At 74.5% G+C, this 56,958-nt stretch carries 50 protein-coding genes and 3 pseudogenes (2 of these 53 cut by a window edge); 28 read left to right on the forward strand and 25 right to left on the reverse strand.

Going from position 1 to position 56,958, the window contains the following annotated elements; translation table 11 throughout:
• Positions 1–222 carry the 3' portion of a LysR family substrate-binding domain-containing protein gene (locus IF37_RS0106135; protein WP_030737330.1) on the forward strand. 567 nt of this gene lie to the left of the window's left edge, so only the last 222 of its 789 coding nucleotides appear in the window; its start codon lies off the left edge, out of view; it ends in the stop codon at positions 220–222.
• Positions 223–547: 325 nt separating this feature from the next.
• On the opposite strand, the gene IF37_RS0106140 is transcribed toward IF37_RS0106135, so the two are convergent.
• Positions 548–2,020, reverse strand: a complete 1,473-nt coding sequence (locus IF37_RS0106140; RefSeq protein ID WP_052844998.1) for an MFS transporter — start codon at positions 2,018–2,020, stop codon at positions 548–550.
• A gap of 280 nt (positions 2,021–2,300) precedes the next feature.
• Positions 2,301–2,777, reverse strand: coding sequence for an Lrp/AsnC family transcriptional regulator (locus tag IF37_RS0106145; protein WP_030737334.1), 477 nt, complete (start codon positions 2,775–2,777; stop codon positions 2,301–2,303).
• Positions 2,778–3,101: 324 nt separating this feature from the next.
• Between IF37_RS0106145 and IF37_RS0106150 the strand changes: the two genes are divergently transcribed.
• Complete coding sequence (locus IF37_RS0106150) at positions 3,102–4,595, forward strand: FUSC family protein (RefSeq protein ID WP_030737336.1); 1,494 nt, start codon at positions 3,102–3,104, stop codon at positions 4,593–4,595.
• Positions 4,596–4,789: 194 nt separating this feature from the next.
• A complete protein-coding gene (locus IF37_RS0106155; protein ID WP_030737344.1) occupies positions 4,790–5,827 on the forward strand; it encodes a lactonase family protein in 1,038 nt (345 codons plus the stop codon).
• 134 nt (positions 5,828–5,961) lie between these two features.
• Here the strand turns inward: IF37_RS0106155 and IF37_RS0106160 are convergent, their stop codons facing one another.
• The 4 genes and pseudogenes from IF37_RS0106160 to IF37_RS0106175 form a co-directional block, all read right to left on the reverse strand.
• The gene (locus IF37_RS0106160) at positions 5,962–6,888 is read right to left on the reverse strand and encodes a sirohydrochlorin chelatase (protein WP_106981721.1); all 927 of its coding nucleotides are present in this window, start codon (positions 6,886–6,888) and stop codon (positions 5,962–5,964) included.
• A gap of 151 nt (positions 6,889–7,039) precedes the next feature.
• A complete protein-coding gene (locus IF37_RS0106165) occupies positions 7,040–8,026 on the reverse strand; it encodes an N-acetylglucosamine kinase (RefSeq protein ID WP_030737350.1) in 987 nt (328 codons plus the stop codon).
• Positions 8,023–8,700 (reverse strand): uracil-DNA glycosylase, encoded by a 678-nt coding sequence (locus tag IF37_RS0106170; RefSeq protein WP_030737352.1) that lies wholly within the window; start codon positions 8,698–8,700, stop codon positions 8,023–8,025. Before IF37_RS0106170 ends, IF37_RS0106165 begins: the two co-directional genes overlap by 4 nt.
• A gap of 225 nt (positions 8,701–8,925) precedes the next feature.
• A pseudogene (locus IF37_RS0106175) lies at positions 8,926–10,081 on the reverse strand (WD40/YVTN/BNR-like repeat-containing protein).
• A gap of 206 nt (positions 10,082–10,287) precedes the next feature.
• Here IF37_RS0106175 and IF37_RS0106180 point away from each other — a divergent pair.
• On the forward strand, positions 10,288–10,881 hold the full coding sequence (locus IF37_RS0106180; RefSeq protein WP_030737356.1) for a hypothetical protein: 594 nt from the start codon (positions 10,288–10,290) through the stop codon (positions 10,879–10,881).
• 392 nt (positions 10,882–11,273) lie between these two features.
• Here the strand turns inward: IF37_RS0106180 and IF37_RS40725 are convergent, their stop codons facing one another.
• The 3 genes and pseudogenes from IF37_RS40725 to IF37_RS0106195 all read right to left on the reverse strand — a co-directional run bounded on the left by IF37_RS40725 (position 11,274) and on the right by IF37_RS0106195 (position 15,371).
• The gene (locus IF37_RS40725) at positions 11,274–11,831 is read right to left on the reverse strand and encodes a hypothetical protein (protein ID WP_030737358.1); all 558 of its coding nucleotides are present in this window, start codon (positions 11,829–11,831) and stop codon (positions 11,274–11,276) included.
• A 478-nt stretch (positions 11,832–12,309) separates the two neighbouring features.
• Positions 12,310–13,501: pseudogene (locus tag IF37_RS41180) on the reverse strand (HEAT repeat domain-containing protein); the annotation flags it as partial.
• Between the two features lie 202 nt (positions 13,502–13,703).
• Positions 13,704–15,371, reverse strand: coding sequence for an acyl-CoA dehydrogenase family protein (locus IF37_RS0106195; RefSeq protein ID WP_030737361.1), 1,668 nt, complete (start codon positions 15,369–15,371; stop codon positions 13,704–13,706).
• Between the two features lie 71 nt (positions 15,372–15,442).
• On the opposite strand from IF37_RS0106195, the gene IF37_RS0106200 reads away from it, so the two are divergent.
• The 5 genes from IF37_RS0106200 to IF37_RS0106215 all read left to right on the forward strand — a co-directional run bounded on the left by IF37_RS0106200 (position 15,443) and on the right by IF37_RS0106215 (position 22,990).
• On the forward strand, positions 15,443–16,201 hold the full coding sequence (locus tag IF37_RS0106200; protein ID WP_030737364.1) for a PaaX family transcriptional regulator C-terminal domain-containing protein: 759 nt from the start codon (positions 15,443–15,445) through the stop codon (positions 16,199–16,201).
• A gap of 206 nt (positions 16,202–16,407) precedes the next feature.
• A complete protein-coding gene (locus IF37_RS44345; RefSeq protein ID WP_158727291.1) occupies positions 16,408–16,563 on the forward strand; it encodes a hypothetical protein in 156 nt (51 codons plus the stop codon).
• Between the two features lie 110 nt (positions 16,564–16,673).
• Complete coding sequence (locus IF37_RS0106205; protein WP_253915663.1) at positions 16,674–17,852, forward strand: benzoate/H(+) symporter BenE family transporter; 1,179 nt, start codon at positions 16,674–16,676, stop codon at positions 17,850–17,852.
• A 280-nt stretch (positions 17,853–18,132) separates the two neighbouring features.
• A complete protein-coding gene (locus IF37_RS0106210; RefSeq protein ID WP_030737372.1) occupies positions 18,133–18,693 on the forward strand; it encodes a hypothetical protein in 561 nt (186 codons plus the stop codon).
• Positions 18,694–18,700: 7 nt separating this feature from the next.
• Positions 18,701–22,990, forward strand: a complete 4,290-nt coding sequence (locus tag IF37_RS0106215) for a cation-translocating P-type ATPase (protein WP_030737381.1) — start codon at positions 18,701–18,703, stop codon at positions 22,988–22,990.
• A gap of 171 nt (positions 22,991–23,161) precedes the next feature.
• Here the strand turns inward: IF37_RS0106215 and IF37_RS0106220 are convergent, their stop codons facing one another.
• The gene (locus IF37_RS0106220; protein ID WP_037855800.1) at positions 23,162–24,241 is read right to left on the reverse strand and encodes an NADH:flavin oxidoreductase/NADH oxidase; all 1,080 of its coding nucleotides are present in this window, start codon (positions 24,239–24,241) and stop codon (positions 23,162–23,164) included.
• A gap of 131 nt (positions 24,242–24,372) precedes the next feature.
• Between IF37_RS0106220 and IF37_RS0106225 the strand changes: the two genes are divergently transcribed.
• Complete coding sequence (locus IF37_RS0106225) at positions 24,373–24,747, forward strand: helix-turn-helix transcriptional regulator (RefSeq protein ID WP_030737383.1); 375 nt, start codon at positions 24,373–24,375, stop codon at positions 24,745–24,747.
• Positions 24,748–24,849: 102 nt separating this feature from the next.
• Here IF37_RS0106225 and IF37_RS0106230 read toward each other — a convergent pair whose 3' ends face one another.
• On the reverse strand, positions 24,850–26,184 hold the full coding sequence (locus IF37_RS0106230; RefSeq protein ID WP_030737389.1) for an NADP oxidoreductase: 1,335 nt from the start codon (positions 26,182–26,184) through the stop codon (positions 24,850–24,852).
• A gap of 217 nt (positions 26,185–26,401) precedes the next feature.
• Here IF37_RS0106230 and IF37_RS45535 point away from each other — a divergent pair, with 217 nt between their 5' ends.
• Entirely contained in the window at positions 26,402–27,142 is a 741-nt protein-coding gene (locus tag IF37_RS45535) for a DUF6214 family protein (protein ID WP_030737395.1), read from the forward strand.
• A gap of 115 nt (positions 27,143–27,257) precedes the next feature.
• Here the strand turns inward: IF37_RS45535 and IF37_RS0106240 are convergent, their stop codons facing one another.
• From IF37_RS0106240 to IF37_RS0106260, 5 genes are all read right to left on the reverse strand, one after another.
• A complete protein-coding gene (locus IF37_RS0106240; protein ID WP_030737398.1) occupies positions 27,258–27,926 on the reverse strand; it encodes a TetR/AcrR family transcriptional regulator in 669 nt (222 codons plus the stop codon).
• A 171-nt stretch (positions 27,927–28,097) separates the two neighbouring features.
• Positions 28,098–28,787 (reverse strand): HAD family hydrolase, encoded by a 690-nt coding sequence (locus tag IF37_RS0106245; protein ID WP_030737401.1) that lies wholly within the window; start codon positions 28,785–28,787, stop codon positions 28,098–28,100.
• 10 nt (positions 28,788–28,797) lie between these two features.
• Positions 28,798–29,514 carry a phosphatase PAP2 family protein gene (locus tag IF37_RS0106250; protein WP_079165578.1) on the reverse strand — a complete coding sequence of 239 codons (717 nt, stop codon included), beginning with the start codon at positions 29,512–29,514 and terminating at the stop codon, positions 28,798–28,800.
• A gap of 228 nt (positions 29,515–29,742) precedes the next feature.
• Positions 29,743–30,678, reverse strand: coding sequence for a M56 family metallopeptidase (locus IF37_RS0106255; protein ID WP_030737408.1), 936 nt, complete (start codon positions 30,676–30,678; stop codon positions 29,743–29,745).
• A 266-nt stretch (positions 30,679–30,944) separates the two neighbouring features.
• A complete protein-coding gene (locus IF37_RS0106260; protein WP_030737411.1) occupies positions 30,945–31,496 on the reverse strand; it encodes a DUF5134 domain-containing protein in 552 nt (183 codons plus the stop codon).
• 197 nt (positions 31,497–31,693) lie between these two features.
• Here IF37_RS0106260 and IF37_RS0106265 point away from each other — a divergent pair, with 197 nt between their 5' ends.
• Both IF37_RS0106265 and IF37_RS0106270 read left to right on the forward strand, forming a co-directional pair.
• Entirely contained in the window at positions 31,694–33,370 is a 1,677-nt protein-coding gene (locus IF37_RS0106265; RefSeq protein ID WP_030737413.1) for an FUSC family protein, read from the forward strand.
• Complete coding sequence (locus IF37_RS0106270) at positions 33,367–33,963, forward strand: MarR family winged helix-turn-helix transcriptional regulator (RefSeq protein ID WP_030737415.1); 597 nt, start codon at positions 33,367–33,369, stop codon at positions 33,961–33,963. Before IF37_RS0106265 ends, IF37_RS0106270 begins: the two co-directional genes overlap by 4 nt.
• A 214-nt stretch (positions 33,964–34,177) precedes the next feature.
• On the opposite strand, the gene IF37_RS0106275 is transcribed toward IF37_RS0106270, so the two are convergent.
• Both IF37_RS0106275 and IF37_RS0106280 read right to left on the reverse strand, forming a co-directional pair.
• Complete coding sequence (locus IF37_RS0106275; protein ID WP_030737417.1) at positions 34,178–35,230, reverse strand: aldo/keto reductase; 1,053 nt, start codon at positions 35,228–35,230, stop codon at positions 34,178–34,180.
• Between the two features lie 461 nt (positions 35,231–35,691).
• Entirely contained in the window at positions 35,692–36,084 is a 393-nt protein-coding gene (locus tag IF37_RS0106280) for a VOC family protein (RefSeq protein WP_030737420.1), read from the reverse strand.
• A 71-nt stretch (positions 36,085–36,155) separates the two neighbouring features.
• Here IF37_RS0106280 and IF37_RS0106285 point away from each other — a divergent pair, with 71 nt between their 5' ends.
• Positions 36,156–36,692, forward strand: coding sequence for a GNAT family N-acetyltransferase (locus IF37_RS0106285; protein ID WP_030737422.1), 537 nt, complete (start codon positions 36,156–36,158; stop codon positions 36,690–36,692).
• Between the two features lie 15 nt (positions 36,693–36,707).
• On the opposite strand, the gene IF37_RS0106290 is transcribed toward IF37_RS0106285, so the two are convergent.
• Positions 36,708–37,391, reverse strand: a complete 684-nt coding sequence (locus IF37_RS0106290) for a glycerophosphodiester phosphodiesterase family protein (protein WP_079165579.1) — start codon at positions 37,389–37,391, stop codon at positions 36,708–36,710.
• Between the two features lie 405 nt (positions 37,392–37,796).
• Between IF37_RS0106290 and IF37_RS0106295 the strand changes: the two genes are divergently transcribed.
• From IF37_RS0106295 to IF37_RS0106310, 4 genes are all read left to right on the forward strand, one after another.
• Positions 37,797–39,194, forward strand: a complete 1,398-nt coding sequence (locus IF37_RS0106295; protein ID WP_030737428.1) for a DUF6421 family protein — start codon at positions 37,797–37,799, stop codon at positions 39,192–39,194.
• Positions 39,195–39,235: 41 nt separating this feature from the next.
• Complete coding sequence (locus IF37_RS0106300; RefSeq protein ID WP_030737431.1) at positions 39,236–39,982, forward strand: SDR family oxidoreductase; 747 nt, start codon at positions 39,236–39,238, stop codon at positions 39,980–39,982.
• The gene (locus IF37_RS0106305; RefSeq protein WP_030737433.1) at positions 39,979–41,049 is read left to right on the forward strand and encodes a low specificity L-threonine aldolase; all 1,071 of its coding nucleotides are present in this window, start codon (positions 39,979–39,981) and stop codon (positions 41,047–41,049) included. The genes IF37_RS0106300 and IF37_RS0106305 overlap by 4 nt, the downstream gene beginning before the upstream one ends.
• Positions 41,050–41,127: 78 nt before the next feature.
• Entirely contained in the window at positions 41,128–41,718 is a 591-nt protein-coding gene (locus tag IF37_RS0106310; protein ID WP_030737436.1) for a transglutaminase family protein, read from the forward strand.
• Between the two features lie 144 nt (positions 41,719–41,862).
• Here IF37_RS0106310 and IF37_RS0106315 read toward each other — a convergent pair whose 3' ends face one another.
• Positions 41,863–42,591: a 1-acyl-sn-glycerol-3-phosphate acyltransferase gene (locus IF37_RS0106315; protein ID WP_030737439.1), complete on the reverse strand. Its 729-nt coding sequence runs from the start codon at positions 42,589–42,591 to the stop codon at positions 41,863–41,865.
• A gap of 322 nt (positions 42,592–42,913) precedes the next feature.
• Here IF37_RS0106315 and IF37_RS0106320 point away from each other — a divergent pair, with 322 nt between their 5' ends.
• The 5 genes from IF37_RS0106320 to IF37_RS0106340 all read left to right on the forward strand — a co-directional run bounded on the left by IF37_RS0106320 (position 42,914) and on the right by IF37_RS0106340 (position 47,504).
• The gene (locus IF37_RS0106320; RefSeq protein ID WP_030737442.1) at positions 42,914–43,240 is read left to right on the forward strand and encodes a thioredoxin family protein; all 327 of its coding nucleotides are present in this window, start codon (positions 42,914–42,916) and stop codon (positions 43,238–43,240) included.
• A 208-nt stretch (positions 43,241–43,448) separates the two neighbouring features.
• Positions 43,449–43,958 carry a flavin reductase family protein gene (locus tag IF37_RS0106325; RefSeq protein WP_030737448.1) on the forward strand — a complete coding sequence of 170 codons (510 nt, stop codon included), beginning with the start codon at positions 43,449–43,451 and terminating at the stop codon, positions 43,956–43,958.
• Positions 43,959–44,174: 216 nt separating this feature from the next.
• A complete protein-coding gene (locus IF37_RS0106330) occupies positions 44,175–44,960 on the forward strand; it encodes an electron transfer flavoprotein subunit beta/FixA family protein (protein WP_030737451.1) in 786 nt (261 codons plus the stop codon).
• Positions 44,961–45,012: 52 nt separating this feature from the next.
• Positions 45,013–45,975: an electron transfer flavoprotein subunit alpha/FixB family protein gene (locus tag IF37_RS0106335; protein ID WP_030737454.1), complete on the forward strand. Its 963-nt coding sequence runs from the start codon at positions 45,013–45,015 to the stop codon at positions 45,973–45,975.
• Positions 45,976–46,205: 230 nt separating this feature from the next.
• Positions 46,206–47,504 (forward strand): aldolase/citrate lyase family protein, encoded by a 1,299-nt coding sequence (locus tag IF37_RS0106340; RefSeq protein ID WP_030737457.1) that lies wholly within the window; start codon positions 46,206–46,208, stop codon positions 47,502–47,504.
• An 876-nt stretch (positions 47,505–48,380) separates the two neighbouring features.
• Here IF37_RS0106340 and IF37_RS0106345 read toward each other — a convergent pair.
• Positions 48,381–49,430 (reverse strand): LacI family DNA-binding transcriptional regulator, encoded by a 1,050-nt coding sequence (locus tag IF37_RS0106345; protein WP_030737461.1) that lies wholly within the window; start codon positions 49,428–49,430, stop codon positions 48,381–48,383.
• Between the two features lie 246 nt (positions 49,431–49,676).
• On the opposite strand from IF37_RS0106345, the gene IF37_RS0106350 reads away from it, so the two are divergent.
• Entirely contained in the window at positions 49,677–50,630 is a 954-nt protein-coding gene (locus tag IF37_RS0106350) for an ROK family protein (RefSeq protein ID WP_030737463.1), read from the forward strand.
• 127 nt (positions 50,631–50,757) lie between these two features.
• Here IF37_RS0106350 and IF37_RS0106355 read toward each other — a convergent pair whose 3' ends face one another.
• Entirely contained in the window at positions 50,758–51,129 is a 372-nt protein-coding gene (locus IF37_RS0106355; RefSeq protein WP_030737465.1) for a hypothetical protein, read from the reverse strand.
• A gap of 157 nt (positions 51,130–51,286) precedes the next feature.
• Between IF37_RS0106355 and IF37_RS0106360 the strand changes: the two genes are divergently transcribed.
• Both IF37_RS0106360 and IF37_RS0106365 read left to right on the forward strand, forming a co-directional pair.
• The gene (locus IF37_RS0106360; RefSeq protein WP_030737467.1) at positions 51,287–51,478 is read left to right on the forward strand and encodes a hypothetical protein; all 192 of its coding nucleotides are present in this window, start codon (positions 51,287–51,289) and stop codon (positions 51,476–51,478) included.
• A gap of 152 nt (positions 51,479–51,630) precedes the next feature.
• Positions 51,631–52,674 (forward strand): NUDIX hydrolase, encoded by a 1,044-nt coding sequence (locus tag IF37_RS0106365; protein ID WP_030737470.1) that lies wholly within the window; start codon positions 51,631–51,633, stop codon positions 52,672–52,674.
• Positions 52,675–52,711: 37 nt separating this feature from the next.
• Here the strand turns inward: IF37_RS0106365 and IF37_RS39085 are convergent.
• Both IF37_RS39085 and IF37_RS0106375 read right to left on the reverse strand, forming a co-directional pair.
• Positions 52,712–53,420, reverse strand: a pseudogene (locus tag IF37_RS39085) (MBL fold metallo-hydrolase).
• A gap of 62 nt (positions 53,421–53,482) precedes the next feature.
• Positions 53,483–54,835 (reverse strand): dipeptidase, encoded by a 1,353-nt coding sequence (locus tag IF37_RS0106375; protein ID WP_030737473.1) that lies wholly within the window; start codon positions 54,833–54,835, stop codon positions 53,483–53,485.
• Between the two features lie 131 nt (positions 54,836–54,966).
• Here IF37_RS0106375 and IF37_RS0106380 point away from each other — a divergent pair, with 131 nt between their 5' ends.
• On the forward strand, positions 54,967–56,211 hold the full coding sequence (locus IF37_RS0106380; protein ID WP_030737476.1) for a geranylgeranyl reductase family protein: 1,245 nt from the start codon (positions 54,967–54,969) through the stop codon (positions 56,209–56,211).
• Here IF37_RS0106380 and IF37_RS0106385 read toward each other — a convergent pair.
• Positions 56,201–56,656, reverse strand: coding sequence for a nitroreductase family deazaflavin-dependent oxidoreductase (locus IF37_RS0106385; RefSeq protein WP_030737482.1), 456 nt, complete (start codon positions 56,654–56,656; stop codon positions 56,201–56,203). The two genes, IF37_RS0106380 and IF37_RS0106385, sit on opposite strands and share 11 nt — an antisense overlap.
• A gap of 204 nt (positions 56,657–56,860) precedes the next feature.
• Between IF37_RS0106385 and IF37_RS0106390 the strand changes: the two genes are divergently transcribed.
• Positions 56,861–56,958, forward strand: partial view of a TetR/AcrR family transcriptional regulator gene (locus IF37_RS0106390; RefSeq protein ID WP_030737484.1) — the start only. The gene runs 589 nt beyond the window's last position; 98 of the gene's 687 nt are visible here — the first part of the coding sequence; it begins with the start codon at positions 56,861–56,863; its stop codon lies beyond the right edge, outside the window.

Raw genomic sequence — 56,958 nt, forward strand, 5'->3', positions numbered from 1 at the left:
GGCATCGTCCGCGGGCGCACGGTCAACAGCACGCGCGGTCGTACGGCGGCACAGCCCGCGGCCGACGACAAGCCGGGGCGCTCCGGCCGGGGCGGCACCCGGCAGACGCCGGCGGCCAAGTCGCAGCCCAAGCCGTCGGCGAAGTCGTCGGGCCGCACCGCACGCGCCCGCACGGGCGGCGGCAAGCCCGCCAAGCGGGGGAAGCCCCGCCGCAGGTCCTGAACGGAGGCCCCGGCCGCTCACCGGCCGGCGCACCACCGGCTGGGCCGTTCACCAACCCCAGCACGCACCAACCCAACTGCTCACCAACCCGGCCGCTCACCGTTCCGCCTGCTCACCGGTCGGGGCGTACGCTCTCCTCGACGCCGTCCTAGGCCCTGTCGTCAAACTCCCGCCTGCCTCGCGACGCCATGCACGCACTCTCGCCGCACCGGGCCCCGACCCAAGTACGTCCAGTACGAGGGACGGGGCCCGCCACGTCGAGAGCACGCACCTGACGCCGCGAGGCCCGCCCTCCGGGCGGACGGCGGGAGTTTGACGACAGGACCTAGCCCCGGCCGCGCACGACGGTCTCCGCGACCTCCGCGACCGTCTCCGCTTCGGGGTGTTCCTGGCGGTCCCGCAGGTCGGCGACCGCCAGCACCAGCGCGACCAGGATGATCCCCACGGCGGAGAGCAGCCCGAACTGCATCGCCGTGTCGGTGCGACCGTGGTTGGCGAGGTGCGCGAAGTACACCGAGCCCACCACCGCGATCCCGGCCGCCGAGCCGACGCGCTGGCCCGTCTGGAGGACACCCCCGGCCGCGCCCGCACGGTTCACGGGGACACGGGTGAGGGTGAGGGTGGTGTTCGGGGAGACCGTCATACCGGAGCCGATGCCCCCGATGAGCAGCGGCAGCGCCGACGCCCAGCCCAGGTTCGGCCCGGGCACCAGTTCCACCGCCACCACCACGCCGAGCATGCCCAGCGCCACCCCGCCCAGCCCGATGACGACGAGTTTGCGGCCGAAACGCACCACCAGCCGGCCCCCGACGGCGGCCCCGACCGCGGAGGCCACCGCGAAGGGCAGCACCGTGAGGCCCGATGCCAGCGCGCTGTAGCCCAGGCCGTTCTGCAAGTACAGGGCGTAGAGGAAGAAGACGGTGGTGAAGCCGGCGAAGTAGGCGAGGCTGATCAGCGCGCCCAGGGTGAACGAACGCAGCGAGAACAGCGCCAGGTCCACCAGCGGGGCGCGGCCGAGCGCGCCCTGCCGTTTCTCCCAGGCCCAGAACGCGCCCAGCAGCGCCACGGCCAGCGGCAGCAGCGCCCACTTCTCCCGGCCGGTCCACTGCTGCTCCTGCACCAGCGGCAGCATGAGCGCGAAGACGCCCGAGCCGAGCAGCAGCACTCCGAACAGGTCGAACTCCTCGTGCTTCCCGGCCACCGGCAGACGGGGCAGCAGCCGGAGTCCGGCGACGAAGGCGGCCACGCCGATCGGCAGATTGACGAAGAACACCCAGCGCCAGCCGTCGTCCGTGCCGACGGCGTCGATCAGCAGGCCGCCCACCAGCGGGCCCGCCGCCGTCGACACCCCGATGACCGTGCCGAGCACCCCGAAGGCCTTGGCGCGCTCGGCGCCCTGGAACATCTGCTGGATCAGCCCCGAGGTCTGGGGCGCCACCATGCCCGCCGCCGTGCCCTGGATCAGCCGGAACAGCACCAGCCAGCCGGGGGTGGACGCGAGTCCGCAGGCCAGTGAGGCCACCGTGAACAGGGCGAGCCCGATCAGGAAGGCCTGGCGCCGGCCGCGCATGTCGCCCAGCCGTCCGGCCGGGACCAGTGCGAGTCCGAAGGTGAGGGCGTACCCGGATACCACCCATGACTCGGTCGCCTCCGTGGCTCCGAGCCCGTGTTCCAGCGAGGGCAGCGCGACGTTCACGATCGAGGTGTCGAGGAGCGAGATGAAGCCCGCTGCCAGACAGACCCCGAGCGCCTTCCACCGCCGCTCGTCGGGTGCGGGCCGTGTCTGGACTGTGTTCATGGGGTCACGCTAAGCAGCAGCGGCCCGTCGCGCACGCGGAAGTCAGCCGGGACCGTCCCGTGACGGCACCAGGGCCGGCCCGCGACGGCACCGGGGCCGGCCCGTCGGCCCGCTCGCCGCGCGGGAGGCCCGCCGCGCCGGCGGACGGGTGCGGTGGTACGGCGGTGCCGTGGACGACGCGGCGGCGGACCGGGCGCCCTGCTGCGAAAGGGTGGTGCCCCGCCCGCACCCGCGTCCGGCGGGGTGGCCCGGACGGACGGGGAGGAGCGTCGGCGGCGCGTCAGACGCGGGCCGCCCGGCCGACCGACTCCACGAGGGGCAGCAGCCGGTGCGGGACGCGTTCGCGCAGCGCGACCTCGGTACGGGTGCGGACCACGCCCGGAAGGCTGATCAGCTTCTGGATCACGTCCTCCAGGTGCGCGTTGTCCCGGCCCACCACCCGAGCCAGCAGGTCTCCGCCGCCGGTGATCGAGAAGGCCTCCACGATCTCGGGTACGGCGGCCAGCGCGTCCCCGACGTCGTCCAGATGCCCCTGGGTGACCTCGATGTGCACGAACGCCAGCACGGGGTGGCCCAGCGCGGCGGGGGACAGGGAGGGCGCGGTACCGGTGATCACGCCGGTCCGTTCCATCCGGTCCAGCCGCGCCTGGAGCGTGCCGCGGGCCACGCCGAGGATGCGGGCGTACTCGCGCACACTGGTGCGCGGCTGCTCCAGGAGCAGTCGCAGGATGCGGGTGTCGAGTTCGTCCACGGCCATGATGCACGACTGTACCAATGGCTCAGCGCGCCTCGACGCCGGTGTACCGCCCGACCTGGGCCGTTGGCATTCCGGTGGCTCAGGCAGCCCGCCCCGCACTGGTCCGATGGCCCATTGATCCGGGCGACACTTGAGCCAGTGACCTCCGTGATGCTCTCATGGACGAGTCGATGGCGCTGCGGACCCCCGCGGCGCCTTTTCCGTATCGGTTTCCATGCCGGTGTTCGTGGGTCGATCGTCGATTGTCCGGTCGTGTTCGTCGGTGTTCATTGACGTTCAGCGACGTTCACTGGCGTTCATCCGGGTTCCCAGGGGAGGGTGACAGTGCTGAAGAGGATGTTCGCGGCTCCGGACCCGGGCCGGGCGCGGTTGCGCTTCGCCGCGCGGGCCGTCCTCGGCATCGGTCTGGCGGTCGTGGTCTGCGGACTCGCCGGGCATTCCCTCGTCGGTGCGGTCACCGGCGGTCTCGCCGCGCTGCTCGCCCTGTTCACCGTCACGGACCCGACCGTGCGCGGCCAGGCGGTCACCACCGCCCTGCTCCCCGCCGTGGGCCTCCCGGTGCTGGCCGCCGCCGCCGAACTGCACGACGTCCCCGTCGCCCGGGACCTCGCCTTCCTGGCCGTCGTGGGCGCCGGCGTCTACGCCCGCCGGTGGGGTCCGCGCGGGCACAGCCTCGGCGTGTTCGCGTTCATGACCTTCTTCGTGGCCCAGTTCCTGCACGCCACCCCGGCCCAGCTGCCCGAGCTGGACGCCGCCGTCCTGCTCTCCGTGCTCACCGCGGCCCTGGTGCGGTTCGGCGTCTGGTGCTACGAACGCCGGCTGCCCCCGGCCGCCGTACCGGCCCCGTCGCTCGGCACCGGGCTGGCCCGGGTGACCACGCGGCAGGCCGTGCAGGCGACCGCGGGCGCCGCCTTCGCGCTGGTCGCGGGACAGCTGGTGTCCGGACAGCGCTGGTACTGGGCCGTCGGCGCCACCTGGTGGATCTTCGTCAACACCGCCTCGCGCGGCGAGACCCTGGTCCGCGGCTTCCGCCGGGTGCTCGGCACGGTGATCGGCGTCTGCCTGGGCTTCCTCGTCGCCGTACCGGTGGACGGCGCGCCCGTCCCGACGGCCGTCCTCGTCGCGGTCGCCGTCTTCGGCATCTTCTACACGGCCGCCGTCTCCTACACCTGGATGATGCTCTGGGTGACGGTGCTCGCCGAGTCCCTGTACGGCCTCCTCGGCGTCCTCAGCCCCGGACTGCTCGCGCTGCGGCTCGTCGAGACCGGTGTCGGCGCGCTCGGTGCCGCGCTCGCCGTCGCGGTGGTACTGCCGGTCACCACGCACGCCACCACCGACGCGTGGATCCAGCGGGCCCTGCGCTGCGTGCACGCCTGCACCGCCGAGGCGGCCGCCCGCCTCGCCGGCTCCGCGACGGCCGACCCGGCGCCGCGCGTCGCCGAGCTGGAGCAGCTGCTCGGCCGGGTACGGCTCTCGGTGGCCCCGCTGGTGCACCCGCTGCACCCCGTGCCGGCGCGCAAGGCGCGGGCCCGCCGGGTCCTGGCGCTGCTCGACGACTGCGCCCGGGAGGTCCGGGGCCTGGTCGCGGTCGCCGCCGACCCCGAGGCCTCGCACGACGCCCGGCTCGCCGCCGCGTGCTGGCGCGTGGAGGCCGCCGTCGAGGCCCTGACCGCCGGTCGTGCCGACCCCGTCCACCGTCCCGCCGAACCGCCCGCCGAACCCGCCCTGGCCCACCTCCACGGCCTGGAGCGTGCCCTCGCCGACCTCGCGGAACCGCTGCGGACACCGTCCTCCGGCTCCCGACTGGTCGGGGCCTGAGCCGGGGAGGAACGCCCCCCGGTGCCGCCCCTGGGCGGACACACCGTCCCCCCGGGGACAGCTTCGGCCCCCGGCGCGGCGAAGAACCGCCCTGACGCCCCGCTTCCATGGTCTAGACCGCCGCTGATCGGCTGCTACCGTCGACCCCTGACCGGCGCGACCGGCTCGACCGGCTCGATCGAGAGGGGACAGCGGTGACACGGGACGGCAGGGCGGACAGGCGCCGGGCGTTCATCGGATCGTTCACGGCGGCGGGCGGCCCAGGAGTGGTGACCGCGGAGATCGCGCCGGACGGCGGGGCCCTCACCCTCGTCTCCGCCGTCAACGACGTACCGGACCCCTCCTACCTGGCCCTCTCGCCGGACGGACACACGCTCTACGCCGTCAGCGAGACGGCCGAGGGAGCCGTCGCCGCCTACCGCCTCAACGGCGGCCGGCCCGAACCCGCCGGCGCCCCGGTGCCGGTCGACGGCAGCGGCCCCACCCACCTCAGCCTGTACGCCGGGCACGTGCTGACCGCCAACTACGGCTGCGGCAGCGTCACCGCCGTACCCCTGCGCCCGGACGGCACGCTCGCCGGCGCGCCCTCCGGACGGCTCCAGCACACCGGCTCCGGCCCGCACGACCGGCGGCAGCGCGGCCCCCACGCCCACCAGGTGCAGCCCGACCCGAGCGGCCGGTGGGCGGTCAGCGTCGACCTCGGGACGGACTCGGTGCGGGTGTGCACCCTGGCGGACGGCGGCCTCGCCGTGCACCGCGAGTTCGCCCTGCGCCCCGGCTCCGGCCCGCGCCACCTGGCCTTCCACCCGGACGGCGAGCACGCCTACGTGGTCAACGAGCTGACCCCCACGGTGACGGTGTGCCGCTGGGACGCCGCGAGCGGCTCGCTGAAGCCGCTGTCCGAGGTCCCCGTGCTGCGGGACGCACCGGCCGGCGACGCCTACCCCTCGGGGATCGTCGTCTCGCCCGACGGCCGCTTCGTGTGGACCGCGACCCGCGGCGAGGACGTCGTGTCGGTCCTCGCCGTCGAGGCGGACGGGCTCCGGCTGACCGGCACGGTCCCCTGCGGCGGGCGCTGGCCGCGCGCCCTCGCCCAGCTCGACGGCTACCTCTACGCGGCCAACGAGCGCTCCGGGGACGTCTCCTGGTTCGCCGTGGACGAGGCCACGGGCATTCCGCGCTACGACGGCTCCGCGCGAGTCACCGCCGCCTCCTGCGTCGTCTTCGGCTGAGCCCGCCCGGAACGGGCGGACCGGGTACCCCGGGGTGAGGCCGACGGGCATGCCGAAGGGCCCGCCCCCGGGTCGGGAGCGGGCCCTGAGCCGTACGGCTGCCGCGTGCCGGTCGGCCGGCCGGCCGTGACGCGTCAGCGGACCGGGGCGCCCTGCGGCTGCTGCGGGACGATGCCCAGCGCCGTCGTGTACTTGGCGAGCGCCAGCTTGCCGATCGCCGGGTACGCCCCCAGCGCCTCGGCCGTGGCACAGCCCACCTCCTCCGCCGCGGCGGCCACCAGCTCCGCGTCGATCTCCGGACCGATCAGGTAGGGGGCCAGGGCCAGCTGCTGCGAGCCGGAGGAGCGCAGCTGCTCGGCCACGGCGGAGATCGAACCCTCCTGGTCCAGGGCCGCCGCCATCACCGGCACGGCCAGCCGCGCGGCGAGCAGCATGCCGGTGATCCCGGCCGCCTGCACGGCCTCCTCGCCGCCCACCGAGGCCAGGATGATGCCGTCCGCGGCGGTGGCCACGGTGAACAGGCGGGCGCGGTCGGCACGGGCCAGACCCGCCTCGGACAGCCGTACGTGCAGCGCCTCGGCGAGCAGCGGGTGCGGGCCCAGCGCGTCGGTCAGGTCGGCGGCGACCCGGCTGTCCATCACGGCCTGCCGGATCCGGCGCAGCAGCGCGTTGTCCGGGCCGGCCAGCAGCGGGACGACGACGGCGACCGGACCGTCGGGCTTCTTGACGCCCTCGATCCCGGCGGCGACGGCCTGCTCGTAGCGGGCGGTGCGCTCCTCGGCGGAGTACGCCAGCACGGAGCGGAGCGTGGGGAACTCGGAGTCGTCCCCGTCCAGGTACCCGATCCGGGCGTCCAGGCCGGGCAGCTCGGAGCGGGCGATGCTCACGACCTCCTCGGCGAGGCTGCGCGTGGCGGCGCTGGGCGCGCCGGGCACCGCGAGGACGAGCGCGGGCGCGCCCTCGGGAGCCACCAGCGGCTCCGGGCGGCGGTGCCGTCCGGGCTGACGGGGTCGCGGCATTCGTACGGGCAGGCCGGACGCGGGTCCAGTGGGGGAGCTCATGGCGCCGCATGTTACTGGTTTCCCGGGTTCCTCCGTTCGGGGAGGGTGCAGGTGAGCGGTATCCGTCCCATTTTGTCTGATGAGTTGCGTGCGACGGACACCCCGTTCGGGCACATGCCGGACGCATGACCCGGTATCAGGGCGGAACCGCTCATACGGGAGTCGCGCTCACCGCGTCGCGGACCACGCACAGCATCGCCGGTTCGGTCGGCAGGGTGAGCCGGTCCGTCGCCAGGTCCGCCGCGATCCGCACCGAGCCGAGCAGCGGGTCCCCCTCGGCCGGGACCTGCCGGGCGTGCGGCAGTCTGCGCGCCAGCTCTTCGCGCAGGGGTGTGAGGAGCGGATCGCCCATCTTGAACAGGCCGCCCGTGAGCGCCACTTCGGGTGCGCCGTCCACCGGGCACACGGCGGTGACCGAGTCCGCCATGTGCCGGGCGGCCGAGCGCAGGATGTCCGCCGCGACCGGGTCGTGCGCGGCACACGCGGCCACCGGGGGCGCGAAGGAGGCGAGTACGGCGGCCCGGTCGGTCCGCGGGTACAGCAGGCCGGGCAGGTCGCGCACCGGGCCGAACAACTCCTCGGCGGCTGCCAGCAGCGGTGCCGAACCGCCGTCCCGGCCGTCGTGGGCGCGCAGCGCGGCCTCCAGCCCGGCCCGCCCGATCCAGGCGCCGCTGCCGCTGTCGCCCAGCAGGTGCCCCCAGCCGTCGGCCCGCCGCCAGCCCGTCAGGTCCGTACCGATCGCGATCAGTCCGGTGCCCGCCGCCAGGACGGCGCCCGGACGCGGCCCGAGGGCGCCGGCGTAGGCGGTGACGGCGTCCGCGGCGAGCGCCACGGTGCCGACGCCCAGTTCCCGGGCGAGCGCGCCGGGCAGTTCGGCCCGCAGGGCGTCGCCCAGGGTGGCGAACCCCGCGGCCCCGACCACCGCCGTGCCCAGCCCCTCCAGCCCCGCCTCGGCCACCAAGGCGGCGGCCACCGGGGCGAGTTGTGCCATCAGATGGGCGGGGTCGATGCCCCGCGCGCCGGTGCGGACCGGCTCCCGGGTCTTCCGCTGGGCCGCGGGCTCCCGCCCCGGCACACCGACGGCGACCCGCAGGCCGGAACCGCCGGAGTCCACGGCGAGATACCCGGTGGCGGTCACGGCAGGCGCCAGTCCACCGGCTGCCCGCCCTGCTGCATCAGCAGGTCGTTGGCCCGGCTGAAGGGGCGCGAACCGAAGAATCCGCGGTCGGCCGACATGGGCGAGGGGTGCGCGGACTCCACCGCCGGCAGAGTGCCCAGCAGCGGGCGGAGGTTGCGGGCGTCACGGCCCCACAGGATGGACACCAGCGGCTTGCCGCGTGCCGCCAGGGCCCGGATCGCCTGCTCGGTGACCTCCTCCCAGCCCTTGCCTCGGTGTGCCGCCGGGCTGCGCGGTGCGGTGGTCAGGGCCCTGTTGAGCAGCAGTACGCCCTGCTGCGTCCACGGTGTGAGGTCTCCGGTGGACGGCTGGGGCAACCCCAGGTCGCTGTCGAGCTCGCGGAAGATGTTGATCAGGCTGGGCGGCAGCGGGCGTACCTCCGGCGCTACGGAGAACGACAGCCCCACCGCGTGTCCCGGGGTGGGGTACGGGTCCTGACCGACGATCAGGACGCGTACCTCGTCGAAGGGTTGCTGGAAGGCCCGCAGGACGTTCGGTCCGGCCGGGAGGTAGGTGCGTCCCGCGGCGATCTCCGCGCGCAGGAAGTCGCCCATCTCCGCGATCCGCCCGGCGACGGGTTCCAGGGCCTTCGCCCAGCCCGGTTCGACGATTTCATGCAAAGGTCGTGGTGCCACGGGCGTCACCCTACTGCCGCGGACCCGTCGGCGATCAACCGGCGGCCGGAGCGCCCGTGATCGCAGGCGGTCAGCGCGGCCCTCGACAGCCGCCGTGTCCCACGGCCCCGGCTGGTCGTCGCGGTCCACGGCCGTCGTCGGCCCGCTCCGTCCCGGGGGCGTCGTCGGCCCGCTCCGTCCCGGCGGATCCGGCCGGCCTCCTCTCGTCCGGCCCGCGCGGAAGGGTCAGCCGACCACCGCCGCCCGTACGCACAGCACGTCCGGCAGGTGCGCGGCCAGCAGCCGCCAGCTGTCGCCGTCGTCGGCCGAGGCGAACACCTCGCCGTTGCGGTTGCCGAAGTACACCCCGGCGGGGTCGTGGTCGTCCGTGCACAGGGCGTCCCGCAGGACCGTGCCGTAGTGGTCCTCGGCCGGCAGCCCCGCGGTGAGCGGTTGCCACGTCCGTCCCGCGTCGGCGGTGCGGAAGACCCGGCAGCGCCGGCCGACGGGCACCCGGTCGGTGTCGGCGTTGATCGGGAAGACGTACGCCGTGTCGCCCCGGTGCGGATGGGCGGCCACCGCGAAGCCGAACGTGGACGGCAGGTCCGCGCCGATGTCGGACCACCGGCCGCCCGCGTCGTCACTGCGGTAGACCCCCCAGTGGTTCTGGAGGTACAGCCGGTCCGGGTCGCGCGCGTCTCTGGCGATCTTGTGCACGCACTGGCCGAACTCCGGGTCCGGATCGGGCAGGAACACCGCCGAGACACCGGAGTTGGACGGCGACCAGCTCGCACCGCCGTCCGTCGTGCGGTACACCCCCGCCGCGGAGACGGCCACCGTCACGGCCCGCGGATCGCGCGCGTCGGTGAGCACCGTGTGCAGGCCCTCGCCGCCCAGGCCGGGCACCCAGCGGGAGCGGGTCGGGTGCTCCCACAGCGGCCGGACCAGCGCGAAGCTCTCGCCGCGGTCCGCCGAGCGGTACAGCGCGGCCGGCTCCGTGCCCGCGTACACCACGTCCGGTTCGGCGGCGGACGGGTGCAGCTGCCAGACGCGCTCCAGGGAGGCGCCGGTGTCCTTCGGGAACCGCACGGCCGGCCGGGCCGGTTCGGTCCAGGTGCGGCCGAGGTCGTCGGAGTGGAACACCGACGGACCCCAGTGCGCGCTGTCGCCGCCCGCCAGCAGCCGGGGCCGGGACGTCCGGGTGTCGATCGCGACCGAGTGGACGGCTTGCGCGTTGAAATACGGACTCGCGTCGAACTCCCAGGGGCCGCCGCCCCGCCGCCGCCCGATGAACAGGCCCTTCCTGGTGCCCACCGCGAGCAGTACCTCGGCCATGCCGATCACCTCCGGGACGCCTTTGTCCGGGTAGTCGTCAGATACCGGCCAGTCTGCACCCCGCCACTGACACTCCGCCCTGAAGCGGGCGTCCGCGCAGGTCACGGCCTGTGTCGCCGGATGGTGGCCGAGAACGGCCGGTTCCGTTGCGGCATGCGCCTGCGGCCGGGGGGTGTCTCGTGCGACCGTCGGGGTGACGGCTCGTCGTGAGCAACGGAGCGGGTTCCCACGTACGGGAGGGCGTTCCGGCCGGTCGGTGCGCTCGTGAGGAGGATGCCCTTGAAGGCGTTCCGTGGTCCGAGGGTGTGGCTGTGGCGCTGGCGGCGCAACCCGCTCAAACGCCGGGCCGACGTGGTGGAAGCCTGGGTGGTGCTCGGCGCCTGTCTGCTGACGGTCCTGGCCGGAGTGCTATCGGGTCTCGTGGCGGCCGGCTCGGTGGAGCACCGACTCGCCCGGGAGCGGAACAGCCGGTGGCCCGCCGTGGCCAGGGTCGTCGCGCGGGTTCCGGGGGCGTTCCCCGAGCGGGGCGGCCACGCCTCCGCCGGTGAACGGGTCTGGGCGAAGGTGCGCTGGACCGCGGCCGACGGCTCCGTCCGCACCGGCCGGGTCCGGGTGGGGCCCGGCAGCGAGCCCGGTACGCGGGTCACCGTCTGGACCGACGCACGGGGCCGGCTCGCCGGCCGCCCCACCGCCGCCTCCGAGGCCGCCTTCCGGGCGACGCTGACCGGCGTCCTGATCGGCGTGGGCGCCGCGGCCGTCCCCTTCGTCGGCGGCCTGGCGGCGCGGAGCCGGCTGGAGCGCGGGCGCATGGAGGCATGGGACACGGAATGGGCCCGCCTGGGCCCGCAGTGGGGACGCATGGTCTGACCCCGCCTGGACTCACTCACCGGCTGCCCCGACAACGCGGCCTGCGGCGCCGGGAGCGGCCCTATGGCCCCGGCAGCGCGACTCGCCGCGCTCGCGGGGTGGCGTGCGGCCCTGGCAGCGCGGTCCGTCGCCCTGCCGACGTTGCCTGCGGCCCCGGCGGCCAGGCTCGCCGAGTTGGGGGCGCGGCGTACTGCCTTGGCGGTGCGGCCCACCGTTCTGGCGGCACAGCCTGGGGTTTCGGCGGCACGGTTTCCGGCCTTGGCGGTGCGGCTCGCGACGCCGGCTGCACCCGCCTTCGCGGGAACGCCCGTCGCAGGTGCCGGGAGCAGACCAGCTCCTCCCGGCCCCGCCCCCGCTTCCCGCTCCCGTGCCGCCCCTGCTCCCGTCCCCGCCTATGTCTCCGCCAGCACCTCCCGGCCGATGCGCAGCAGTTCCTCGTCGTCGGGGATGTCGCGAGGGGCGTAGGCGTCCCCGTGGGCCGTGTGGCGGCGTGGCCGGGACAGTTCGGCGGCGAGCAGGTCGCGCAGCGGCGCGGCGGCGGGGCCCAGTGCGGTCAGGCAGCGGGCGATGGGGACGCGGGTGCGCGGGTCCGCCGACCAGGCGGCGCGGAACACGGGCCGGACCAGGGCGGCGTCCCCCGTGATGCGCCAGAGCGCGCACGCGGCCGGTACGCGTTCCCGCACCGGCCCCGACCGAAGGAGCCGGCGCGGCTCGGGCAGCGCGCGGTGGGCCGCCGGACCCAGGGCGCCGAGTCGGCGGACCACGGCGCCGCGGACCGCCGGGTCGGTGTGTGCCAACCCGGCGACCTGGAAGGGGAGCACGGCGTGGGCGTCCCCGTCGGCCGACCACAGCGCGCCCGCCGCGACGGGCGCGTGCCGGGTGCGCAGCAGGGTCCGCAGGATCGGTGCCGCCTCGGCGGCGGCCCCCAGCCCGGTCAGCGCCTCGATCACCCGGCCGGCGATCGCGTCCCGCGCTCCCAGGCCGTCGGGGGAGCCCGAGAGCAGCCGCAGCAGCTCGGGGACGGCGCCCTGGTCACCGATGGCGCTGATGGCCGTCAGCAGCGGGGTGGCCAGCCGGGCGGCGCCGGGGGAGTCGAGCGGTATCCGGCCGAGGCGGTCGCGCAGCGCGGGGGCCTAGGGAGCGGCGGCCGGGCCCAGGCCCTGTCGTCAGACTCCCGCCTGCCTCGCGACGCCATGCACGCTCCCCCACTGCCTCAAGGGCGTGGGAGGTGCCCCCACTCGCCGCACCGGGCCCCGACCCGAGTACGTCCAGTACGAGGGACGGTGCCCGGCACTCCCCCAGCCTTCGGCCGGGGGGACCCCCGGAGCACGCACCTGACGCCGCGAGGCCCGCCCTCCGGGCGGACGGCGGGACTTTGACGACAGGACCCAGGTGCGCGGCCTCGCAGCCCAGTCCGACGGGCGCCGCGGGCCCGGCCAGCAGTTGCGCGAGGGCCGGGACCGCCCGGCGATCATCGGTCCTGGCCAGTGCCTTGAGCGGGCCGCCCAGGGCGGGCGGACATCGTTCCCAGCGGCGCGTCCACAGGTCGGGCCGGGCGGCGACCAGCGCGTGCAGGGCGTCCGCGGCGGGCGCGGCCAGGGCGTACAGCTCCGCCAGCGCGGAGACCGCCGCGTCCCGCAACCGGTCCTCCTCGGTGCCCAGTTGTGCGCCGAGCAGCCGTACGGGCTCGTCGTACGCGCCGCGCCAGCCACGGAACAGCCCCGCCGACATCCACACCGCGTTGCACCGGTCCACCGGGTCGGGACTGGTCAACTGGCAGGTGAGCAGGGCGATCCGGTCGCCCACCCGGTCACCGAGCGCACCGTGCAGGGTGCGCAGCAGCGCGGCGCCCTGCTCGTCGGATGGCCGCAGCCGGCGTATCCGGCGCACCAGGGTGTCCGTGCCGGACCGCTCCCGCGTCCGGTGGCGCTGCGCGGACCGCTGCCGCAGCAGGCGGACCGCCACCGGCACCGGGTCGGCGGGGAGCCGGCCGGGCGCGCGGAGCGCGAGCTGGCCGAGCGCCGCGAGCCGCAGCCCCGGCGCGTAGGGCGGCGCGCTCTGTTCGGCCAGGAGGTCCACCGCGTCGTCGGCGCAGCCCGGGTGCCGGCGCGCGAACAGGCCGAGCGCCTCCGTGAGGACCGGCAGGACACGGTCGTCCCGCTCGGCGCGCAGCCGTTGCCGCAGCAGTTCCAGGACCCTCGGGGGGATCGTCCAGGAAGCGCACCAGCGCCCCGGCCGCCGCCTGCCGCACCGCGGGGTCCGGGTCCCCGGCGAGCACGGCGAAGGCCCCGGCGCCCGCGCGCACCGCCGCCCGCGCCCGCCCGTCCCGGTCCGCGCCCTCGGTGCCGTCCCCGCCGATGCTGACCAGCAGTTCCACGACGCAGCCCCGGTCCGGCACCGCCTCGCGCGCGGCCAGCGCGAACAGGAAGGGGACGCAGGCGAGCGTCGAGTCGTAGACCCTGCCCTGGTGGTGCACCGCGCCGTACATCCCGTCGAGCGCGGTCGCCCGCTCGGCGGAATCGGCGGACGCCAGCGCCCGTAACCAGCCGGGCACGTCCTCGGCGCTGCCGTGCGCGTGCCGCAGCGAGGCCCAGTCGACCTCGTCGATCCCCGTGAACACGTTGCCCTCCCCAGCCGAGCGCCACCTGATCGCGAGTGTGCACCACGGCAGTGACAACGGTCCGGAGACACCTGCTGACCGTGTGCGATCCGTCGGCGGTCACCGGCCACGAGGCGCATCGCGCGCACGCGCGTGAGGGCGAAGTATCCGGTTACCGCGGACCGCTCCATCGAGGCACGCCGCGCGCACGCGCGCGAGGGCGTCAGTCCCGGTCGGGCAGGGCGCGTTCCAGGATGGCGCCGAGGTCGGTCCCGGCGGGCAGGGTGCCGAACGAGTGCCCCCAGTCGCCGCCCAGCCGGGTCGCGCAGAAGGCGTCCGCGACCGGGTGCGGAGCGTGCCGTACGAGCAGGGACGCCTGGAGCGCCAGCGCCATCCGCTCGACCAGCCGGCGGGCTCCCGCCGGACCTGTTCCGGCCATCTCGTCCCGCAGCGCGGCCACGGCCGTGTCCAGGCGGGCGTCGGCCCCGCGCGCGAGGGCGAGTTCGGCGAACAGGGCCTCGGCGGTGTCCGGTTCGCGGCCCAGGGCGCGCAGCACGTCGAGCGCGTTGACGTTGCCGGAGCCCTCCCAGATCGACAGCAGCGGGGCCTCCCGGTAGTGCCGGGGCATGCCGGAGTCCTCGACGTACCCGTTGCCGCCCAGGCACTCCAGGGCCTCGGCGGTGAAGGCGGGGCCCCGCTTGGTGACCCAGTACTTGCCCACGGCGGTGGCGAGGCGCCGGAAGGCCCGCTCCCCGGTGTCCCCGCGCACCGCGCGGTCCGCCGCGCCGGCCAGCCGCAGCGTGAGCGTCGTCGCCGCCTCCGACTCCAGCGCGAGATCGGCCAGGACGTTGCGCATCAGCGGCTGGTCGATCAGCCGGGCGCCGAACGCGCTGCGATGCCGGGCGTGGTGTCCCGCCTCGACCAGGGTCTTGCGCATCAGTGTGGCCGAGGACATCACACAGTCCAGGCGGGTGCAGTTGACCATCTCGATGATGGTCTTCACGCCCCGCCCCTCCGGCCCCACGAGCCAGGCCACGGTCCCGTCGAACTCCGGCTCGGAGGAGGCGTTGGACCGGTTGCCCAGCTTGTCCTTCAGCCGCTGGACGCGGAAGGTGTTGCGGGTGCCGTCCGGCAGGACGCGGGGCACCAGGAAGCACGACAGCCCGCCCGGAGCCTGCGCGAGAACCAGGAAGACGTCGCACATCGGCGCCGAGGTGAACCACTTGTGGCCGCGCAGCGTGTACACGCCGTCCTCGGCGGTGGGCGTGGCCGTGGTGGTGTTCGTCCGCACGTCCGAGCCGCCCTGCTTCTCGGTCATGCCCATTCCGGCGAGCAGCCCGGGCTTGTCGGTGGGCACGCGCAGCACGGGGTCGTACTCCCGGCTGGTGAGCAGCGGCTCGTAGACCTTGGCGAGGTCCGGCTGGGCGCGCAGGGCGGGCACGGCGGCGTACGTCATCGACGTGGGGCAGCCGTGTCCCGCCTCCGTGTGCCCCCACACCAGCCCGCCCGCGGTCCGGGCCACGTGCGCGCCCGGCCGCTCGTCCGCCCACGGGGCGCCGGCCAGGCCGGCGGCGACCGCTGTCCGCATCAGGTGGTGCCAGCCGGGGTGGAACTCCACCTCGTCGACGCGGTGGCCGTAGCGGTCGTGGGTGCGCAGCACCGGCTCGTACCGGTTCGCCAGCTCGCCCCACTCCTGCGCATCCGCGCTGCCGGCCCGCGCGCCGAGCCGGCGCACGTCGTCCTCCGCCCACCCGGCGCCCTCCCGGCGCAACCCCTCCAGCAGGGCCTGGTCGGCGGCGGCGTCGTACGGGGCGAGCGGTGGCGCCTGGTTGGTGACGTCGTGCGTGGCGGACTGCGGCTGAACCGGCGACTGCGCGGGAATCGAGACCATACGACCATGTTGCACTTACTCTGCGGTCGTAGCAATGCTGCAACAAGAAGACGCACGTACAGTACGGACCCATGTGCGTGAACGTCCCTGCGGAACCGGCTGCGGCGGGTCTGCGACCGCTGTCCGCCCGGTCGGTCGTGCTGAGCCTGCTCCTCGGCGCGCATCCGCCGGAGCTGCCGGTGAAGGACCTGGTGCGGCTCGTGGAGCCGTTCGGGGTCGGCGGCTCCACGCTGCGGGCGGCGCTCAGCCGGATGGTGGCCGCCGGTGACCTGCGGCGCACGGACGCCGTCTACCGGCTCAGCGACCGGCTGCTGGACCGGCAGCGCCGCCAGGACGACGCCGCCGACCCGCGCACGCGCGCGTGGCACGGCGACTGGGAGATGGTGGTGATCACGGCGACCGGCCGCGGCCCCGCCGAACGCGCCGACCTGCGCGCCCGGCTGGCCGCCCTGCGCCTGGCCGAACTCCGTGAGGGCGTGTGGCTGCGCCCGGCCAACCTGGACCGGCCGCTCCCCTCCGACGTGCGCCGGGTGGCGCTCGCGTACACGGCCCGCCCCGAGGAGCCCCCGCGCGAGCTGGCCGCCCGGCTCTGGCCGCTGGCCGACTGGGCATCCGGCGCCCGGCTGCTGCTCACCCGCGCGGACGATGCCGCCCGCCCGGCCGACCGGCTCACCGTCTACGCGGCGGCCGTCCGCCACCTGCTCACGGACCCGGTCCTGCCGCCCGCGCTGCTGCCGCCCGACTGGCCGGGGGACGCCCTGCGCACGGCGTACGCCGGATACCGGCGGGAACTCGCCGCGGCGCTCGGCGCGCGGGACGAGCGGCAGTGACCGCGGAACGAGGCATCCACGTGGCCCGGCTCCCGACGCCCGAACCGGGAAGCGGTGTCCGCGGCCGTTCCCGCCGCCCGCCGGATGACCGGCGGATTCGGCGGCATGCTCTCCCCGCGCGTCGCGGGGGACCGGCAGCGCTCCCCGCGCCTCGCGCGGAGCCGCGAACTCTGCACCCGTGCCACGTCGTTGAGCGGTGTGGAAAGGTGCGTCGAACACCGCCGCACCTGCGATGGGCCGGGCAGCACCGGACCGCCGGACCGTCGGACACGGTCCGGCTCTCCCTCGGCCCGGAGAACCCGGCCGATGTCGTCGCCGACCTGGAACAGGCCCTGGAAAGGGCAGCGAAGGAGGACCGTTGAGCCCCGAGTCCACCGAGACGGACACCACCGCACCGTCCTCCGCTCCCGACCGCTCGGAGCGGGAGGGGCCCGGGGGACCGGAGCCGGCCGCCGCGGCGAGCCGGCCCCGGCTGCTGCGCGACGCGTCGCCGTCCGCCGTACTTGCGGGCCTCGTGGCCGTCGTCGTCTCCTACTCCGGACCGCTGGCCATCGTGCTGTCGGCGGCCTCGGCGGGGCACCTCGACACCGCGCAGACCAGTTCCTGGGTCTGGGCCATATCCATCGGCAGCGGTCTGACCTGCATCGGGCTGAGCCTGCGCACCCGGATGCCGGTGATCACCGCCTGGTCGACGCCGGGCGCGGCACTGCTCGTCACGAGCCTCGGCGCCTACCCCTACGCCGAGGCCGTCGGCGCGTTCCTCGTCACCGGCGCCGTCATCGCGCTGGTCGGGGTGACCGGGGTGTTCGGTCGGCTGATGCGCCAGGTGCCGACAGCGGTCGTCTCGGCGATGCTGGCGGGCATCCTGTTCAGCTTCGGCACCCACGTCTTCACCTCGCTGAAGACGGCGCCGGTCATCGCCGGAGCCGTGCTGGCGGCCTACTTGGTGGGCAAGCGGCTGCTGCCCCGGTACGCGGTGCTGATCGCGCTGGCCGTGGGCGTCGTCGGCAGCGCGGCCACCTCGAGACTGCACGTCCACGTCGACAGCATCGAGCTGGCCCGGCCGGTGCTCACCACGCCGGAGTTCTCCGTCGCGTCGCTCATCGGCGTCGCCGTGCCGCTGATCCTGGCCACGCTCGCCACGCAGAACGCTCCCGGCATGGCGGTGCTCTCCGCCTCCGGGTACGAGGCTGATGACCGGCTGCTGATCGGCACCACCGGACTGGTGTCGACGGCGCTCGCCCCCTTCGGGGCGCACGCGGTCAACCTGGCCGCGATCACCGCCGCGATCTGCACCGGTCCCGAGTCGCACCCCGATCCGCGGCGGCGCTACGTGGCCGGTGTCTCCTGTGGTGCCTTCTACCTGCTGATCGGCGCCTTCGGCTCCACGCTGGTGGCCTTCTTCGCCGGACTGCCGAAGGAACTGGTGGCCGCGATCGCCGGTGTGGCCCTGCTCGGCGCGCTCGCCGGCGGCATCACGGGCGCGGTCAAGGAGGAGAAGGACCGCGAGGCCGCGCTGATCACGTTCCTGGCCACCGCCTCCGGCGTCACCCTCTTCGGCATCGGCTCGGCGTTCTGGGGCCTAGTCTTCGGCGTCGCCGCCCATCTCGTGCTGTCCGGGAAGTGGCGCGGCAGGACGGCCGCCACATGAGGTGACGAGGGGCCGGCCCGCCGCCGGGCGGCCCGGCAGGGCTCACGCGCAGATGATGTCCGCCGAGCCGGGCCACCAGGCGTGGCCGGCGGAGCGAACGTGGCGTGTGGCGCCGACGGAAGCCGTGGCGTTCCCTGGTAAGTGCGGACGTCCCCGGCGAACGGCAACCGCGGACGTTTCCGATAGAAGGCAATTGCGGACGTTTCCGGTGAAAGGGGATGACCAGCGCGGTCGCGGGCACTCGGTGGGGCACGTAAGGCGAACTCACCCGAGGAGAGTCATGGCTGAGCAGAAGTCGTCGTCGGCCCTCACGGCGCCCCTGCGCGGCGCCGCCTCGGTACTGCGCAGGGTGCCCGGCGCCGGAACGGTGAGCAGGGCCGCCGAGGAAACACTGGACAAGGTTGGAGCGGTCTCGCCCCGGGGACGGCGCATGGCGGTGTACGCCGGGGCCGGGGTGCTCGGCGCGGCGGGCGTGGTGGAGTGGCCGGTCGCGCTCACGGGCGCGGCGGTGGCCTGGCTCACCCAGCCCAGGCCCGCCCCGCGGGCGGACGTGGCCGCACGGGAGCCCGAGCCCGAACCCGCCCACGACCTGGGCACCGCGGCCCTGCGGTCCGGCGCCGGGAGCCCCGGACACGGCCAGGCGGCCGGACCGGGGGCCGCCGAGGGCACCGAGGCCCCCGGACCCGTCGCGGGCCCCGGGGCGAAGGGATCAGGTCACCCGGGGGCGGCCGGTCCACCGGAGTCCGCCCACGGTTCCGCCCACGGAACCCGGGCGTCGGCGGCCCGGACGTCCTCCGGCCCCCTCGGCCCGACCGCGCGGCCCGACCGCACCACGCTCTGAGGAGGTCATGGTGGTGGGTCTGCTGACGGCGCCGTCGACCGCCGCCCGCCTGTTGCCCGCGGTCCCACGCCTGCTCGCGCGGGCGGCGGCACCGGTGGCCGGACTGGCCGCCGGTGCCGCCGCCGGTACGGCGCGCGCCGGCGTGCGCGGCGCGGACGCCGCCGCGCGGATCGCCCGGGTGGCCCGCAACGCGCTCCCCGGCGCCGGGGCGCACTGGCGTTCCGGCGCCCGCGCCCACCTCGCCGTACGTCCCGTCGAGCGGGACCGGGCGCGGCGCGCGGGCGGCACCGGGGAGCTGGCGCGCCGGGTGGCCGAGGCACTCGCGGACCATCCCGATGTGCTCTTCGCCTACTGGGACCAGGGACTCTCCCGACTGGTGGTGACCGCGACCGGTGAGGAGGCCGCCGACCGGGTCCTGGACCACGCGGCCGACCTGGCCGAACGGCACGGCCTGGTGCTCGCCGGCGGGGACGTGGAGGAGATCACCCACCCCGCCGACCCGGCCGGGGTGCGCGCCGCGGCGGCGGCGCTCGCCGCCGACGCCGCCGGGATCGCCGTCGGCCTGACCGCGTACTCGCTGCGGCTGCCGCCCTCGCCCCGGGTGGCGACCGCGGTCGTGACCCTGCTGCGGGAGAACCCGCGCTTCCGTGCCCGGCTGCGCGCCCGGATCGGCGCCACCCCCATGGACCTCGTGCTGGCCTGCGCCAACGCGGCCGTGCACGGCGCCGGGCAGACGCCCAGCTCGCTGGTGCTCGACGGCGTCCTGCGCGCCTTCCAGCTCGCCGAGACCGTGGCCCGCTCGGCCGCCTTCGACATGGTGCACGACCAGCTGTGCGCGCCGCGCCGGACCAGCCTCGCCCCGGACGGCCCGCCGCGCCCCCCGCTGCGCGTCTCACCGGCCCAGGAGTACGCGGCCCACGCCTCCGCGGGCAGCGTGCTGGGCGCGGCGGCCACCCTGCTGGTCAAGCACGACGGCGCCGAGGCGGCGGAGGCGGTGCTGGCCGGCTCCCCGAAGGCCGCCCGCTACGGTCCCGCCGCCTTCCACGCCGTACTGAGCACCGCCCTGTCCCGCACGGGCGTACTGGTCCGCGACCCGGAGCGGATGCGCCAGCTGGAGATGGCCGGCACGGTCGTCCTGCACTCCGGCGCCCTGCGCACCGGGGACGGCGAGGCCGACCCGTGGGCCGAGCCGGTGCTGGACGCCGCCCGCCGGGCCGGACTGCGGGTCGTGCTGGTGGACGATCCCGCGCTGGAGGACTTCACCGGGCTGGCCGACCGGGTCGTCGACGCCCGCCGGCCGCTGGACGACGTGGTGTACGAGGCGCGCGGCGACGAGGGCGCCGTACTGGTCGTCGCCCGGGTGCGCACGGCCGACGAGCACGACGTCCTGGCCGCACTGCGCGCCGCCGACGTCGCGGTCGCCCTCACCGACCAGGACGCCGCCGTCGTCTGGGGCGCGGACATCCTGGGCCCGCACGGCCTGCCCGACGTGTGGCGGATCCTGACGGCGGTGCCGGCCGCCCGAGCGGTCGGACACCGTGCCCAGACGCTGGCGCGCTCCGGTGCCGCGCTGTCCGGGCTGCTCGTCGCCGTCGGCGAGTCCGGCGGCGGAGGCGGCCGCCGGGCCCTGCTGCCGGGACTGCGGCACGCACCCGTCGACGCGGGTGCCGCGACCGCGCTGCTGTCCGGGACGCGGGCCGCGCTGGGTGTGGCGGCGGCCGGCGCCCCGCACCCGCGGCCCCGGGTGCACTGGCACGAACTGGGCCCGGACGAGGCCAGGGAACGGCTGGCACACGAGCCGGCCGCCGGCACCGGCACGTCGCTGACCGCCCGGCTGCGCAAGGCCGCCGAGGGCGTCACCCGACATCCGGCCGTCGCGCCCGCCCGCTGGTCCTACCAGCTCGGCCGCGCCGTCCGCGGGGAACTCCACGATCCGCTCACCCCGGTGCTGGCGGTCGGTTCGGCGGCCTCCGCGATCCTCGGCTCGGTCGTGGACGCGCTCCTCGTCGTCGGTGCCCTCGACCTGAACGCGCTGGTCGGCGGCGTCCAGCGGCTGCGGGCCGAGCGGGCGATGTCCGGGCTGGTCGCGGAGCAGAAGCAGCGGGCGCGCCTGGTGCCGCCGCCGGACGAGGCCCCGGCCGACGGCACCCGCACCGTGGAGGCGGGCCGGCTCCGGCCCGGCCAGGTGATCCAGCTCAAGGCGGACGACGTGGTGCCCGCCGACGCCCGGCTGCTGTGGCAGGAGGGGCTGGAGGTGGACGAGTCCGCCCTGACCGGCGAGTCGCTGCCCGTGGAGAAACAGACGGACCCCACGCCGCACGCCCCCGTGGCCGACCGGCGCTGCATGGTCTTCGAGGGGACGACCGTGGTGGCGGGGGAGGCGCGGGCCCTCGTGGTCGACACCGGCGACCGCACCGAGGCCGCCCGCGCGGTCCACCTCGCCGCCCGGACGCCCCCGGCCGGCGGAGTGCAGGCGAGGCTCCAGGAACTCACCCGCAAGGCGCTGCCGCTGACCCTGGCGGGCGGCGCCGCGGTGACGGGCCTGGCGCTGCTGCGCGGCACCCCGATCCGGGAGGCGGTCAGCGGCGGCGTGGCGGTGGCCGTCGCGGCCGTACCCGAGGGGCTGCCGCTGGTGGCCACCGTCGCCCAGCTGGCGGCCGCCCGGCGGCTGAGCCGGGGCGGCGTCCTGGTGCGCACCCCGCGCACGCTGGAGGCGCTGGGCCGGATGGACACCATCTGCTTCGACAAGACCGGCACGCTCACCGAGAACCGGTTGCGGCTGGTGCGCACCACCGACACCGAGGGCGCCGTCCACGCGGTGGACGACACCGGCTCCGCGCGCACGATCCGGGCCGCCGCGCGGGCCTGCCCACAGCTGAACGGCGGCTCCGAGCAGCCGGTGCACGCCACCGACGAGGCCGTGCTCACCGCCGCGGAGCCCGATCCGGACTGGACGCAGCTCGCCGGCCTGCCGTTCGAGGCCGCGCGCGGGTACGCCGCCGCCGTCGGCCGGAGCGGGGACGGGCCGCCCGTGCTGGTGGTCAAGGGCGCCCCGGAGACCGTGCTGCCCGCGTGCTCCGAGCTGCCCGGGCACGCCGCCGACGCCGCCCACGCGCTCGCCGGGGGCGGCCTGCGGGTGCTGGCCGTGGCCGAACGGCGGCTCGGCGCGGACGAGCAGGTGTCCGAGGCCCTCGACCGACCGCTGGGAGACCTGGGGTTCACCGGCCTGCTGGCGCTGTCCGACGTGCCGCGCGAGACCTCCACCGCGCTGGTGAACGGGCTGAACGGGGCCGGTGTACGACCGGTCATGCTCACCGGCGACCACCCGCAGACCGCGCGGTCGATCGCCGCCGATCTGGGCTGGCCCGAGGACACCGTGGTGGTCACCGGTGACGAGCTGGCCGCGGCGGACCGAGCCGCCCGGGCCCGGATGCTGCGCGACGCGGGCGTGGTGGCCCGGGTGGCGCCCGAGCAGAAGCTCCAGGTCGTGGAGGCGTTGCGGGACGCGGGCCGGGTGGTCGGCATGGTCGGCGACGGCGCCAACGACGCCGCGGCGATCCGCGCCGCCGACATCGGCGTCGGCATCAGCGCGCGCGGCTCGGCCGCCGCCCGCAACGCCGCGGACATCGTGCTGACCGACGAGGACCTGACGGTGCTGATCGACGCGGTCGGCGAGGGCCGCGCCCTGTGGCACAGCGTGGCCGACGCGATCGCCATCCTGATCGGCGGCAACGCGGGCGAGGTCGGTTTCGGCATCCTCGGGACGCTGCTGTCCGGGCGGGCGCCGCTGTCCACCCGGCAGATGCTGATGGTGAACCTGTTCACCGACCTGTTCCCGTCGATGGCGGTGGCGGTCACCGAGAAGGAGGGCGAGGCCGACCTGGGGCATGTGGAGGAGGCCGCCGGCGTGCTGGGCGAACCCCTGCTGCGGCAGATCCGGCACCGGGCCCTGACCACGTGTCTGGGCGCGGTGACGGCCTGGCTGATCGGCCGCTTCACCCCGGGCACCGCCCGGCGCTCCAGCACCATGGCGCTGTGCGGGGTGGTGGGGACGCAGCTCGTGCAGACCCTGCTCGACCGGCGGGACAGCCGGCTGGTGCAGGTCACGTCCCTGGGTTCCGCCCTGGCCCTGGTCGCCGCGGTGCAGACCCCGGGCGTCAGCCGCCTCTTCGGCTGCACCCCGCTCGGTCCGGTCGCCTGGGCCGGGGTCGCGGCCGCGATCGCGCTGGCCCTGGCGGGCCAGCGCACCCTGCCCCGCCTGGAACAGACCATCGGCCGCCTGCTGCGGACATCCTGACCGGCGCGGCACCCGCCGGGCGGACCGCCCCGGCCCACCGGGCCGTGGGTGGTGGCGGGTCGAGCCGACGGCTCATGGGTGGTGGCGGGTCAGCCCACCGGGCCGTGGGTGGTGGCGGTCGGGCCGCCGGGTCGTGGGGGCCGGGGCCGCCGCCGGTGGCGCGGGGCCGGGTCAGACCGAGCGGTGGTACTGGTCCGGCACCCGGATCTCCGCGCCCAGCTCCCGGGCGGCCTGCCGGGCCCAGGACGGGTTGCGCAGCAGCTCCCGGCCGAGCAGCACCACGTCCGCCTCGCCGTTCTCCACGATCTTCCGGGCCTGCCCGGCCTCGGTGATCAGACCGACGGCGCCGACCCGCAACGGGGACTCGTCCTTCACCCGGGCGGCGAACGGAACCTGGTAGCCGGGACCGGTCGGAATGCTGACCCGCGCGGCGTTGCCGCCGGTGGAGACGTCGAGCAGGTCGACGCCGTGGGCGTGCAGATCGCGGGCGAGGCGCACGGTGTCGTCCGGCGTCCAGCCGTCCTCCTCCAGCCAGTCGGTCGCCGAGACGCGGAAGAACAGCGGCTTGTCCGCGGGCCACACCTCGCGTACGGCGTCCACGACCTCCAGGGCGAACCGGGCGCGGTTCTCGTAGGAGCCGCCGTAGGCGTCCGTGCGCCGGTTGGAATGCGGGGAGAGGAACTGGTGGATCAGGTAGCCGTGGGCGCCGTGCACCTCGACGGCCTCGAAGCCCGCGGCGAGCGCCCGGCGCGCGGCGGCGGCGAACTGACCGACGATCTCGCCGATCTGATCGACCGTCAACTCGGTCGGGACGGGGTGACCCTCGTCGAACGGGACCGGGCTCGGGCCGTACGGCTGCCAGCCGTGGGCGTCCTGGCCGACGGGCGCGCCGCCCTTCCAGGGCCGCTCGGTGGATGCCTTGCGGCCACTGTGATTGAGCTGGATGGCCGGCACGGTGCCCTGGGCGACGAGGAAGCGGGTGATCCGGCGGAACGCCTCCACCTGGGTGTCGTTCCAGAGCCCGAGGTCGTACGGGGAGATCCGGCCCTCCGGCGCGACCGCGGTGGCCTCCACCACGATCAGACCGGTGCCGCCGGCGGCCCGCGCCGCGTAGTGCGCGAAGTGCCAGTCGTGCGGGGCGCCGGTGAGCGGGCCCTCCGGTTCGGCCGAGTACTGGCACATGGGGGCCATCCACACCCGGTTCGGGATGGTCACTTCGCGCAGGGTGATGGGCTCGAAGAGCGCGCTCACGACGGACTCCATTCGTCACGGCCGGCTGATGCCTTCATACGGTATCCATCGTACTATGAGAGATGTCAAACTACGATGTCTCTCGTACAATACTCATCACCGAGGGAATCCCGCGACGAAGGGCCGCCGCCGTGACCGACACCGCCACCACCGGCCGCGCACTGCCGCACCCGCAGCGGGAGCAGATCCGGCTGGAGTCCGTGCTGCACGCGCTCTCCGACCCGATGCGGCTCCAGATCGTGCGCGAACTGGCCGCCCGGGAAGCGGAGTTGTCCTGTTCGCAGTTCGATCTTCCGGTGACCAAGTCCACCACCACGCACCACTTCCGGGTGCTCCGGGAGAGCGGGGTCATCCGGCAGGTCTACCGGGGTACGGCCAAGATGAACGGGCTGCGCCGGGACGACCTGGACGGCCTCTTCCCGGGACTGCTCGACAGCCTCCTCACCGCGGCCGACCGACAGGCCGGCCGACTCGGCGACACCGGCCGGGCAGCCGTCGGGAGCTGAACGCCCGGGGCACCCGCGGGCCCGGGGCACCCGCCAACGCACCCGCGCCGCCGGACGCCGCCCACGGTCTACGGCACCTGCGCCGCCGCTACGTCGCGCGGGCTACCGCCCCCGCGCCGCCGCCAGCAGCGTGTCCCAGTCGGCCAGCTTGACGACGCTCCGTCCCAGCCTCGACCCCAGCTCGGCCTCGGCCCGCTCGATCGCGAGCCAGCCGTCCCACGGAACGGGGTCGACGCCCGCCGCCCGGAGCGCCGGGACCGGATCGGCCGGCACGTCCGTCCGGACGAGCGTGGGAGCGTCCGCGAGCACGGCGGCCGCCGTCTCCTTGGCGCAGGGCCGGTTGGTGCCGATGACCCCGGTCGGGCCGCGCTTGATCCACCCGGCGACGTACTCGCCGGGCGAGGGCACGCCGTCCCGCAGCACCCGGCCCTCCCGGTGCGGCACGGTGCCGCTGGCCGGGTCGAACGGCAGGCCCTCCAGCGGTACTCCGCGATAGCCCACCGAACGCAGCACCAGCTGTGCCGGCACGTCCTCGTACCGGCCCGTGCCGGTCACGCCGCCCCGGCCGTCCGGTGCCGTCCGCTCGAAGCGCACGGCACCCACCCGGCCGCCGACCGCGAGCAGTTCGACCGGCCGCAGGAAGAACCGCAGCCGGATCCGCCGCGCGGCTGCCGCGGAGGGCTGTGCCGCCCAGCCGCGCAGCACCTCCACGTTGCGCCGCGGCGCGGCCGGCAGGGCGTGGGGGTCGCCGGGATCGAGCGCCAGGTCGGTCTTGTCCACGGTGACCTCGACACCGGGCAGTGCGCCCAGCTCGCGCAGTTCCTTGGTGGTGAAACGAGCCTGCGCGGGGCCACGCCGGCCCACCATGTGCACCTCCGTGAGCCCGCTCGCCGCCAGGGTTTCCAGCGCGCCCTGCGGGATGTCCGTGGGGCGCAGTTCGGCGGCTCCCCGGACCAGCATCCGGACGACGTCCACCGCGACGTTGCCCACCCCGATGACCACCGCCGACCGGACCCCGCGCAGGAAGCCCGCGTCGGCCGCGTCCGGGTGGGCGCTGTACCAGGAGACGAACTCGGTCGCCGACCAGCTGCCGGGCAGCTCCTCGCCGGGAACGCCGAGCCGCCGGTCGGTGGCGGCGCCCACGCAGTACACCACCGCGTGGTAGAGCTCCCGCAGCCGCGCCGCCGGCAGACCGTCGGGACCGCCCACCCGGACCCCGCCGAGGAACCGCACCCGCTCGTGCTCCAGCACCGTCCGCAGGCTGCCCTGGAGGGACTTGATCTTCTCGTGGTCGGGGGCGACGCCGTAGCGGACCAGCCCGAAGGGGCAGGGCAGCCGGTCCAGAACGTCCACCAGTACCCCGGGGTCACGCTGGATCAGGCTCTGGGCGGTGTAACAGCCGCTCGGTCCGGAGCCTACGACGGCGACACGCAGCACAGCGGTACTCCTTGCCCGAAGGAGGGGCGTGCGGACGGTTCCAGCATGGCACTCCGGTGAACCCGGTGGCAGGGGCCGGTGGAGTGACGCGGACGCGCGCCCGCCGTGCCGGATGTGATCACTTGGTTACGTTTCGTGCGTGCTGGAAGCATCCTTTCTTGGCCTTTCCGATCGGACCGCGGAGGACGGCGCGGTCTCCGTGTGGCCCGCCTGGGAGGTGCGGGGGCACGGAGACACCACGGCGTGGTTCCATGTCCGACTGGCCTTTCCCGACGGTGCCTCGGTCGACGCGCTGGCCGTGCTGAACGCGGGGCGCGTCTCCATCGAGGACGTCAGAGCCGACCCGGCCCTGTCCCTCACCGACCTCAAGCTCCTCGCGGGCTGGATCGAGGCACCGCTGTCCGCGGCGTGCGGCACGGGTGGGCAGAGTGGGGGAGTGTGTCCGGAGGAGCGCCTGGACCGGGGCGCGGGGGAGCCGGGGAGCGGCAGCGGGGGCGGTGGCTGCCCGGCGGGGACGGCGGAAGGCCCAGGGGGCACCGGCCGCGCGACGGGGGCAGCCCCGGGACGCCCTGACTGCGGCGCGGAGGAAGGCCCGGGAGGCACCCGGGGCACCGGGGGCGCCGATCGCGGCGCGGCGCCGGGCGGAGCCGCGGCGGATGCCGAGCGTCCGGTGCGGCCGGACGTGGCCGGGGCGGGCGCCGGCTGTGCGGCGGGAGCGGGCGGAGCCGCCTCCGATGCCGCCGGCTGTGCCTGGTCGCGTCGCGCGCGGCAGACCTGGCCGCGTGGCATCGAGGGCCGCCGACTCCTCGCCGAGGAGTACCGCGCGGCGCAGGACGAGGGCCTCGATCCGGTGCTCGCGGTGATGGACGCGACCGGACACAGCCGTCGACGCGCCCTCCGCCTCATCGCCCGGGCCCGGGACGCGGGCTTCCTGCCGCCCCGCCACGCCCGCCGCTGACGCCCGCGCCGACGCCTTCGCCGCCGTCGAAGCCTTCACCGAGGCCGCCTCTTGCCGCCACGCCTTCACGAGGTCGGTACCGACGGCCACGCGCCGCGCAGGTGCGACGTGTTCGTCAGCAGTCGCTCGGCCGCTCCTCCGTGGCGAAGAACCGGGACAGGTCCCCGTCCTCCGCCCCCGCCTCCGGTTCGCTCTCCGGCGGCACGCCCATCTCCCAGTCCAGCCCGTACCGTTGGAACAGCTCGGCCCGCAGCACCGGAACGGGCATCGGCACCCCCGGCACCAGCGCCGAGTACACCGCGCCCATCAACAGGGCGCGCAGCATCGGGTAGTCGGCCGTGACGTCCTGCGCGCCGTAGCGGGCGACCGTGTCGCCGAGCAACTCCGCCAGCCTGCGCTGCTCCGGGCACTGCACGAAGCCCTCGGCCTGGAGCAGGCCCGCCATGTGCTGGCGCATCAGCACGGGCCGGTCCCGGGCCAGGCCCAGGATCGCGTCGACGGCCCGGGCCAGCCGCTCCCGGCCGTCCTCGGTGCGCGGCTCCCGCTCCAGCGCCTCCTCCAGCGTGCGGTGCATCAGCCGGTGCACGGCGGACTGCACCAACTGGCGTTTGCCGGGGAAGTAGTAGGACACCAGTCCGCGCGCCGAACCCGCCCGGTCCGCGATGTCGCCGAGCGTCGTGGCCTCGAAACCCCGCTCGTCCACCAACTCGACGGCGGCCTGGAGCAGCCGTTCCCGGGAACGCCGCCGCAATTCTTCATTGACCGAGGCGCTGCGCGGGGACATTCTGAAACTCCTGCGTTGACTGGCTGCCAGCCAACTATACTCAACGCAGCGGGGCAGCCCTGTGTTCCGGGGCTGCCCGGGCAGCCGTCCGTCTGGGGCGACGCGGGGGATCGTCTCAGACGGACGGCGTGGCCGACCGGCCGCCGGGCCGCATCGCCCGGCGCCGGCGGCTCAACCCACCAGGTCGAGCACCGGCAGCAGCGCGTCCGGGCGTTCGGGCGCCGGCAGATGGTCCACGAAGTGCACCCGGCAGCCGAGGGCGGTGGCGCCGCCGTCCGCCCTCCTGTTGTCGCCGACCATCAGCACCCCTCGCGGGTCGGCGCCCAGCGCCTCGCAGGCGATCGAGAACAGCCGCGGGTCCGGCTTCTGCACCCCGTGCTCGTACGACAGCGCGTACGTGTCCACGTACGCGTCGAGCCCGTGCGCGCGGAACACCGGGCGTGGGTCCCAGCCGATGTTGCTGACCACGCCCACCCCGATCCCGCGCTCGCGCAGGGTGCGCAGCACCTCGGGGGCGTCGGGGTACGGAGACCACGCGGCCGGCGTCATGTGCCGGTCGTACAGGGCGTCGTACAGCGCGGGATCCGGCAGCGGAACCCGGCGGGACACGCCCGTGTACGCCGCCCGGTGCAGTTCGGCGCTCCGGTCCCGGACCGCCCAGAGGTCCGCGAGGTCGCCGGGCGGCTCCGACGGCTCCGCGCCGCCCGGCAGCGCGCCCGCCGCCTCCAGTGCCCGTGCGGCCCGGACGAGTTCGGCCTCGGGGAGCGGGTGCCCGGCCTCGGTCAGCACCGCTCGCAGCCAGGACTCGGCGGGCTCGATGCGGAACAGGGTCCCGGAGAAGTCGAACAACACGGCGGTCATGCGCGGGACTTTACCCGCGTCGACCCGCCCGCGGCCCTGGCCGACGGTCCCACGGCCACTCGTACACCAGCACGGCGAGCGCCACCAGCAGCGCCCCGAACAGCCACCCGCCGAGCACGTCCGACGGCCAGTGGACGCCCAGCCAGACCCGGGTCACGCCCACCCCGGCCACGGAGACCAGTGCCGCCGTCACGGCCGTACGCCACAGGACGCGGCCCGGGCCGGCGCGGTGCAGCAGCCACAGCAGCAGGCCGCAGACCACGGTGGCGGTCAGCGCGTGGCCGGAGGGGAAGGCCGCGTAGTGGGCCGAGTCGACGGGGTCCGGCCAGACCGGACGGGGGCGGCCGACGGCGGCCTTCACCACCTGCTGCGCGAGCCCGGCCAGCGCGCAGGTGGCCGCCAGCCACAGCGCCGTCCACCAGGCCGCGCGGCGCCACACCAGCCACACGACCACCGCGGCGCACACCAGGCGCATGGTGAGCGGGTCCCACACCCAGTCCGTCAGCACCCGGAAGGCGTGGGTCACCTCGTGGTGGTGGACCGCCCAGCGGTGGGTGGTCCGGGAGAGGTCGCCGTCCGCGGAGAGCAGCGGGTGCCAGCGCACCGCGACGAGGACCAGCAGCAGGACCGAACAGACGCCGAGGGCGAGGGCGGCGCGGGCGGCCCTGCGGGACGCCGTCGAACGGCCGGGGGGCGGTGGCGGGGGAGTGGCGGGGCGATCGTGCATGCCGCGATCCTTGTTGATGAGGCGCCCGGGGCCAAGACCGGCATGGCCGGAGCAGGGCGCCCCGTCGACAAGGATCGCCGCCCTGACGCGCGGGCGGACCGTCGCCGGCCGTCGCGCGGGTCGCCGCCGTATCCGGCCGGCACCGACGGCCGGAGGTCGCCGGTCGCCGGGCCGCCGTGCCAACGGGCCGTCGGTCTCCGGGGCACTGCCCACCGGGCCGCTCCCGTGTCAGCCCAGTGCGCGCAACCCGGGTACCAGAGCCACCAGCGGCGGGATCACCGGCACCAGCGCGGCGCTGGCCGCCAGCCGCAGCCGTCGCGGTGCCGGCAGCCGGTCCGGAGCGGTCAGCAGCCGGTGCACACGCTGCGGCACATGCGCCTGCAGGGTCGGCCCGGGCCCGAACACGCCCCGTTCCTCGTTGAGTTCGACGAGGGCCAGGGCCGTCGTCAGCCGGCCGAAGCGCCGGGACGCCATGTCGTCGGCGGCCAGCTCGACCAGCCGGTGCATCTCGTCGCGGAACGCGGCGAACACCGGCACCCGCGGGAACCCGTCCGCCAACGCGGCCGAGCAGTGCAGCAGCCAGTCGTGCCGGGCCTGCGCGTGCCCCTGCTCGTGCGCGAGGAGCGCGTCGAGCCGACGCCCCCTCAGCCGGCGCAACGCGGCCGTGGTGACGACCAGCCGGGGCGCGGCGCCGGGCAGCCACCAGGCGTCGGGGCGGTCGCCCTCCAGCACCACGAGCCGGCCGCCCGTCGGCTCCTCGCCCGGCAACAGCGGTGCCCGCAGCAGCAGCTTGGCCCGCTGCCCGCGCCGCCTGACCCGGGTCCGGGCCACCTCGCGGATCAGCATCGCCAGGCTCCACAGGCCCGCGCAGGCGAGCAGCACGGCGGTCGGCGCCGCCCAGGGGCCCGCCGTACCGAGGGCATACGCGTCCACGACCCCGCGCGGCGCGGTGGCGAACACGTGCCAGCGCACCGCCTGCCAGGCAGCCGCCGCGCTGAGCGCCATCGACAGGGCGCAGCACAGCAGGACGGCCGCCACGGCGCACTGCCAGACCCAGAGGGCGACGACCGGCTCGCGGTCCGTCCAGTCGGCCCGGGCGAGCAGCCGCGGGGCGACGACGGAGGTCAGGGCGCCAATCAGCAGCAGGGCCACGGGGACCATCATGGGCAGCACCTTATGAGCGGCGAGCCGCTCGACGGTACGGTCCTCGGGACCGAAGTGACGCCCACAACGCGCGCGTTGCCGTGCCCCGCGTTGCCGTGCCCGTGTTCCACGCCCTGCGTTCCGCGTCCGGCCGTACCGCCGGTGGCCCTCCAGCCGCCCCCCGGCCGTCTCCCCGAAAAGTCCTCCAGCCGCCCCCTGGTCGTCTCCGCGAAAGGTCCTCCGGCCGCCCCCGGCCGTTCCACGCCCCGGGCGTCCGGGGCCGGGGCTCACATCGCCAGCAACATGGCCAGCATGCCGATCCCCATCGACAGCCGGCACGCGCGGGCCACCTCCGGGTGGTCGCCCCAGCCGCCCGGCGCGGTCCCGCCCGCCGGGGCGGCGGCGGGCACCAGCCGGGCGCCGGTGAGCAGCACGTACCCCGTGAAGTAGAGCAGGAGGACACCGGTGAGCAGCGGTACGCCGGTGCCGCCGTGCGCGTGGTGGGCGGCGGGCGGGGCCACCGACATCGCCACCGCCATGTAGACCATCGCGGCGCTGCCCACCAGGTGGTGCAGGTGGCGGGGGCCGCCGCGTGCGGCCCACAGCGCGTGCAGGGCCGTCGCGCCGAACACCGCCGCGTACACGGGCCAGGCCCATCTCGGCGGGGTGAAGACCGCGGCCGGTACGGCCATCGCGGCCATGCCGAAGCCCATCAGCGCCTCGCCGCCCGCCGCCCGGCGCTGCTCCTCGACGCCGCTGCGCATCCGCAGCAGACAGTAGGTCCCGGTCACCCCGCACAGCGCCACCAGCAGCCAGGCTGCCGTCACCGGTCCGTGCACGCGCGCCTCCCCGCTCGACGGTCGCCCCCAGGGACGCTCCACGGGTGCGATGCCCGGAGTCGGCGGAGCGCACGCGAGCGCATGGATGTACACGGGGTGCACGCGGGGGAGCACGGGCCGTGACCTCCGCGGCGCTCTGTGACGCGTGGAGCCCTCTCTCAATATTTTATGAGTAAAACACATGCTAAATTGTTGGTATGAGCAGTGCGACCCCCCACCGTCTTCCCCTCGCCGGAGTGCTCCGCCTCGGGCGCCCCTCCGACATCTGGTTCAAACCCGCGCTGAGCGTGGTCGCCGCGGTCGCGCCGCCCAACCTCACCCTGCTCGCGCTCGGCCGTCTCGACCTCGCCATGTACACGATGGCCGGATCGCTGTGCGCGCTCTACGGCCACAACCGGCCCTACGCCGCCCGGGCCCGCGCCCTGGCCTGGGTCGTGCTCGGCATGGTCGGCGGCCTCGCCGTCGCCCTGCTCGCCTCCGCCCTCACCACGAACGCCGCCGTCCTCGTCACCGTCGGCGCCGTCCTCGCGGCGGTCCAGAAGGCGGTGTGCGACGCCACCCGGATCGGACCGCCCGGCAACGTGGTCCTCACCTTCATCAGCTCCGCCTCGCTCTTCGCGCCGCAGACCCCCGGCCAGGTCCCCGGGCACGTCGGGCTGGCCCTGGCCGCCGGCGCCTGGGCCTGGCTGGTCGGCATGGCGCCCGGGCTGCTGCGCCCGCACGGCCCCGAGCGCCGCGCAACCGCCCAGGCCCTGACCGCCACCGCCGCGTACGCCGACACGCGCGGCACCGCCGACGGCCACGCCCGGGCCCGCGCCGCGAGCGCCGCCGCGATCCACGCCGCCTGGCAGTCGCTGCTCGCCGTCGGCGCCCGCCCCGACCGCACCCGCGGCGCCCTCCAGCAGCTCCTCGTCCGCGCCGAGGTGGCCCTGGCCGCGCCCGCCGACACCGACCCCGACCGGCTGCGCGCGTGGGCCCGCGAACTGCGCGGCACCGGCCGGGTGCCGCAGGTCGAGCAGCCTCGCGAGGCCGCCGACGAACTCCTCGGGATCGCCGCCGAACGCGCCGTGCCGCCCCGGTCCCCGTGGCAGCGTCTCGCCCCCTTCGCGCCGATCGCCGCGCGCACCGCCCTCGGCTGCGCCCTCGCCGGGTACGCCGCCCTCGCCCTCGGCGTCGGCCGCCCCTACTGGGCACTGGTCACCGCCGCCTCCCTCTACCAGGCCAACGTCACCCTCACCTGGAACCGGGGCGTCCAGCGGGTCGTGGGCAACCTCCTCGGCGTCCTCGCCTTCGCCGTCCTCGCCCCGCTCGCCCATCTGCATCCCGCCGCCCTGGTGCTGTGCTGCCTCGCCCTCAACTTCGGCGCGGAGGCGCTCATCGGTCGCAACTACTGGCTGGGCAGCGTCTGCGTCACCCCGATGGCGCTGCTCATCACCGAGTTCGCCCGCACCCAGGACCCGGCCGAACTGATCACCGACCGGGTCGTGGACACCCTCGTCGGCGCGCTGGTCGGCTTCGTCGCCGCCGTCGCCGTCACCAACCGGCGCGCGGGCGACCGCCTGGGGCACGCGCTCACCGCGGCCGAGCGCGCCCGGGAGAGTGCCGCCCGCCTGCTCGCCGAGCCGCACCCGGCGCCCCGCGCCCTGGAGTCCGCCCGCCGTACCCTCGCCGCCGCCCTGGTCGACCTGCGCGCCACCGCCGACGCCGCCGCCGGCGAGTGGTGGCAGCGCGCCCTGCCCGAGGAGCGGGTCGTGCTCGCCGAGCAGTCCGGACACCGTACGCTCGCGGCGACGGTACGGCGCCAGGGTTTCGTACCGCGGGACCCGTCCCGGGGCCAGGACCCGGGCAGGACGACGGAGGACATACGGCCATGACGGCGACGGACGGCGGACCGATGCCCGGGAGCGACGCGACCGGCAGGCCCGTGCCCGGTGCGGCACCCGCGGCGGGCACCGAGCCCGCGCGCGACGACACCGTCTCCGCCGTCGTCCGCCAGTGGCGGGCCGTCCACCCCCGGCTGGACACCGGCCCGATGGAGATCATCGGCCGGATCAACCGCTGCGCCGCCCTGCTCCAGCAGGCCGAGGACGCCCCGCTGCGCCGGGCCGGCCTGAGCCGCCCCGAGTTCGACCTGCTCGGCGCGCTGCGCCGGACCGGGCACGAACTGACCCCGGGCGAGCTGGCCCGGGAGACCTTCTCCTCCGGGGCCGCCGTCACCAAGCGGCTCAAGCAGCTGACCGAGCGCGGCCTGGTGGAACGGCGCGGCGACACCCGCGACCGCCGCGTCGCCCACCTCCGGCTCACCGACGCCGGACGCGATCTGGTCGACGGCATCCTGCCCGAGCAACTCGCGTACGAGACGGCCGTCCTGTCCGTCCTGCCCCCCGACGGCCAGGACGAACTGGCGGGCCTGCTGGCCGGCCTGCTCACGCGCCTGGAGGGCCGGGCGGGCCTGCCACCGGTCTAGGGGGTTTCGTTCGGGTCAGTTCGGATCAGGCCGCGGCGTCCGGTGCGGTGCATCGCAAGGCGGAGGATCACCCGTGTACCGGGCGTACTCGGGTGGTCCGACAACGCGGCGTGGGGGTCCCCGGCCGAAGGCTGGGGGAGCGCCGTGCCGGGCGTCGCGGCCCCGGGCTGATCCAAACGAAGCCCCCGGCCCTGTCGTCGAACTCCCGCCTGCCTCAGAGGACGTCGTGCACCGTACGGCGGTGCGTGGAACGACGGTCCTCGATGTCCGGCCAGCGGTCGCCGTACACGTTGCGGGTGACGTGCGTCTCGCGCAGGAAGTCGTGCGGGAACCCCAGCGGGACCGCGCTCACCTCGTCCAGGCGGGCCCGCGCGTCCGTGTCGAGCCGGACCCCGGTGCTCGCCAGGTTGTCCGCGAGCTGTTCCGGCCTGGTGGCCGACACGATCGGCACGATGTTCCCGGGGCGGCCCAGCAGCCAGGCCAGGGCCACCTGCGCCGGACTCCAGCCGCCCGACTCGGCGATCTCCAGGACCGCGTCGACGACGTCCTCCTCCCACGCCGCGGGCCGTTCGCCCAGCACGTCCAGCCGGCCCCGCTGCCCACGCCGGTACTTCCCGGTGAGCCGGCCCGCCGCCAGCGGCGCCCAGGCGCACACGGCGTGGTCGAACGCCCGCGCCTGGGGCAGGAGTTCACGCTCCGGGGTGCGGTCCAGCAGGCTGTAGCGCAATTGCGAACCCGCGAAGCACGTCCAGCCGCGCAGCTCGGCAAGGGTGTCGGCCTGGGCGATCTCCCACGCCGGCCAGTCCGACACGCCCACGTAGAGCACCTTGCCCGTGCGCACGAGGTCGTCCAGGGCGCGCATCACCTCCGCCACCGGCGTGAAGTTGTCCCGGGCGTGCACCCACAGCACGTCGAGCCGGTCGGTGCGCAGCCGGGTCAGGCTGTCCTCGACCGATCGCACGAGGTTCTTGCGGTGGTTGCCCGCGGCGTTGGGGTCACCGTCACGGGTGCTGCAGGTGTACTTGCTCGCCAGCACGAACCGGTCGCGGCGGCCGGCCAGCAGCTCGCCGAGGATCCGCTCGGAGGCGCCCGAGGCGTAGATGTTCGCGGTGTCGACGAAGTTCCCGCCCGCGTCGGCGTAGGTGTCGAGAATCCGGGCGCCGGTCTCCTGGTCGGCGCCCCAGCCCGACTCCTCCCCGAAGGTCATCGTGCCCAGCGCCAGCTCGCTGACGCGCAGACCGGTCCGTCCGAACAGTGTGTACCGCACGTGTGCTCCCTTTCGGCAGGTGGTGTGAGCGACGCTAGGAGCTGGAGCGCCCTCGAAGGCAAGACCGCCGTGGCCTCCTCGGCCTCCCCGCCCGCCCGCGCGCCTCGGGACCGGCACGGGCACGGCTACCGCGGCGGCCGACTGGCCGCCGGGCCGCGGCGTCACCGGGCCGCGCCTCCGGCGGGTCGTGTCGCCGACGGGGCGCGGCCTTGCGGGACGGACCGGGGGCGAGCCGCGGACGCGTCCCGGATACCCGGATACGGCGCCGTCGCGGCGCGCGCGGCGGGAAGCCCGAGGAACCGGCCCGCCCGCCCGCGCGGCGCGAAGTCCGACGACCATCCCGCACCGCCCGCCCGCCGCGAACGCCGAGCGCGCCCAGGAACCGATACCGGCCGCGCCCGCGCCCACCGACCCCACCCGGCACACCGCGCCCCGGCGGCCTCCGTGGAAGCGGGAACCCCCTAGATCCCGGGCCGGTACCGCAAGGGGTGGTCCGACGGGATCTCCACCAGGACGATCCGCGTGCCGTCCGGGTCGGCGATCCACATCTCGACCAGGCCCCACGGCTCCTGCACCGGAGGCCGGACGATCTCCACGCCCCGCGCCCGCAGCTCCTCGCACGCCGCCGTCGCGTCCTCGACCTGCAACCACAGCTGCACCGCCGGCGAGGCCGGCACGTCGGACCGGCCGGAGAGTTCCAGGAAGCCGCCGCCGAGGAAGTAGACCGTGCCGCGCTCGGGGCCGGTACCGAACTCGCGGTAGACGGACAGGCCGAGCCGCTCGCCGTAGAAGGCACGGGAGCGCTCCGGATCGGTGGGCCGGATCAGGGTCCGGCTGCTCAGTACATGCACCATGCGGGGGGAGCCTAGCGGCAGCGTTACCCTCATCGGTGCCCCAGCCACGCCCGAGACGGGAGACCCCTGCCATGGACACCGCCACCGGACTCACCTTCCGCGACGCCACCGACGCCGACGTGGACGTCCTCGTCGCGCTGATCGAGTCGGCGTACCGGGGCGACAGCAGCCGGGCCGGGTGGACCACCGAGGCGGACCTCCTGGAGGGGCAGCGGACCGACCCCGAGGGCGTACTGGCGGTGATCAAGGCGCCCGACAGCCGGTTGCTGGCCGTGGAGCAGGCCGGCCGCGTCGTCGCCTGCTGCCAGCTGGAGCACCGCGGCGACCACGCGTACTTCGGCATGTTCGCGGTGAGCCCCGCCCTCCAGGGCGCGGGTCTCGGCAAGGCCGTCATGGCGGAGGCGGAGCGCCGGTGCCGTGAGACGTGGGGCGTCACCGAGATGCGCATGACCGTGATCTCCGTGCGCGAGGACCTGATCGCCTGGTACGAGCGCCGCGGCTACCGCCGTACGGGAAAGACCTCCCCGTTCCCGTACGGCGACGAGCGCTTCGGCATCCCGCGCCGCGCCGACCTGGAGTTCGAGCTGCTGGTCAAGACGCTCGCCTGAGCGTCCCCGGCACCGTCACGCGGTGAAGCGGCCGGTGCGTTTGATCTCCGGGTAGTCGGTCGTCGCCCCGTCCAGTTCCAGGGCGCGCACCAGCCGCAGCTGGTCCTGGGTGTTGACCACCCAGCCGATGATCCGCAGCCCGGACGCGCGCGCGTGCTCGACGGTCTCCAGGGTGAGCCGGCGGATGTTCAGACACACCGTCGCGGCACCCACCGCGACCGCGCGGTCCACCACGTCGGTGCCGTACCGGCTCGCGATCAGCGCGGTGCGCACGCCGGGCACCAGCCGCGCGATCTCGGCGACCGCCTCGTCGTGGAACGAGGAGACCTCCACCCGCGTGGTCAGGTCCCGCGCGCGCATCACCTCGGCCAGCGCGCGCGCCGCCGCCACGTCCTTGATCTCGGCCTGCAACGGCGCGCGTACCGCCTCCAGCACCTCCTCGAACACCGGCACGCGCTCCCCGCGGCCCGCGTCCAGGGCACGCAGCTCCGCGAGGGTCTTCTCGGCGACCGGTCCGGAGCCGTCGGTCGTACGGTCCACCTCCGCATCGTGCATGACGACCAGGGCGCCGTCCTTGCTCAGGTGCAGATCGAGTTCGATCAGGTCCAGGCCGGCCCGCTGCGCGGCGAGGAAGGAACGGAGGGTGTTCTCGGGCTCGACGCCCATGACCCCGCGGTGACCGATGGTAAGGAAGTTCAAGGTTCAACTCGCTTCCGTCGACGGCGGATCGGCGACGCGCGGACCGACGGACCCGTGCGGGACGTCGTCGTCCACGCGGCAAGGCCGCAGCCTAATGGCCGTGCCGAGCGTTGAACCCGTGGCTGCGCCGGGCATTCGGGGACCGGGGCAAGTGCCCGTTGGCCGGTATGCGTCCTGGCTGTCACCCTCCCGTGGGCGAGTCCTCCACGCCCTTGACCGACCGGACCGCCGCCGCGCGAGCGTTCCGGGCCGTTGGCGGAAGTGAGCGCCGTCACGGTTTGCCACAGGAAAAACATCGGTGACCAAGGGGATCGACAGAATAATTTCCCGAGCAAGCTCTTGCTGGGAGAAACCGGGTATGCATACGGTGTCCATACGCGAGGTTCTCCCGTGGAGGATGGGGTCATGACGGAAATTCTTGTGCAGGCGACCGCGGAGGAGCAGGTTCCTTCGCTGACCAGGGTGGTTGAGCATCCGGCCTGGACCGTGCTCAAGGATGCCGTGGAGCAGATCCGGCCATGGCAGGCGAAGGACGGATCGATAGACCTCGACGCCGAGGGGGCCCCGTCGCGGGCCGAGGCCGTGGCGGCCGTCGAGCGTGTCGCCGGCGCCGTCGAGCGGCTCTCCCCGCTGCTCCCGCACGACACCGCCTACCACCAGGCCCTCGTGAAGGACCTGCGCCGCTGGGCCGAGGGCGGCTTCGCGGTCCCGGACTTCCTGGACTCCCTGCTGGCCTTCCAGCCCGCTGCGAACCGCGCGGACGGCCTCCAGCACCTGGTCGTCTTCCCGATGTACACGCAGAACGGCAATCCGGACCGCAACCTGGAGGCGGTCGTGCTGCGCATGGTCTGGCCGGACTGGCTGGCCGAGCTGGAGCGCACCCGCTACGACAACCCGCTGTTCTGCGGCATCACCTTCGAGGACTTCACCTCCGGCTACGACACCAACTCCGCCGTCCTCTTCCCGGAGACCATCGCCGTCCGTGAGGCGCCGGAACGTTTCTCCTGGGGTGGCATCTTCTGCGACCGCGAGGCCGCCCGCTTCCGCCGGGTCACCGAGGCCGCCGTCGACATCCTGGGCCTGGAGCTGCCCGAGGACATCGCCGCGATGGTCCACGACCAGAAGCGCTGCGAAGAGGCCTTCGTGCTCTGGGACATGGTGCACGACCGCACCCACAGCCACGGCGACCTGCCGTTCGACCCGTTCATGATCAAGCAGCGCCAGCCGTTCTGGATGTACGGCCTGGAGGAGCTGCGCTGCGACCTCACCGCCTTCAAGGAGGCCGTGAAGCTCCAGGCGGACGGCGTTCCGCAGGCTCGTGACGTGCAGTACGCGGTGCTCTTCGACCGCATGTTCCGCTTCCCGGTCACCGGCGACCGCACCCGCAACTACGACGGCCTCGGCGGCCAGCTGCTCTTCGCCTACCTGCACAAGCACGACGTCGTCCGCTGGACGGACAACAAGCTCTCCATCGACTGGGAGCGCGCCCCGCAGGTCACCAACCAGCTGTGCGCCGAGATCGAGGGCCTCTACAAGGACGGCATCGACCGCCCGAAGCTGGTCCACTGGTTCGCCGGCTACGAGCTGGTCTCCGCCTACCTCTCCCCGCACCCCGGCTCCAAGTGGGCAAAGGGTCCGGACGCCCTGGACATGACCCTGCCGCCGCGCAAGCTCGTGGACGACGTGCTTCCGGACGAGTTTCCGCTCAGCATGTTCTATGAGGCATTGTCGAAGAAACTGAAGAACGTGATCGCCTCCACGAAGGGCATCACCGCGGCGGGCGCCGCGCGGCTCGCCGCGTGAGCGACGGCCTTCAGAACAGGGTTCAAGAGGGGAAGAACATGGTGGGGAACAGGTCTCTCAGTGGTGCGGTGATCGCGGTGGCCGGCGCGGGCGGTCCCGCCGGGCACGCCACGCTGGTCCGGCTCGCCGAGGCGGGCGCGGTAGTCGTCGGCGCCGACAACAACCCCGAGCGCCTGGCGGAGGCCGTCGACGCGGCCCGCTACGCCGGCGGCGGTGCCACGGTCACCGGCGAGACCGTCGACCTGCTCGACCTGGGGTCCTCGCGCGACTGGGCCGCGCGTATCGAGAAGGACCACGGCCGGATCGACGGTGTGGTCCACCTCGTGGGCGGCTGGCGCGGCAGCGCCGGCTTCGCCGAGACCGACCTCGCCGACTGGGACCTGCTGGAGAAGCTGCTCGTCCGCACCGTCCAGCACACCTCCCTCGCCTTCTTCGACGCCCTCCAGCGCAGCGACCGCGGCCGGTACGTGCTCATCAGCGCCGCCGGCGCGTCGAAGCCGACCGCGGGCAACGCGGCGTACTCCGCGGCCAAGGCCGCGGCGGAGGCCTGGACGCTCGCGATGGCCGACGGCTTCCGCAAGGCCGGGGGCGAGTCGGGCCCGCGCTCGGCGGCTGCGATCCTGGTGGTCAAGGCGCTGGTGCACGACGCGATGCGCGCCGAACGCCCCAACGCGAAGTTCGCGGGCTTCACGGACGTCAAGGACCTGGCCGAGGCCGTCGAGAACGTCTGGCACAAGCCCGCCGCCGAAGTGAACGGAAACCGTCTGTGGCTGACCGAGAAGCCGTGAACCACGCCGAGACCGACGCGCACCGCCATCACGACCCGCGCGTCCGCGGCTTCGCCAGCGACAACTACGCCGGAGCCCACCCCGAGGTGCTGGCCGCCCTGGCCCTGGCCAACGGCGGCCACCAGGTGGCGTACGGCGAGGACGACTACACCGAGCACCTCCAGGGCATCATCCGCGGCCACTTCGGTGCCACCGCGGAGGCCTTCCCGGTCTTCAACGGCACGGGCGCCAACGTGGTGGCGCTCCAGGCCGTCACCGACCGCTGGGGCGCGGTGATCTGCGCCGAGAGCGCGCACATCAACGTGGACGAGGGCGGTGCGCCCGAGCACATGGCCGGGCTGAAGCTGCTCACCGTGCCCACGCCCGACGGCAAGCTCACCCCGGAGCTGATCGACCGGCAGGCCTGGGGCTGGGAGGACGAGCACCGGGCCATGCCGCAGGTGGTGTCGATCACCCAGTCCACCGAGCTGGGCACCCTCTACACGCCCGAGGAGATCCGCGCGATCTGCGAGCACGCCCACGCGCACGGCATGCGGGTGCACCTGGACGGCTCCCGGATAGCCAACGCAGCCGCCTCCCTGGGCGTGCCCATGCGGACGTTCACCGCCGACGCCGGCGTGGACATCCTCTCGCTGGGCGGCACGAAGAACGGCGCGGTGTTCGGCGAGGCGGTCGTCGTCATCGACCAGGACGCGGTGCGGAACATGAAGCACCTGCGGAAGATGTCGATGCAGCTGGCCTCCAAGATGCGCTTCGTCTCCGTGCAGCTGGAGGCCCTGCTCGCCAAGGACCTGTGGCTGCGCAACGCCCGCCACGCGAACGAGATGGCCCAGCGGCTCGCCGAGGGCGTCCGCGCGGTGCACGGCGTGGAGATCGTCCACCCGGTCCAGGCCAACGCCGTCTTCGCCCGGCTGCCGCACGACGTGGCCGAGCGGCTGCGCGAGCGGTTCCGGTTCTACTTCTGGGACGAGTCCGCCGGTGTGGTGCGCTGGATGTGCTCCTTCGACACCACGGAGGACGACGTCGACACGTTCGTGGCCGCCCTGAAGGAAGAGATGGCCCACTGACACGCGCTTATGCATAGGTATGCGGTCACCTGAAAAATCATTGACGCTCGGGTGATCGTATTCCTATGCTCTGCGGGCATGGAGCCGATCCAGAACACAGCGGATCTTTCGGCCTACTTGGCCGCCGACGAGGCCGTCGACCACCATCACCCAGTGGTCCGCGAGACGGCCGCCCGCCTTGCCGTAGAGGTCGCCGACTCGTATGAATATGCGAGGGCCGCCTATGAGTTCGTCCGGGACGCCATCCCGCACTCCGCGGACTCGGGCGACCTCCGCGTCCCCTGGCGCGCCTCCGACGTGCTGACCCTGCGCACGGGCGTCTGCCACGCCAAGTCCCATGCCCTGGCCGCTCTGTTGCGGGCCGAGGACATCCCGACCGCCCTGTGCTACCAGCACCTCATCGACGACGGGGGCCGACGCGTGGTCCACGGGCTGGTCGCCGTCCGCTTCCATGGTGCCTGGCACCGGCAGGACCCCCGTGGCAACAAGCCGGGCGTCGACGCCCGGTTCTCCCTGGACGGCGAGCGGCTGGCCTGGGTACCGGACCCCGCCGCCGGGGAGGCGGACCATCCCGTTCTGTACGCCGAGCCCCATCCGGCCGTCCTCGCCGCCCTGCGCGCCGCCCCCGACCGGGCGCACCTGAGCCGGACCCTTCCGGACAGCCTCTGAAGCGCGGCCGGTGGACCGGGCGGGCGGCGGCCCGGTCGCCCGGGGCGGAGGTCCGCCCGGAATCCCGGCCCAGGTCCTGGCGTCGCACTCCCGCCGTCCGCCCGGACGGCGGGAGTGCGACGCCAGGACCTGGTGCCGTCGGCCTCAGTGCGCCTCGGCCGCGCGCAGTTGTTCGACCGTCGGCGCCGCGCCGCCCAGGTGCGCGGGCAGCCACCAGGAGTCCTCCAGACCCCTGGGCCGCCCCGGGTAGGCGCGCTGGGCGGCGTCCAGGAGTTCCTGGACGCGCTCGCGCAGCCGCCGGGTGATGGCACCGGCGTACTGGTCCCGGGGTGCCTCCACCGCCTCGCCTACGCGGATGGTGACGGGCAGGTGGCTGCGCCTGAAGTTGCGGGGGTGCCCCTTCGTCCAGAGCCGCTGCGTGCCCCACACCGCCATCGGGATCAGCGGGACGCCCGCCTCCTGGGCCAGCCGGGCCGCACCGGACTTGAAGCTCTTCAGCGTGAACGACTGCGAGATCGTGGCCTCCGGGAACACCCCGATGACCTCACCGGAGCGCAGCGAGCCCAGCGCGTGCTCGTACGCCGCCTCGCCCTGCGCGCGGTTCACCGGGATGTGCTTCATCCCGCGCATGAGTGGCCCGGAGATCCGGTGCCGGAAGACGGACTCCTTCGCCATGAAGCGCACCAGGCGCTTCTGCGGCAGCGCGGCCAGACCGTTGAAGATGAAGTCCAGATAGCTGATGTGATTGCTCACCAGCACGGCGCCGCCCGAGCGCGGGATGTTCTCCGACCCCTGGCAGTCGATCCTCAGGTCCCAGACCTTGAACATCGTCTTGGCGAAACCGATGACGGGACGGTAGACCAGCTCTGCCATGGGCGGGGCGGACCCTTTCTGCTCTGCTCGGGGAAGGGGCTCCCGGCGGGAAAGTTACGCAGCCGTAGGTTTACGGCGTCTCGCAGATCGTGCCCGAGAAACGAACCGGGAGCCAGCCCTGGCGCCTCGCGGCGGCGAGATCCTCGTCACGTCGGCCTACATCCCACCTCGGATAGCTAAATCCCCTTTCCTCTGCCCCGAGGCGCCGACGGGAATCTTCGCGGCCCCGTGACCGCTGCTATGGGGGAAGACCGGACCGGTGGCGCTCCCCGACGGGTGCCCGCCGTGGACAAGCCGCGCGCGCGGCGGAACGGGAGAGCGGGTGCACGGGCGGGACGACGGCAAGCGGCTCGGGGTGGCCGAACTCGGCGCCGAACTGGGGGAGCGCGCCACCCTGGTGCAGTTCTCCAGCGCCTTCTGCGCGCCCTGCCGGGCCACCCGGCGGGTGCTCGGCGAGGTCGCCGGGATGGTCCCGGGCGTGACCCACGTCGAGATCGACGCGGAGGCCCATCTGGACCTCGTGCGGGCGCTGGAGATCCTCAAGACGCCCACCGTCCTGGTCCTGGACGCCTGCGGAAGGGTGGTGCGGCGCGCCACCGGACAGCCGCGCAAGGCCGACGTCATCGCGGCCCTGGCAGCGGCCGTGTGAACGGCCGCGAGGGGGCCGCGCCTTCGTTTCCGCCCCCCGGAACCCGCTTGACTGTACGTCCCACCTATCGTCAGTCTGACCGTATGCCGACCGAACTCCTTCTCTACGGGCGGGTCCACATCGACCTCGCCCGCACCGCGAGCGCGCGCTGTCCCGTCCGTTGAGCACCCGCGACCCCGCTCGTGACCTCCGGCAGAAGGACACCTCCATGACGGCCACACCCGGCCTCGGCACCCCTCGGCTCGCCTCCCCGGAACTGCTGCGCTCCACCTTCCGCCGGCACGCCGCCGGCGTCGCGGTGATCACGGCGCGCGGTGCCTCCGGACCCGTCGGCTTCACCGCCACCTCCCTCACCTCCGTCTCCGCCGAGCCGCCGCTGGTCTCCTTCGGCATCGGCACCGGAGCCTCCAGCTGGCCCGCGATCGCCGAGACGGACCACGTCGGCGTGCACATACTCGGCGAGCACCAGAGCGACCTGGCCGGCACCTTCGCGCGCAGCGGCGCCGACCGCTTCGGCACGCCCACCGCCTGGCGGGAGGGCCCGGAAGGGGTTCCGGTGCTGGACGACGTGCTCGCCTGGCTGGTCTGCCGGATCGTCGGGCGGGTCCCGGCCGGCGACCACCGGATCGTGCTCGCCGAGGTGGTCCTCGGCGATTCCTCGGGCACCGGACGCCCGCTCCTCTACCACCAGGGCCGCTTCAACGGGCTGCGGGACTGATCACCCGCCCCACCTCGGCGGGACCGTCGAGTTCCGGTTACGCTGCGTTGCGAAGGTCACAGTTCAAAGCGCTTGCTTAGCGGGCAGGAACTGGGTGTACTGACGAGTAATATCTCGTTCGGAGCGCGCGGACGCCCCGACCGGGATCGGCCGCTTGAGGCGCCTATGCTGCCTGCAAGAGGCAGCCCGAAATGACGATGCAGTAGGAGAGCCGGCGTGAGCTTGAGGATCGTTGTCACTGTGAAGTACGTGCCCGACGCCACTGGCGACCGGCACTTCGCCGATGACCTGACCGTCGACCGCGACGACGTGGACGGTCTGCTCTCCGAGCTGGACGAGTACGCGGTCGAGCAGGCGCTCCAGATCTCGGAGAACGCGGACGACGCCGAGGTCACCGTGCTGACCATCGGCCCCGAGGACGCCAAGGACGCGCTCCGCAAGGCCCTGTCGATGGGTGCCGACAAGGCCATCCACGTCGAGGACGACGACCTGCACGGCACCGACGCCATCGGCACCTCCCTGGTGCTGGCCAAGGCCATCGAGAAGGCCGGTTACGACCTGGTCGTCTCCGGCATGGCCTCCACCGACGGCACCATGGGTGTCGTCCCCGCGCTGGTCGCCGAGCGGCTCGGCGTCCCGCAGGTCACCCTGCTGTCCGAGGTCTCCGTCGAGGACGGCACGGTCAAGGGCCGCCGCGACGGTGACGCAGCGTCGGAGCTGCTGGAGGCGCAGCTCCCGGCGGTCGTGTCGGTCACCGACCAGTCGGGCGAGGCCCGCTACCCGTCCTTCAAGGGCATCATGGCGGCCAAGAAGAAGCCGGTGGAGTCCTGGGACCTGTCCGACCTGGACATCGAGGCCGAGGAGGTCGGCCTGGACGGTGCGTACACCAAGGTCGAGACCGCGACCGAGCGCCCGGCCCGCACGGCCGGCACCATCGTCAAGGACGAGGGCGAGGGCGGCAAGCAGCTCGCCGAGTTCCTCGCGGGCCAGAAGTTCATCTGAGGCCCGTTTCCGCTGACCGCCCCTCACCTTCCTCAAGCAGGAGAGCAATCCCATGGCTGAAGTCCTCGTCTACGTCGACCACGTGGACGGTGCCGTCCGCAAGCCCACCCTGGAGCTGCTGACCCTGGCCCGCCGCATCGGCGAGCCGGTCGCCGTCGCGCTGGGCAACGGCGCCGCCGACACCGCCGCCACGCTCGCCGAGCACGGCGCGGTGAAGGTCCTCACCCACGACGCCTCCGAGTACGCCGACTACCTGGTCGTGCCCAAGGTGGACGCCCTCCAGGCCGCCCACGAGGCCGTCTCCCCGGCCGCCGTGCTGGTCCCGTCCTCCGCCGAGGGCAAGGAGATCGCCGCCCGCCTCGCGCTGCGCATCGGCTCCGGCATCATCACCGACGCCATCGACATCGAGGCCGGTGACGAGGGTCCGGTGGCCACCCAGTCGGTGTTCGCCGCGTCCTTCACCACCACGTCCCGGGTCGTCAAGGGCACCCCGGTCATCACCGTCAAGCCGAACAGCGCCGCCGTCGAGGCCGCTCCGGCCGCCGGCGAGGTCGAGGCCCTGACCGTGTCCTTCTCCGAGCAGGCGACCGGCACCAAGGTCACCGGCCGCACGCCGCGTGAGTCCACGGGCCGCCCGGAGCTGACCGAGGCCGCGATCGTGGTCTCCGGCGGCCGTGGTGTGAACGGCGCCGAGAACTTCTCGATCATCGAGGCGCTGGCCGACTCCCTCGGCGCGGCCGTCGGCGCCTCGCGCGCCGCCGTCGACGCCGGCTGGTACCCGCACACCAACCAGGTCGGTCAGACCGGCAAGTCCGTGTCCCCGCAGCTGTACATCGCCAACGGCATCTCCGGCGCCATCCAGCACCGCGCCGGCATGCAGACCTCGAAGACCATCGTCGCCGTCAACAAGGACGCCGAGGCCCCGATCTTCGAGCTGGTCGACTACGGCGTCGTCGGCGACCTGTTCGACGTCGTTCCCCAGCTGACCGAGGAGATCAAGACCCGCAAGGGCTGAGCTCCCTCCGCCGTACGAGGCCCCCGTGACCGCGCAGACGGTCACGGGGGCCTCTTCGCGTCCTGACGGCGCTCGCCGGGGCGGCGCGGGCGCGGAGTGCTGTACTGGAGCGGAGGCCGGGGGCATGGAGCGCAGAGGACCGAGAGGGTGTTGACCAGCCGGAAGGTTGCCAGATAGCTTCGCCATGCGGATTGTTGATTCCGTAAAGCGGAAAGCTAGGAGGGTGTGGGATGGGTCAGCAGGAGAAGGTGGCGACGAGCCTCGCGGGCACCGTCAGCGAGGAGATCAGCGCCTCCCTCGCGCCGGTCGACGCGGAGCTGGAGCGCCGCTACCCCGGGGACCCGGGCACCCGGCAGCCCGTCCACACCGTGTACGTCCCCGGTGACGCCTTCGCCGCCGACACCGTCCGCTCCTGGGGCGACCAGGCCCTCGCCCTGCTCGACGAACACGCCCCGGACGCCGCCTCCTTCGCGGCCGTCCTCGGCCTCGCCGACGACCTCGCCGAGCCGGTGTACGCGCGCGTGCGGGCCAAGCTGGAGCGCGAGCCCATCGAGGACCTGCGCGTCGACTTCGAGGACGGCTACGGCCCCCGCCCCGACGCGGAGGAGGACGAGACGGCCGCACGCGCCGCCCGCCTCATCGCCCAGGCGTACCGCGACGGCACGGCGGCGCCCTACATGGGCATCCGCATGAAGTGCATGGAGGCCGCCGTACGCGACCGGGGCATCCGCACCCTCGACGTCTTCCTCACCGGTCTGGTCGAGGCCGGCGGCCTCCCCGACGGCCTGGTCCTCACCCTGCCCAAGGTGACCTACCCCGAGCAGGTGACGGCCTTCGCCCGGCTCCTGGAAGCCTTCGAGAAGGCACACGGCCTGGACGCCGGCCGGCTGGGCTTCGAGATCCAGATCGAGACCAGCCAGGCCATCCTCGCCACCGACGGCACCGCCACCGTCGCCCGCATGATCCAGGCCGCCGAGGGCCGCGCCACCGGACTGCACTACGGCACCTTCGACTACAGCGCCTGCCTCGGTGTCTCCGCCGCCTACCAGGCCAGCGACCACCCGGCCGCCGACCACGCCAAGGCGGTCATGCAGGTCGCGGCGGCCGGCACCGGCGTCCGGGTCTCGGACGGCTCCACGAACGTCCTCCCGGTCGGCCCGACGGCGAAGGTCCACGACGCCTGGCGCCTCCACTTCGGCCTCACCCGCCGCGCCCTCTCCCGCGCCTATTACCAGGGCTGGGACATGCACCCCGGTCACATCCCCACCCGCTACGCGGCTGTCTTCGCCTTCTACCGCGAGGGCTTCGAGCAGGCCGCGGCACGTCTCGCCCTCTACGCCAACCGGGCCGGCGGCGACGTCATGGACGAGCCCGCCACCGCCAAGGCGCTCAGCGGCTACCTGCTGCGCGGCCTGGACTGCGGCGCCCTGGACATCGCCGAGGTCGCCCGGCTCACCGGCCTGACCCGCGCCGACCTGGAGGGCTTCGCGGCCCCCCGGCGCGGCGGCCTGACGGCTTCCGCGCAGTAACCGCACCACCGTGCCGCCCCTCGGCGGGCATGCGGATCGAAGGCGGCCGACCGGGGCACCGGTACGGCGCCCCCCGACACATCGCAGCCGCCGGACCGATGCGGCACCGCGCCGAGCGGCACGCGGGACTGCCCGAACCGCCCGGCCCGAGCACGGAACCGCGTATCGTGCCTCGGATACCGGGCCGGGCCTGGTCACCGGCCCGCACCGGCTCCTGTCCTGCCACACCCGCCGGGGCGCAGCGTGGGAGCGCGTGGGGTTCCGGTTGCCGGGCCTCGTCATAGGGTTTGCGCGGGCCCTGATGGGCCGCAGGCGCGCGGCCCGTTACGCGCCCCCCGGCGTCGGACCGCCTCGAACTGCCTGCGCCGGGCCGGGCCGGGGCGGTGAGTGTCGGGCCTGTCATACGGCTCGCGCTGGCCCCTGTTACGCGGCATGCGTCGGGACGTAGGTGCGGGAGCGCGTGCCGGGCCTCGTTATCCGGCTTGCCCGGCCCGGTTGGGCCGCAGGCGCGCGGCCCGTTACTCCGCCAGGCGTCGTCGGACCGCCTCGAGCCGCCTGCGCCGGGTCGGGGTGTGGGTGTCGGGGCCCGTCACGCGGCACACGCCGGACCCTGTCATGCCGCACGCGTCGGGACGTAGGTGCGGGAGCGTGTGGGGCCCCGGATGGCGGGCCCCGCCGTACGGCACGCGCCGGGCCCTGTCACGCCGCACCCGGGAGCCGAGTGGCGGCGGGGCATCCGGTCGCTGCCCGGTCACGGCGGACCCGGGTACGCCCCGCCCGGGTGGGAGCCCCGTACCCGCGTGGGCGGCCGGCCTCCGGGGAGCGGGTCGCGACGGGCGGGGGCGGGGCGGACCGGGACGTGGGGCCGCGGTCCGCTCAGTCCGCCGGGGGCAGCTCGCCCGAGCCGCGGGTGATCAGGCGGGTCGGCAGTTCGATCCGCTCGGGGGCGACGAGGGTGCCGTCGAGCTGGCGGAAGAGGCGCTCGGCGGCGGTACGGCCGAGGGCCGCCGCGTCCTGGGCGACCACCGTGACGCCCGGCTGCAGCAGTTCGGCCAGCTCGATGTCGTCGAAACCGACGAGCGCGACCGGGCGGGACTGCTCGGCGAGGACCCGGATCACGGTGACCGTGACCCGGTTGTTTCCCGTGAAGATCGCGGTGACGGGGGAGGGGCCGGACAGCATCTCCTCCGCCGCCCGGCGCACTCGCTCGGGACTCGTCGCCCCGAGGGACATCCAGCGCTCGTCGACGGTTATGCCCGCGTCCTCCATCGCCGCCCGGTAGCCGCGCAGCCGCTCGGCCGCGGTGTGGATGCGGGGCATGTCGCCGACGAAACCGATCCGGCGGTGCCCGTGCGCGATGAGGTGGGCGACGCCGTCGCGGGCACCGCCGTAGTTGTCGGACAGCACCACGTCGGCGTCGATCCGGCCGGCCGGACGGTCCACGAACACCGTGGCCACGCCCGCCCTGATCTCCGGCTCCAGATAACGGTGGTCGTCCCCGGCCGGGATCACCACCAGCCCGTCCACCCGGCGCGCGCACAGCGCCAGCGCCAGCTCCTGCTCGCGCTCGGGGTCCTCGGCGCTGGAACCGTTGATCAGCAGGGCGCCGTGGGCACGGGCCACTTCCTCCACGGCGCGGCTGAGCGGGCCGTAGAACGGGTCCGCCAGGTCCTCAAGGACCAGACCGATGCTCGCCGTCCGGCCCTTGCGCAGCACCCGTGCGCTGTCGTTGCGCCGGAAGCCCAGCGCGTCGATCGCCTCCTGCACCCGGCGCTCGGTGTCCGGGGTGACCCCGGGCTCGCCGTTGACCACCCGGGAGACCGTCTTCAGCCCCACACCGGCGCGCGCCGCCACGTCCTTCATCGTCGGGCGGTTGCCGTACCGGCTGCCGGTGAGACGCTCTGCGCGGCGGGTGGTCTCGGGCACGTTGGGCTGTCCTGTCTCTCGTTCGACTGATCCGGCTCGTCCGGCTCGTCCGGCTCGTCCGGCTCGCCCACGGGGGCTGCGAGATCCGTGGGCTTGTATGAGGATGTGGCGTCGAGCATAGAGCCTGGACAACGTTGTCAGATGCGAGAGAGACTGTCCACCGCTGTCTCCGGCCCGCGTCCCCACCGCCTGTCCGGTCCGGCTTCGTATGGTTCTCAAGCTTTCCGACGGGGAGATCTGACTCTGATGCACACCGACCTAGTGGCGGCTCTGGACATCGGCGGCACCAAGATCGCCGGCGCGCTGGTGGACGGCGACGGGCGGATACTGGCCCGCACCCAGCGGGCCACCCCCGCCCGGCAGGACGGCGAAACGGTCATGCGGGCCGTGACGGAGGTGCTCGGCGATCTCGCCGGGTCGCCGTTGTGGGGACGTGCCGGCGCGCTCGGCATCGGCAGCGCCGGCCCGGTGGACGCCTCGGCGGGCACCGTGAGCCCGGTGAACGTGCCGGGCTGGCGTGACTTCCCGCTGGTCGACCGGGTGCGCGAGGTCACCGGGGGCCTGCCGGTCGAGCTGATCGGCGATGGCGTCGCGATCACCGCGGCCGAGCACTGGCAGGGCGCCGCCCGTGGCCATGACAACGCCCTGTGCATGGTGGTCTCCACGGGCGTCGGCGGCGGCCTGGTGCTCGACGGGCGGCTGCACCCCGGCCCGACGGGCAACGCCGGCCACATCGGCCACATCAGCGTCGACCTCGACGGCGATCCCTGTCCGTGCGGTTCGCGCGGCTGTGTGGAGCGCATCGCCAGCGGCCCCAACATCGCCCGCCGGGCGCTGGAACAGGGGTGGCGCCCCGGCCCCGACGGTGACACCTCGGCCGCCGCGGTGGCCGCCGCCGCGCGAGCGGGCGACCCGGTCGCCGTGGCCTCCTTCGAGCGGGCAGCACAGGCGCTGGCCGCCGGCATCGCCGCCACCGCGACCCTGGTCGAGATCGACATCGCGGTGGTCGGCGGTGGGGTCGGCAAGGCGGGCGAGGTGCTGTTCACCCCGCTGCGCAAGGCCCTCACCGGCTACGCGACCCTGTCCTTCGTGCGGCGGCTCACCGTCGTACCCGCGCAGACGGGCACCGACGCGGGGCTGGTCGGCGCCGCCGCGGCGGCACTGATCCGCAGGCCGGACGCGACCGTGGCGAGCCTGTAGGCCCCGGCACCGGCACCGGCGACGCGCCGGCCCGCACGGTGACCGCTCCGGCGGCTCCGCGCTCCCGCTCGCGCGAGGCGGACGACAGTGTGCGCGCGTGGTCGGCGGCACGGGGGCGGGGGGCGGTTCAGGGGCGCTCCGGGGCCGGGCGGAACTCGTGCACGACCTCGATCGGGCCGGCGATATGGGCGTTGAACTCCGCCAGTTCCTCCGCCGGAACCCACAATTCCAGGATCGTCGCGCCGCCGGCCTGCCGGACCGGGTAGCGGACGAGGAAGTCCGTGTCGACCTCGAAGCGGGTCACGAAACCGGCGCCGTCGTACCGGACGTTCCAGTCCCGGGCGATACGGATCGCGTAGTCCTCGTTCAGCACCGGATAGAAGATCGGCTGTTCCGGCAGCCGGGGCGGCCATGCGCGCCAGCCCGACTCCCGGACCAGGTCCAGCTCCACGGGGCCCGTCGGGCGCCAGAGCGTGGTGGTGGGGCGGGGACTGGTCACGGCGGTTCCTTCCCCGGGCGGTTCCGGCCGAACCGGGCTCAGCGGGCTCACCGGACAGTAGCGGTCCGTCGACCGCCTGGGCCACGCGGTTTCGGTCCGGGGGGCGAAACCGCCGTGATCCGCGTGACTCCGGGCCGTCCGCGCAGTTGATCAGCGCATGAAGAAGCGCAGCATGCTCGCCATCGCCACCCTCGCCGCCGGTTTCGTCGTGGCCGCCGTCACCCCGTCCCACGCGGCGGATCATGCTCCCGTCGACGACGCCGCCGTCTCCGGCACCGTCGACACGGTCGGTCACCTGGTCGACGACGGCACCCTGGCCATCGACGAGAACCCGCTCGGACAGCAGTAGGCCGCGCCGTCGCACGGCCTTGGTGCCGGTGTCCCCGCCACCGGGGGCACCGGCTCCCCCGTGCGCGCGAACAGGCGCCCTCAACGGGAGGGGGTTTCCGTGGCAGGGTGGAGCGGGCAAGCCTCAGGGGGCCAACAGAAGAGGGGGAGTCCGTGACCGTCGTCTGGATCAACGGCGCGTTCGGTGCGGGGAAGACCACCACGGCACGTGAACTGATCGAACTGATCCCGAACAGCGCGCTCTTCGACCCGGAGGTCATCGGCGGGGCGCTCACGTATCTGCTGCCGCCCAAGCGCCTCGCCGAGGTCGGCGACTTCCAGGACCTGCCGATCTGGCGCCGGCTCGTGGTCGACACCGCCGCCGCGATGCTCGCCGAACTGGGCGGCACCCTGGTCGTTCCCATGACCCTGCTCCGCCAGGAGTACCGCGACGAGATCTTCGGCGGCCTGGCCGCCCGCCGGATTCCCGTGCACCATCTGCTGCTCGCCCCGGCCGAAACGATCCTGCGTGAGCGAATAGCCGGGCGGGAGGTGCCGCCCGAGCTTCCCGACGGCGAGATACGGACGCGGCAGTGGTCGTACGACCACATCGAGCCCTACCGCACCGCCCTCGCCGCCTGGCTCACCGCCGACGCCCACCCGCTCGACACCAGCGCCCTCACCCCGTACGAGGCCGCCGTCCGGATCGCCGAGGCCGTCGGCGGCGGCGCCGTACCCGCCTGTGACATCGTGCAGACCCCCGAGCCGACCGGCGAGACGCTGGCCGCCGGGGTGCTGCTCTTCGACGATCACGACCGGGTGCTGCTCGTCGACCCCACCTACAAACCCGGCTGGGAGTTCCCCGGCGGCGTGGTGGAGCGCGGCGAGGCACCGGCCCGCGCCGGGATGCGCGAGGTCGCCGAGGAGACCGGGATACAGCTGCGGGAGGTGCCGCGGCTGCTCGTCGTGGACTGGGAGCGGCCCGCCCCGCCCGGCCACGGCGGGCTGCGGCTGCTCTTCGACGGCGGCCGGCTGGAGCCCGGTGAGGCGTCCCGCGTGCTGCTGCCCGGCCCCGAGCTGCGCGCCTGGCGGTTCGCCACGGAGCAGGAGGCCGCCGCGATGCTGCCCCCGGTCCGTTACGAGCGGCTGCGCTGGGCGCTGCGCGCGCGGGAGCGGGGCCGCGCCCTCTATCTGGAGGCCGGGGTGCCGGTCGGCTGAACCGGCCGTCGTCCGGGCCGGGCCACGCCCGATGCCCTCAGCGGGACGACTCCGGGACGAGCGCGCGGAGCGCGGCGGTGGCGCCGGACAGGACCGGGGCGCCGTGACCGAAGCAGGCCACCTCCGCTCCCAGGTCCGCCAACCGTCCCACGGAGGCGAGGAGTCGGTCCCGGTCCAGGTTGAACACCCGTCACCGGCGTGCCGTCGGCGGGTGCCGCGGCCACCGTGTCGCCGGTGAACAGCACGCCCCGCGCGGGCAGGTACAGCGCGATGCTGCCGTCGGTGTGCCCGGGGACGTGGACCACGTGCGCGCCGCCGCCGAAGCCGAGGACGTCGCCGTCCGTGACCTCGGTGACCGAGGACGGCGGCACCGGAGTGCCCGGGGGCAGGTGGCGGGCCGCCGCCGCGTGCAGGGGCCGCTCCCAGTCCTCGAACTTCGGTGGCGGGCCCGGGAGTTCCCCCCGTACGAACGGGGCGTCCAGGTGGTGCGCCAGCACCTCGGCCCCGCTCAGCGCGGCGAACTCGCCCGCCCCGCCCGCGTGGTCCTCGTGGAAGTGGGTCAGGACGACGCGTCGTACCTCCCGTGGCGCGTGTCCCAGCGCGGTGACCGCGTCGGCGATCGGCCGGCCGGAGCCGATCGTGCCCGCGTCGATCAGGGTCAGCTCCTCGCCGTCGCGCCAGAGGTACGCCTGGCCGACCGGGAAGCGCAGCAGGTGCAGTCGGGGCAGCAGTTCGATGACGTCCATGCGCCGACCGTAGGGCGGGCCCCCGCCCGCGGGCGAGGGCCCTCGGCCGTGGGCAGAAGGGATCAGCCCGCGTAGTTGCGCAGGAACAGCGCCTCGGCGACCGACAGCCGCTCCAGTTCCCCGGGGGAGACGCTCTCGTTGACCGCGTGGATCTGCGCCTCCGGCTCGCTCAGCCCGATGAGCAGGATCTCCGCCCGCGGGTAAAGACCGGCGAGCGTGTTGCACAGCGGGATGGAGCCGCCCTGGCCCGCGTACTGCATGGTCTCGCCCGGGTAGGCCACCGCCATCGCGTCGGCCATCGCCTGGTAGGCGGGGCTGGTGGTGTCGGCGCGGAACGCCTGGCCCTGGCCGATCTGTTCGGTGCTGACCCGGGCACCCCACGGGGTGTGCGCCTCGACGTGCGCCCGGAGCAGCTTGGCGGCCTCCGCCGCGTCCGTGCCCGGCGGCACCCGCAGGCTGATCAGGGCGCGGGCGCTGGACTGCACCGACGGGGTGGCGCCGACGACCGGCGGGCAGTCGATGCCGAGGACGGTGACCGCCGGGCGGGCCCAGATGCGGTCGGCGACCGAGCCGTCACCGATCAGCCCGACGCCGTCCAGCACCTTGGCGTCCGCGCGGAACTGCTCCTCGGTGTACTCCAGGCCGTCCCACTTCGCCGTGGCCTCCAGCCCGTCGACCGTGGTCGAGCCGTCCTCGCCGCGCAGCGAGTCCAGGACCCGGATCAGCGCGGCCAGGGCGTCCGGGGCGGCACCGCCGAACTGGCCCGAGTGCAGGTTGCCGGCCAGGGTGTCGACCTGCACCCGCACCAGGGTCATACCGCGCAGCGTGGTGGTGACCGTCGGCAGGCCGACCCGGAAGTTGCCCGCGTCGCCGATGACGATGGTGTCGGCCGCCAGCAGTTCGGGGTGCTGCTCGGCGTACCGCTCCAGGCCGCCCGTGCCCTGCTCCTCGGAGCCCTCGACGATCACCTTGACGTGCACCGGGACCCCGCCGTTCGCCTTGAGGGCGCGCAGGGCGAGCAGGTGCATGATGAAGCCGCCCTTGCAGTCGGCGGTCCCGCGGCCGTACCAGCGGCCGTCGCGCTCGGTCAGCTCGAACGGCGGGGTGGTCCAGCCGGCCTCGTCCAGCGGGGGCTGCACGTCGTAGTGGGCGTAGAGAAGAACCGTTTTCGCACCGTCCGGGCCCGGCAGGTGGCCGTACACGGACTGCGTGCCGTCCGGGGTGTCCAGCAGGGCGACGTCCGTGAAGCCCTCGGCCCGCAGCGCGTCGGCGACCCAGTTCGCGGCGGCCTCGCTCTCGCTCTTCGGGAACTGCGTGAAGTCCGCCACCGACTTGAAGGCGACCAGTTCGGTCAGCTCCGCCTTGGCCCGCGGCAGCAGCGAGGCGACGGTCTCGGCGACCGGATTCGACGGCATGGGCACGCTCCTCGTAGGTGCGACGTTGTACGGGGTGAGTACAGCGATCCTCCCACAGCGGTCTCGGCGGACGACCGCCGTAGGATGCGACAGGACACTTGGCAGCGGCTTGATCGGAGCGGTAGACCATCGTGAGCGGCGAGAATTCTTCGGCGGACGACGTGCAGCGGGTGTGGGACGTCGTCGTGGTGGGCGCGGGCCCCGCGGGCGCCTCGGCCGCCTACGCGGCAGCGGTCGCGGGACGGCGCGTCCTGCTGCTGGAGAAAGCCGAGTTGCCCCGCTACAAGACGTGCGGCGGCGGCATCATCGGACCCTCGCGCGACGCGCTGCCACCCGGCTTCGAACTGCCCTTCCGGGACCGGGTGCACGCGGTCACCTTCTCCAACAACGGCCGCTTCACCCGCACCCGCCGCTCCAAGCAGATGCTGTTCGGGCTGATCAACCGCCCCGAGTTCGACCAGCAGCTGGTCGAGCACGCCCAGAAGGCGGGCGCCGAGCTGCGGACGGGCGCCACGGTGCAGCGGGTCGAGCAGCACGGCTCGGCGGTGCCGGACCGGCGCACGGTCGCCGTCGTCCTCCAGGGCGGGGAGACGGTGCTGGCCCGCGCGGTGGTCGGCGCCGACGGCAGCGCCAGCCGGATAGGGGCCCACGTCGGGGTGAAGCTGGACCAGGTCGACCTCGGCCTGGAGGCGGAGATCCCGGTGCCCGAGACGGTCGCCGAGGACTGGCAGGGGCGGGTCCTGATCGACTGGGGTCCCATGCCGGGCAGTTACGGCTGGGTGTTCCCGAAGGGCGACACGCTGACGGTCGGCGTGATCTCCCGGCGCGGCGAAGGCGCCGCCACCAAGCGGTACCTGGAGGACTTCATCGCCCGCCTGGGCCTCGCCGGCTTCGAGCCCGCCATCTCCTCCGGGCACCTGACCCGCTGCCGGGCCGACGACTCGCCGCTCTCCCGCGGCCGGGTGCTGGTCTGCGGGGACGCGGCCGGACTGCTGGAGCCCTGGACCCGGGAGGGCATCTCCTTCGCGCTGCGCTCGGGCCGGCTGGCGGGGGAGTGGGCGGTCCGCATCGCGGAGGCGCACGACGCCGTGGACACCCGGCGCCAGGCCCTGAACTACGCGTTCGCGGTCAAGGCGGGGCTCGGCGTCGAGATGAGCGTCGGCAAGCGGATGCTGGCGGCGTTCGAGAGGCGTCCCGGCCTCTTCCACGCGGCCCTCACCGGCTTCCGTCCGGCCTGGCGGGCGTTCCGGGACATCACGCAGGGGTCGACCTCGCTCGGCGAACTCGTCCGCTCCCACCCGCTCGCCCAGCGCGCGCTGGGGGCGATGGACCGGGGGCCGGCCGCGCCGGTGGAGGAGGAACCCGTCAGTTCGTGACGGTGATGCGGAAGACCGGGTGGTCCGGGGCGCAGGCGGTGATCTCCGCGTCGGAGGACCGGGCGGTGACCCCGTCGAAGTACTGGTCGACCTGCCAGCCCCACCTCTCCAGGTAGGTCCGCAGGACCGGGAGCTTCTCGGCGTCGGGAAGCTCCACCGCGGTGAAGGTGCGCACCGAGCGCCCGACCCGCAGCTCGCCGCCCCCGGCGGCGCGCATGTTGCGCACCCACTGCGAGTGGCCCCGCGCGGAGACCAGGTACCGCCCGCCGTCGTGGGAGTGCGGGTTGACCGGGATGCGCTGCATCCGCCCGCTCTTGCGGCCGGGTACGGACAGCTCGGCGGAGCCCGCCAGGCTGAGGCCGTGCCGGGCGAGCCAGCCGATCACGCCGTTCAGGCGGACGTTGAGCGGGCTGCCCTTGAGGTAGTACGGCGAAGACGACGACATGGTGACCCCCACGGAATTCGGGAGAGCGGTGCTCTCGATCGACTTCAGTGTGGGGCAGACGGGTGTGCCATTGCAAGAGCAGTGCTCTCTTTTCTGTCCGCCGCTCTCTTCCCGGCCCGCTGTTCTCCTATGTAAGCGGCGCTCTGGTCCGTGATCGCTGCTCCGGTCCGTGACCGCCGCTCTCCCGCGTGGCACACTGCTGGCATGAGCACCGCACAGGGCGCCCGCGCACGGGCCAGACGGGAAGTGACCGCGGCCATCAAGGAGGCGGCGCGCAGACAGCTGGCGGCGGAGGGCGCGGC

Source organism: Streptomyces sp. NRRL S-31 (assembly GCF_000718775.1).
Classification (GTDB): Bacteria; Actinomycetota; Actinomycetes; order Streptomycetales; family Streptomycetaceae; genus Streptomyces.

Bases quoted from the DNA above. Each gene is read 5' to 3' on its own strand.
- IF37_RS0106325 (WP_030737448.1), top strand. From the start codon at position 43,449: ATGACGGCCACACCCGGCCTCGGCACCCCTCGGCTCGCCTCCCCGGAA.
- IF37_RS0106245 (WP_030737401.1), bottom strand. From the start codon at position 28,787: ATGACCGCCGTGTTGTTCGACTTCTCCGGGACCCTGTTCCGCATCGAG.
- IF37_RS0106310 (WP_030737436.1), top strand. From the start codon at position 41,128: ATGGAGCCGATCCAGAACACAGCGGATCTTTCGGCCTACTTGGCCGCC.
- IF37_RS0106180 (WP_030737356.1), top strand. From the start codon at position 10,288: ATGCCCTTGAAGGCGTTCCGTGGTCCGAGGGTGTGGCTGTGGCGCTGG.
- IF37_RS0106255 (WP_030737408.1), bottom strand. From the start codon at position 30,678: ATGATGGTCCCCGTGGCCCTGCTGCTGATTGGCGCCCTGACCTCCGTC.
- IF37_RS0106315 (WP_030737439.1), bottom strand. From the start codon at position 42,591: ATGGCAGAGCTGGTCTACCGTCCCGTCATCGGTTTCGCCAAGACGATG.
- IF37_RS0106385 (WP_030737482.1), bottom strand. From the start codon at position 56,656: ATGTCGTCGTCTTCGCCGTACTACCTCAAGGGCAGCCCGCTCAACGTC.
- IF37_RS0106280 (WP_030737420.1), bottom strand. From the start codon at position 36,084: ATGGTGCATGTACTGAGCAGCCGGACCCTGATCCGGCCCACCGATCCG.
- IF37_RS0106145 (WP_030737334.1), bottom strand. From the start codon at position 2,777: ATGGCCGTGGACGAACTCGACACCCGCATCCTGCGACTGCTCCTGGAG.
- IF37_RS0106265 (WP_030737413.1), top strand. From the start codon at position 31,694: ATGAGCAGTGCGACCCCCCACCGTCTTCCCCTCGCCGGAGTGCTCCGC.
- IF37_RS0106340 (WP_030737457.1), top strand. From the start codon at position 46,206: ATGGGTCAGCAGGAGAAGGTGGCGACGAGCCTCGCGGGCACCGTCAGC.
- IF37_RS0106295 (WP_030737428.1), top strand. From the start codon at position 37,797: ATGACGGAAATTCTTGTGCAGGCGACCGCGGAGGAGCAGGTTCCTTCG.
- IF37_RS0106195 (WP_030737361.1), bottom strand. From the start codon at position 15,371: ATGGTCTCGATTCCCGCGCAGTCGCCGGTTCAGCCGCAGTCCGCCACG.
- IF37_RS0106200 (WP_030737364.1), top strand. From the start codon at position 15,443: ATGTGCGTGAACGTCCCTGCGGAACCGGCTGCGGCGGGTCTGCGACCG.
- IF37_RS0106140 (WP_052844998.1), bottom strand. From the start codon at position 2,020: ATGAACACAGTCCAGACACGGCCCGCACCCGACGAGCGGCGGTGGAAG.
- IF37_RS0106250 (WP_079165578.1), bottom strand. From the start codon at position 29,514: ATGCACGATCGCCCCGCCACTCCCCCGCCACCGCCCCCCGGCCGTTCG.
- IF37_RS0106270 (WP_030737415.1), top strand. From the start codon at position 33,367: ATGACGGCGACGGACGGCGGACCGATGCCCGGGAGCGACGCGACCGGC.
- IF37_RS0106360 (WP_030737467.1), top strand. From the start codon at position 51,287: ATGAAGAAGCGCAGCATGCTCGCCATCGCCACCCTCGCCGCCGGTTTC.
- IF37_RS0106210 (WP_030737372.1), top strand. From the start codon at position 18,133: ATGGCTGAGCAGAAGTCGTCGTCGGCCCTCACGGCGCCCCTGCGCGGC.
- IF37_RS0106375 (WP_030737473.1), bottom strand. From the start codon at position 54,835: ATGCCGTCGAATCCGGTCGCCGAGACCGTCGCCTCGCTGCTGCCGCGG.
- IF37_RS0106160 (WP_106981721.1), bottom strand. From the start codon at position 6,888: ATGAGCTCCCCCACTGGACCCGCGTCCGGCCTGCCCGTACGAATGCCG.
- IF37_RS0106215 (WP_030737381.1), top strand. From the start codon at position 18,701: ATGGTGGTGGGTCTGCTGACGGCGCCGTCGACCGCCGCCCGCCTGTTG.
- IF37_RS0106285 (WP_030737422.1), top strand. From the start codon at position 36,156: ATGGACACCGCCACCGGACTCACCTTCCGCGACGCCACCGACGCCGAC.
- IF37_RS0106240 (WP_030737398.1), bottom strand. From the start codon at position 27,926: ATGTCCCCGCGCAGCGCCTCGGTCAATGAAGAATTGCGGCGGCGTTCC.
- IF37_RS0106350 (WP_030737463.1), top strand. From the start codon at position 49,677: ATGCACACCGACCTAGTGGCGGCTCTGGACATCGGCGGCACCAAGATC.
- IF37_RS0106335 (WP_030737454.1), top strand. From the start codon at position 45,013: ATGGCTGAAGTCCTCGTCTACGTCGACCACGTGGACGGTGCCGTCCGC.